The organism is Hominenteromicrobium sp. (assembly GCF_046974225.1).
Taxonomy (GTDB): domain Bacteria; phylum Bacillota; class Clostridia; order Oscillospirales; family Acutalibacteraceae; genus Hominenteromicrobium; species Hominenteromicrobium mulieris.
Genome location: NZ_JBKWAE010000001.1, coordinates 270,141 through 327,811 on the forward strand (window position 1 = coordinate 270,141; position 57,671 = coordinate 327,811).

Sequence of the window (57,671 nt, forward strand, 5' to 3'; positions counted from 1 at the left end):
GATCCAGATGGCGTCACTGCCTTCCGTTAAGGCTTCCAAATCCGGCAGAACGGGCAGCTTTTGCTCCTTGGAGATGAGCACGTAGAGGTCGCTGCCGTGTGCGCCGTCGTGCAGGGTGCGGAGAAGTTGCGGCATGGGGGTGAGGTCGTTGCGGCATTCCAATCTTGCGAGCCGGCGGCGCAGGTAAAGTGCGGTGTTGCGGCCGGTGAGCTCGCCCGTGGAGAGCATTTTGCCGTCTACGGTGTCTATGCCGTTTGAGATGACGGAGACCGAGATGCCGTCTGCGAGCATGCGCTCCGCGAGTTCGGCGGCGATGGAGATGGCGGTTTCGTTTAACGCATCCGTCACGGCGCTGCCGATGCCGGTGCAGTCGAGCAGGACAGTGACCTTTTGGGACAGCGTGGAATCGTGCTGATTGACGAGCAGCGTGCCGCCGCGCGCGGAAGCCTTCCAGTTGATGTATTTCATGGGGTCGCTGCGGCGGTAATCGCGGATGCCGGCAAACTCGAACGGGTCGTCGTACACACGCCGACGGCTGACGAGCAGACCCATGATCTTGCTGTACGGAATGCGGATGTGGCTTGCGGAAATGTGCGCGGGCAGGACGTAGAACTCCGTTTCCTGCGGGAAATGCGCCACCTGCTTTTCGGTCATCAGAAAATCGTAGGACGTGACCGTGGTGGACGCGATGCGGTAATAGCCGCGCTTTTTGCCGCGGACAGGTAGTGTACGCGTGATGCGCTGGCGCACGGACGCTGTGAACACGTCGCGGCGGTAGGTCATATCGCTGACGGTGGAGTTTTCTTCGTCCTGAAACACCACCCAGCGGCTCATATCGAAGCCGACCTCCAAAACGGGGAGCGGCAGGTATTTGTTGTTCACGATCGTTTCGACGAGATTCGCTTCTTCGCCGCAGAAAATGTAATCGCGGTCAAAGGATATCTGTACGGTGAGGTTTTCGTCCCACAGGCGGCGGAACAAAAGGCGCTGTGCAAAATAGAGGACGAGCAAAACGATCGGGAGCAGAAGGAGCGCCCACATTACTTTGACCAGTCCTCAGTCGGCAGGGCGACGGAGGAGAGCACATCGGTCATGGCCTTTTTCTGGGCATCGGTGGAGCCGACGGAGCCGCTGAGCTGCAAACGGTGGGCGAGCACCGGCACGGCGACGGTCTTGATGTCTTCCGGCACGACGTATGCGCCGCCGCGCACCAAGGCGTAAGCGCGCACGGCACGGACGAGCGCAAGGCTGCCGCGCGGGCTGACGCCCATATCGATATTCGGCCAACTGCGCGTGGCCTGCACGAGGTCGATCATGTAATCGAGCAGGACGGGGTGAATGTAAATCTCCTTTGCCTGCTTTTGCAGCGCGAGAATATCCTCACGCGTGCAGACGCTTTGCAGCGTTTCGAGCGGCTCTTCCTTCATAAAGCGCTGCAAGATGGCGCGCTCCTGCTCTTTTGTGGGAGAGGCCATGGAAATGCGCATTAAAAAGCGGTCGAGCTGGGCTTCCGGCAGGGGATAGGTGCCGAGCGTTTCGATGGGATTCTGCGTGGCGATGACGAAAAACGGCGCCGAAAGCGGACGGGTGACGCCGTCCACGGTGATCTGGCGCTCGCCCATGCACTCGAGCAGGCTCGACTGCGTGCGCGGTGTGGCGCGGTTGATCTCATCGGCGAGGAGCAGGTTGCAGAATGCCGGGCCGGGGCTGAAAACGAAATCGTTTGCTTTCTGGTCGAAGTAGTTGAGGCCCGTGACGTCGCTGGGAAGCAGGTCGGGCGTGAACTGGATGCGGTTAAACTCCAGACTGACGGACTTTGCAAGTGACTTTGCGAGCACGGTTTTGCCCATGCCGGGCACATCTTCGATGAGCACGTGACCCTCGGCAATGAGCGCGGTGAGCAAGAGGTTGATCGTTTCTTCGGAACCGACCATGACCTTGCTGATATTTTCACGAATGGACGAAATGAGCGTTTTACTTTCCATAAAAGACCTCCAAAAGACGGGTGCGTTTATTCTGTTGTGGGAAATCAACATAATTAAACGGTTAATAATCGGAATAAGGATACAACAAAACGAAAGAAAATGCAAGCTTCTTTTGTAAAGGAAGACAAAGAATGGAGAGTGATATCCGTGCTGCACGGATATACCTTTGCATGAAAGGATGCATTTCCTGCAAAAACGGTTTGAAATTCATAGAAAACAGCGAAAATATCCCTTGATTTTTGCAGGAATATCGGCTAAAATAAACATTATGATACTGTGTATACGTGTGCCCTGTCCGTAGGGGCAGGTATGCGGCCGCGTCTGCACGGAGGAAATTTTGCAGGAAGCGGCGACTCGTGCTGTAAAATTTCCTGTCAGGAAACGTAAAGAAAGGAAATCACCCATGAATATCCAGCTTACGAATCGCATTAAGCAAAATGCGAGATCGTTTTCCAAAGGTCAGAGGTTGATCGCGAAGTATATTGAGGAGCACTACGACAAGGTGGCGTTTATGACGGCCTCGAAGCTTGGCGCGACGGTCGGTGTGAGCGAATCGACCGTGGTGCGCTTTGCGACGGAGATCGGATACTCCGGCTATCCGGCGCTTCAGCAGGCGATGCAGGAGATGATCCGCAACCGCATGACGAGCGTGCAACGCCTTGAAATGACCTCGACGAACATTCCGCTTGACCGCCTGCTTGACAGCTCGATGGATCAGGACATCGACATTATCCGCCGCACGAAGGAGTCCATTTCACATGAGGAGTTTTACCGTGCGGCCGATGCACTCGTGAAGGTAAAGAAGGTTTATATCATCGGTGCAGGCAGCTCGCTTGCCATTGCGACGTTCCTCTCGTACTACTTCTCCTTGGTGTTCGATTCCGTACAGCTTATCAGCGCGACGAGCGAAGCGCAGATTTTGCAACAGATGGTGCACATCGGCGAGGGAGACGCGCTTGTCGGCATCAGCTTCCCGCGGTACTCCAAAAAAGCAGTGAAGGCGCTGAAATACGCTTCCGACCGCGGTGCGACGGTTGTGGCCATTACGGACAGCACGCTTTCTCCGCTGACGAAGTATGCGGAGCATGTGCTGCTTGCAAAGAGCGACATGGTATCATTTGTCGATTCGCTTGTGGGCCCGATGGCGCTTATCAACGCGCTTATTGTGACGGTGGCCATTAAAAAGAAAGACGAAGTGGCGAATACACTCTTAAACCTGGAGACCATTTGGGACGAGTACGGCGTGTACGAGAAGGTCGAAGACAAGACCGACGAGGAACGTAATGTTTGATGCAGTCGTAGTCGGCGGCGGCGCTGCGGGCATGATGGCGGCGATCACGGCGGCGGAACGCGGCAAGCACGTCTTATTATTAGAAAAGAACGCACAGCTTGGGCGGAAGATCCGTATTACAGGCAAGGGCCGCTGCAACGTAACGAACAACTGCGAGCCGCGCACGGTGATTGAATCCACGCCCGGCAACGGCCGGTTTTTGTACGGGGCGGTGAATCATTTCACCCCGCAGGACACGATGGACTTTTTTGAGGGGCTTGGCGTGCCGCTGAAAACGGAGCGCGGCAACCGCGTGTTCCCGGTCTCGGACAATGCACACGACATTGCGGACGCGCTTTGGAAGAAGCTGAAAAAGTGCCGCGTGGAAATTCGGCAGGGCAATGTGAAAGAGGTGCTGACCGAAAACGGCAGCGTCATCGGCGTGCGCACGGAAAACGATGTGTTTGAGGCCCCCAGTGTGCTTTTGGCGTGCGGCGGCGCTTCGTACCCCGGCACGGGCTCGAACGGCGACGGCGCGCGGCTGGCGGAAAAGCTGGGGCACACCATTATTCCTATGCGTCCGTCTTTGGTGGCGCTGACCTCTGATGACGAGGATTGCCCGGCGATGCAGGGGCTTTCTCTGCGCAACTGCGGTGTGACCGTGACGGACAATGAAAAGAAAAAGAAGCCGGTCTACACGGACTTCGGTGAGCTGCTGTTCACGCACTTTGGGCTTTCCGGCCCGACGATTTTGAGTGCGAGCGCGCACATGCGCCATATGGCGCCCGGCAGATACACAGTGACGCTCGACTTAAAGCCGGCGCTCACTCCGGAACAGCTTGACCAGCGCCTTTTACGCGATTTAGAGAAAAACAAGAACCGCAATTTCAGCAATTCGCTCGATGAATTATTGCCGCAAAAGATGATCCCGGTTGTCGTGCGGCGGTCGGGCATTCCGCCGGAAGAGAAGTGCAACACCATCACGCGCGAGCAGCGTGCGGTGCTTTTGGATGTCTTAAAGCACTTTACGGTGGAGATTTCCGGCTTTGCACCGCTTTCCGGCGCGATTGTGACGGCGGGCGGCGTTTCCGTAAAGGAAGTCGACCCGAAGACGATGCAGTCCAAATTAATTCCGGGCTTGTACTTTGCGGGGGAAATTCTGGACGTGGACGCGTACACGGGCGGCTTTAACCTGCAGATCGCCTTTGCAACGGGACACGCGGCGGGCGAAAATCTGTAAACTATCATTATATATAAGGAAGTTATATTATGTATGCAATAGCGATTGACGGACCTGCCGGCGCAGGTAAAAGCAGCGTGGCGAAAGCGGCTGCAAAGGCGCTCGGCTTTGTTTATGTGGACACGGGCGCGCTGTACCGCACGGTGGGGCTTTACCTGCTGCGCAGTGAGGTTGACCCTGCAGACGCAGAAGCGGTGGAGCCGAAGCTCCGGGACATTCAGGTCGATCTGAAATACGAAGACGGCGTGCAGCACGTCATTTTAAACGGCGAGGATGTATCCGGCCTTATCCGCACGCCGGAGGTCTCTATGGCGGCCTCTGCGTGTGCTTCCGTACCGGCGGTGCGTAAGTTTCTGTTCTCCGCGCAGGTGGATATGGCGAAAAAGTACAACGTCATCATGGACGGCCGAGACATCGGCACGACGATTTTGCCGAACGCACAGGTGAAAATTTTTCTGACGGCTTCGCCCGAGGTACGCGCCGAGCGCCGCTACAAGGAGCTCAAGGAAAAAGGCGTGGACGTGAGCTATGAAGAAACGCTTGCGAACGTTATTCGCCGCGACAAGCAGGACGAAAAGCAATCTAAGGCAGCGGAGGACAGCATTTTGCTTGACAACAGCGAGCTGGATTTTGACGGCACGGTGAACCGCCTGCTGGAGATCGTGGAAGAAAGGACGGGCGTGAAGCATGGCTGAAAATAGGAAGCCGAAGGAACACCTTTCCTGGTGGTATTTCCTTGCAAAGTACGTGATGCTGTTTTTCTTTAAAATTCTGCACCCGTACCGTATTATAGGCAGAGAGAACATGCCGCTTACCGGCAAGCTGCTCGTTTGCTCTAACCACGTGACGATGGGCGACCCGATTTACCTTGGCTGCGCAATACCGAAACGACAATTACACTATATGGCGAAGACCGAGCTTTTTGAAAACAAGCTCATCGGCGGATTTTTGAAGAGTCTCGGCGCGTTCCCAATCTCCCGCGGCACGGGCGGGGCACAGGGCATTCAGACGGCGATTGACCTTTTGGAGGAAGAAAAGGTCGTGTGCATGTTCCCGGAGGGTACGCGCTCGAAGACCGGCGAGCTTTTGAACCCGAAAATGGGTATGGTAATGCTGGCGTACAAGACGCACTGTACGATTTTGCCTGTGGCGATTGTGGGCGAGGGCGGCAAGCCCCCGAAGGTGTTTAAGAAAATGGTCATCAATATCGGCAAACCAATCCGGTTTGAGGACATGGGCCTGACCGAAGATTCCGGTATGATTTACCGCCGTGTTTCGCGCAATATTTTTGCCGAGGTGCAGAAGCTGCGCGAGGAAGGTCTCGATATTATGGAGAACAGGTGGAAGAAAGTATGATCCGCGTGGCGAAAACAGCGGGATTCTGCTTTGGTGTGAACCGCGCGGTGGAGACCGTTTACAAATTGCTTGACGAGGACAAAACCGTCTGCACGCTCGGGCCGATCATCCATAACCCGCAGCTTGTGGAGGAGCTCGGCCGCAAAGGCGTGCGCATTATAGATGCGCCCGAGGACGCGAAAGCGGGGGAGACGGTTGTCATCCGCTCTCACGGTGTACCGCCGGAGGTCATCGAAAAACTGAAAGTGCTCGGTGTCGATTACAAGGACGCGACGTGCCCGTATGTGCAGAAGATTCACCGCCTTGTTTCCGACGGAGAGCGCGAGGGCAGGCGCGTGATGCTGGCCGGCGATGCCAAACACCCGGAGGTGGAGGGCATACTCGGTTGCTGCAAAACGCCGTACCGTACCTTCAAAACGCGCGAAGAACTCGAAAATTTATTCAAAAATGAGCCTGAACTTGCCGAAATGCCCCTTCTTTTCTGTGAACAGACCACTTTTAACGTAGAAGAATGGGAAAAATGTTTGGATTTCGTAAAAAAGGTATGTACAAACGCTTCAGTTTTTGATACAATATGTAAGGCTACAACAAATCGTCAGCGCGAAGCACGCGAGCTTGCGCGTGAAAGCGACTTGATGCTCGTCATCGGCGGGCGTCACAGCTCGAATACGGCGAAGCTCAAGGAGGTCTGTGAACCGTATGCGCAGACGTATCTCATTGAGACGGCGGCGGAGCTTGCAGCCCTGCCTGTAAAGGGCAAAATGAATATCGGCATAACTGCCGGTGCTTCAACACCGGCAAGCATAATAAAGGAGGTACTTGTTACCATGACAGACAAAATTGAAACAAATGAGCTTAATTTTGAGGAGATGCTTGAGGAATCACTCAAGAGCTTAAATACAGACGAAAAGGTGCACGGTGTAGTTGTAAGCATTTCTCCCACCGAAGTGTATGTTGACGTCGGTAGAAAGCAGGCCGGCTACATCCCGGCTAACGAGCTTAGCAACGATCCGAACGCGAAGCCGGAAGATCTTGTAAAGATCGGCGACGAGATGGATCTGCTCATCATGAAGACGAACGACCAGGAAGGCACCATCATGCTCTCCAAGAAGCGCATCGATGCCATCAAGGGCTGGGAAGACATTGCAGCGGCTATGGACGCTGAAGAAATTCTCACCGGCAAGGTCACAGAAGTTGTTAAGGGCGGCGTGATCGTTCTGTATAACGGCATCCGCGTCTTCATCCCGGCTTCTCAGGCTGTAGCAAACCGCGGTGACGATCTTGAGGCTCTGAAGGGTCAGGACGTTCAGTTCCGCATCATCGAAGTCAACCGTCAGCGCCGCCGTGCGGTCGGTTCCATCCGTTCCGTGCTCCGCGAGCAGAGAAAGGCAGCACAGGCTAAGTTCTGGGAGTCTGTTGAAGAGGGTCAGGAGTTTACGGGTACCGTTAAGTCCCTCACGAACTTCGGTGCATTCGTTGACCTTGGCGGCGTGGACGGCATGATCCACATTTCCGAGCTCTCCTGGAACCGCATCAAGCACCCGAGCGAAGTTGTCTCTGTCGGCGACACCGTTCAGGTTTATGTCAAGAGCCTTGACCGTGAGAACGGCAAGATCTCCCTTGGCTACAAGAAGAAGGAAGACAATCCGTGGGAGATTCTCAAGAACGAGTATCCGGTTGGCACGGTTTGCGACGCTACCGTTGTCGGCATGACCACGTTCGGCGCATTTGCTAAGATTCTCCCGGGCATCGACGGTCTCATCCACATCTCTCAGATCGCGGACAGAAGAATCGAGAAGCCGCAGGACGTTCTGAAGGTTGGCGACGTTGTTAAGGTGAAGATTACCGACATCGATTTCGACAAGAAGAGAGTTTCCCTCTCCATCCGTGCTCTGCTCGAAGACCAGGGCGAGGACGCTTCTGAGGAATAATTTAAATCGTCAGGTGTAGATTTGCAGGGTGGTTCTTGCCACCCTGCTTTACATGACGGACATTTTAAAAGTAAACGGATAAAACGGCGGTTTTATCCATTGGAGGAAACAATTAGATGAAGCGCGTGAAAAAACCTGTGTTTTTTATCATCGCGGCTCTGATCCTTGCGCTTACATACACATCGGTCTTCGGCGTTTACACGCAGAACGGTGACACGAAGAACACATGGATCAAGGGCGCCGGCGATATAAGATGGGGTATTGATATCCGCGGCGGCGTGGAAGCGACCTTCAGCCCGGCTGAAGGCGTGGAGGCGACCGCAGAGCAGCTTGAAGCGGCAAAGGCAATCATTGAGCTGCGTATGGTCTCGAAGAGCATTACGGACTACGAGATTTACACCGACGAAGCCAACGACAAGATCATTGTTCGTTTCCCGTGGAAGAGCGGCGAATCGGACTTTGACCCGGAGAAGGCGATTGAAGAAATTTCCGCAACGGCGCTGCTGACATTCCGCGAGGGCAAGTCATACGAGACCCAGACCGTGGACGGCGAGGGCAACCCGGTTTACCAGACACCGACGGGCACTACGGCCGATACAATTATTCTGGAAGGCAGCGACGTGACCGAGGCAAAGCCGGTCATGCAGGAGAACTCCACCTCCGGCAGCTACGACTATGCGATCTCCCTGACGCTTTCCGATGAAGGCGCACAGAAGTTTGCAGAGGCGACCGAGCGCCTGAAGGGCAAGACGATCTCCATTTGGATGGACGACATCATGATCTCCGCCCCGACCGTTAACGCGGTCATCACGGACGGCAAGGCTTCCATCACCGGCAACTTTACGGCGGCTACGGCTTCTGAGCTTGCTGCGAAGATCCAGGGCGGCGCACTGCCGTTTGCTTTGCAGACCTCGAACTTCAGCACCGTGAACCCGACGCTTGGCATGAAGTCTCTGGACGCTATGGTCATGGCCGGCGTGATCGCCTTTGCGCTCATCGCTGTATTCATGATCGTGATGTTCAAGATTCCTGGCGTTGCGGCGGTACTGTCCCTTGTGGGCCAGCTGGCCATTACCTTTGCGGCGATCTCCGGCTACTTCCCGTTTGTGAACAGCTTTACGATGACCCTGCCGGGTCTTGCGGGCATTATCCTTTCCATCGGCGTGGGCGTGGATGCGAACATCATCACCGCGAGCCGTATTAAGGAAGAACTCGGCACCGGCAAAACGCTGGACGGCGCCATTCAGAAGGGCTGCTCCAACAGCCTTTGGTCGATCATCGACGGCAACATCACGATTTTGATCGTTGCCATCATGCTCATCGGCGTGTTCGGTCCGTCTAACATTCTCTCTAAGATTTTCGGCGAATCCACGACCGGTGCGATCTACTCCTTCGGCTACACTTTGCTCGTCGGCGTAATCGGCAACTTCATCATGGGTGTGTTCTGCTCTCGTCTGATGATCAAATCGCTTTCCGGCTTCAAGCCGCTCCGTAAGAAATGGCTGTTTGGAGGTGCGGATAAGTAATGAAAAAGTTTGATTTTGATTTCTATAAGAACAGAAAAATCCTGTTCGGCATCTCGATTGGCCTGATGGTCATCGGCTTGATTTTCAATTTCATTCGTGGCACGAAGATGGACATTCAGTTCGTCGGCGGTGCAATGATTAAGTATTCCGTAGACGGCGAAGTCGATACGGATGAAATCGCGTCCCTCGTAAAAGAAGAGACCGGCCGCGACGTTTCCGTTGCATTGAGTAAGACGTTCGGCACGGACGCGAACCAAGTGACGCTGTCCTTTGCGGGCAACGAAGCTGTGACGCTCGATGAACAGCAGGCAATCGCGCAGTCCCTATCCGACGCGTATGCCGACCGCACGTTCAACGTGGTGGAATCGAGCTCCGTTGACCCGACCATGGGCGCGAAGTTCTTCCAGAAGTGCCTTGTTTGCTTGCTTATCACGTTCGTGATCCTGCTCGTTTACATTGCACTGCGCTTTAAGAAAATCGGCGGTCTTTCCGCCGGTGTTACGGCGCTCATCGCACTTGTGCATGACGTGCTGCTTGTGTATTTCGCATTTGTGATTTTCGGTTTCTCAATCAACGATATTTTCATCGCTGTTATCTTGACAATCCTCGGCTACTCGCTGAACGATACCATCGTCATTTACGACCGTATTCGTGAGAACCGCAAGCTCTCCCCGACGAAGAGCCCGGATGCACTGCCGGCTATCGTCAACAAGAGCCTCAATCAGACAATGACGCGTTCTATTCTGACATCTCTGACCACCTTCATGGCGCTGCTTGTCATCTACATTGTTGCGGCGGTTTACGGCATCAGCTCTGTACAGAGCTTTGCACTGCCGATGATGGTCGGCACGATTGTCGGTTGCTATTCCTCGCTGTGCATTGCGGCTCCGCTGTACACCATGTGGGCTGTGCATAAGGGCGAGAAGAGCAAAAAGTAATCTGACCCGAGCTGCTTTTAAGCAAACGTTTCTATTACAGAATGAAATTCCCGGAAAGCCGTGTGCTCTCCGGGAGTTTTTGTATAGGACGCATTTTACGGTGCAGGGGAGATAGAAATAAACAAACGATAAAAAGCTAAAAAACCGGGTAAGCTGCCGTGCGGTGTGCTACCCGGTTTTGGCTTTAGATCTGTTGGGATGTGCCGGTAAGGAGCCAGAAGACATCGACGTCTAAAATTTCGGCGAAGGCTAAAAGCTCGATATCCGTGACGGTGCGAAGCTGACCCTCTAACTTAGAGAGGGCAGAGGCGTTGATATCAACACCGCGCACCTGCAGCTGCGCGAGCAGCTCTTTCTGTTTCATGCCACGATTGCGGCGAATGCTCTCAATACGTGCGCCGACTAAGTTTTTGTCTCCAAGTGGTTTTTTACGGATGCGCATTTGCTCGCCGCCTTTCAAAGTTCTATACACATTATAAGCGTAAATGCACAAAAAATCAATTCATTTTCCGAAAAATTATGAAAATCAACTGCTAACAATTCGTGAACGGTCCGTAAAACCGGGTGAATTACTCTGTGGTTTCGTCCTGTTCTTCGGATTTTGTATCTTCCGCTTCGCCGGAACGCGTGCGGCGATAGGCGAGCGGTGTCATGCCATACTTTTTCTTGAAGATAGAATAGAAATAATTCGTGTTCATAATGCCGATGGCTTCGCTGATTTGGTTGATGGGCAGCTTAGTTTCACGCAGAAGCTGCTCGGCCTTTTTCATGCGGGTGTTGCTGAGGTAATCACTGAACGAATAGCCGATCTGCGTGGCGAAAATTTTGCCGAAGTAGGCGGGGGAAAGGCCTGCCATGCCGGCGAGCATTTTCAGGGAAAGATCCGGATTTGCGTAGTTTTTGTCGATGTATTCCTTTGCGGCATCGGCGGCAAGCTCGTTGCCGTATTTGCGGTTGATGCTTTGATGATGTGCCAAAATGGTGATGAACTCCATGCAGCGCTTGCGCAGCATATAGACGTTCGGTAGCTGACGGTCAATTTTATTCAGTTTATCCATCAAGATGGGATAAGCGGTGTCGTCATCCGTGAAAGTGGTGGAGAAATCGTCGAGCAGCGACATCATGACGTGATTGAAATACGCAACGGCTGTATTGAAGCTGACGTTTGACATGTAGGAAAGCGCGAGATCGAACTCATGCGAGCAGGCATCGAGGTCATTTGCGCGGATGTGCTCGGCAAGCTTCATATGGAGCTTGTTGTGGTATGAGTTGAGATTGATATTCTGGCCGGTCTCATAGGCGAAGAAAATTTTGCCCTGATTACGGATGGCGGAATATTCCAGTGCGATGTTCGTCGCCTCATAGCAGAGGTTGATATTGACGGCTGTCTCCACGATGGTGCCGATGCAGACGGTGGTGTTCATGGCAAACTCGCGCTGCATGACCTCGCACACGCGCTCAAGCTCCGGCACAAGCTTTTCCGGGTAGGCGTTCTTTTGCAGGGGGAGCAACATCACGAGAAAGTTGTGCGAATTGCGGTACGGTACGACACTGCCGAACTGCCCCAAAACTTCGGTGGCGAGGTTTTCGAGAGCGTAGCTGTAAATGAAATAGTTTGGGTCATCCGGGCCGAAGCGCAACTCTTTGGAGGCTGCACTGATAATGACGATGGTGTAATACGGCGCGGTGAGGTCGATGCCGTAGCTTTGGTATACTTCGATGTAATTCGGAATCTGTCCATACTCGCCGTGCATAAGTCGCTGAATGTTGCGCTTTTTGGAATCGGAATAGGAGGAGATGAGGCCTTGCTCCAGCTTATCGGCTTTCATGTACATATCGGAAAAGGCCTTGCTGAGCTGGTCGAGCTCATCGCCGGCATGGTCGTTCGACGGCTTTTTGACGTAGTTGCTGTAGAGCACTTCGATTGGCGCGGAGAGCTTTGCACTGGTGCGGAACGAGATGAACATGCCGACGCAGAGCACAAGAATACCGGCGAGTAACGTGATGATGGCGAGCTGGGGGAGACCGCTGTAAATATTCGAGTACGGCACAATATTGAAGATCGTAAAGCCGGAGGAAGACGCCTTGGCGTAGGTGACGAGCGCTTCGGTATGGTCAGCGCAGGTGTAGGAGAAGGAGCCGGAATTGTCGGTCAGCTCCGGGAAATCCTCCACGGAGACAATAGTATTGTCGGGTTTTGCATGCGTAAAGGTTTCTGAATCACCTTCAGCGATATTGGTGGAGAAAACCTCGCCGTAACGGTTCAAAAGCAGGACTTGCTGAAAGCCGTTCGAGGTGCGCAGGTTCGATATGGAATCGTTGAAATAATCTTCGTCCACGTCTACGATGATGAGGTCGGGCGAGCCGCCTTTGCGTAGCTGTACGCGGAAGACGAAGGAATAGACATAACGGGTCTTGAGCTGCTGTGTGGCGTAGTTTGCACCGATCATGCGCAGAAGGCAGGTATCGGCGCCGGGATTATCGGGCAATCTACGATAATAGTATGCAATATCGTCATCCGTGAGAAAATCTGCCGTAGAGCTGGAGACGAAACGATTGGAGGCAGAGTTATAAAGGCTAGCATAGCGCGTATAGCTCTGCGCCGTTTGGATTTCGCGCAACTTGATGCCTGCATCGGCTTCGATGAGTCGGTTGAAGGTATTGGAGGAGAGGCAACGGTTCGTATTGCTGTTCTGTAAAATTTGATTATTAACGGAGCGCATTTGGCTGTAGAGCATGTCCGTCATCTGACAGACCTGCTCCAACTGATGCACAGAATAGGTGCGCGCAGAGCTGATCTGCAAATTTGCGTAGATGGTGAAAATTAAAAGCGTGACGAGTATAACGGCTATGGCCACCACGCAGAAAATGCTGAAAAGGTACCGGTTGAACAGCCGGGTTTTTACTTTTTTAAACAAAATACAACACTCCAAATACAAAAAGAGAACGAAAAACACGATTTAGATTTCGTATAACTCTATGATAACGGATTTCGGCACTAAACGCAAGCGAAAAATCAGATTATTGATTCAAATCGTAAAAAACCGTAGTTTCATATCACGAAAAGCCGAAAAAAGTGATTTGATTCTCAAAAAATGGAGAAAAGCGATATTTGTGAAGTGCCTTAAAACTGCCAAAATACAAAGTTGTTTTGAAATTTTGGAGTTTATCGCAAAAAGAATACTTTACAAATCGTTCACAGCGTGTTAAAGTTTGTTCATCGAAAACAAACAAGCGGTTTGCAAAAACGGTATCTCTGCACGGGGCAGAGGTTCCGGGAAGACCCATGAGGGAGGGCGCCCGGTGCGCTGTGATTGCAAAACGACACGCTTTGGCAAACACCAAGTTTTGTCGGCACTTTGTTTTCAGCAGGAATAGCGATATTCCGGGTTCGCATTTGCAGAGTCAATATATAAATATAAAGCAAATAAGCTTTACTTTATATGTGCGGCTGTGCAGAGGTGAACAAAACTCTTCCTTATATTATATAGAAGAGACACATTATTCGGAGAGGATGATCGCAAACATGAGTAAGGCGTCAGCTTTGGTTGATGTCAGCAAGAAGAGAGTGAATCCTTTTAAAGAGCTGTGGACAAACAAGTTTTTGTACCTGCTTGCGCTGCCCGCGGTCGTTTACACTTTCATCTTTTCTTATTTGACACTGCCGTACATCGTAATTGCATTTGAGAAGTTCAACTACAAGACGGGTGTTTTTAGCCCGTTTGTCGGTCTGAAAAACTTCGAATACTTCTTCAAGTCCAGCTGGGCGTGGACCGTTACGCGCAACACGCTCGTCATCAACATCCTGTTCCTCATCGTCGGTACGGTTTGCTCCGTTGTTTTGGCAATCGTCCTCAATGAGGTTAAGGCGAAGAAGTTCCTTAAGGTTTCTCAGTCCATGATGCTTTTCCCGTACTTTATTTCCTGGGTTATCGTCAGCTACATGCTGCAGGGTATCCTTGGTACAGAGACGGGCCTGCTCAACAATCTGATGGGTACGCGCATCAATTATTATTCTACCCCCGGCTACTGGTACCCGATTCTTCTGATCCTCAACATTTGGAAGAACACGGGCTACAACACGATCGTTTACCTCGCAGCGATCACCGGCATTGACGAAGGCCTTTACGAAGCAGCTTATATCGACGGCGCTACGCGCTTTAAGCGTATCATTTACATCACGATCCCGCTGCTTGCACCGACCATCTGCATCATGACCCTGATGTCTGTCGGCCGCATCTTCTACGGCGACTTCGGTATGCTGTATGCGATCATCCGCGACAACAGCTCGCTGATGCCGATTGCAGAAGTTATTGATACATACGTTTACCGTACATTTAAGAACACAGGTGATCCGAGCCTTTCCATGGCTATCGGTCTCTATCAGTCCATCGTCGGCTTCATTCTGGTCTTCACAGCAAACTGGATCGTCAGAAGAAAGTTCCCGGATGGCGCACTGTTCTGATACAGGGAAAGGAGACAAGCTCATGAACAGCACGGTTGCGGCGGCGACAAAGCCGTCTAACACCAACAACAAAATCAAGCACAGCACGGGGGAGAACGTCGGTACATTTCTGATTTATCTCGTCGTTGCTCTGTTCGCACTGATATGCGTCCTGCCGTTTGTTCTCGTTATCATCGTTTCTTTCAGCAGTGAGAAATCGATTACGATCAACGGTTACTCTTTCTGGCCGAGCGAATGGTCGGCTGCAGCCTATAAAATGCTCTTCCTGCCGTCCTCATCCGTTCCGCAGTCCTATCTTGTAACGACGATTGCAACGGTTGTCGGTACCGTCGTTGCGTCGTTCATCACATTCGGCGCAGGCTACACCCTTGCAAACCGTTCCTGCCGTTACAGAGACGGTCTGTCCCTTTACTTCTACATCACCATGGTTTTCTCTGCGGGCCTTGTTCCGTGGTACATGATGTGTAAAACATTGAACTGCTACGATAACATCTGGGCACTCATCGTACCGAGCCTGTTGTTCAATCCCTTTAACATGTTCCTTGTGCGCAACTTTGTGCGCGGTATCCCGGCTGAACTGAACGAATCCGCAAAGATCGACGGCGCAGGCGAAGTGAAGATTGCATTCGGCATTTACTTCCCGCTTTGCATGCCGGTTCTGGCTACGATTGCTCTGTTCTATGCCATTGGCTACTGGAACAACTACTTTAACGCAGTTATGCTCGTGAATGATGAGAAGTACTACTCTTTGCAGATGCTCCTCTTCAAGATTCAGTCTCAGATTACTGCACTGAGCAAGCTTACTGCCGGCGCTACGGTCAACGTAAACCCGCCGAAGGAAAGCTTTAAGATGGCGACCTCCGTTATCACCATGGGCCCAATCATCATTCTGTATCCGTTCTTACAGAAGTACTTTGTTAAGGGCATGGTCGTCGGCGCTGTTAAGGGTTAATTGCCCGCAAACATTTTAATTCGGTGTTTACCGTGGAAGGCGGTTACACATATATCAATTTTCAAGGAGTTGAAGTAAGAAATGAAGACAACGAAGAAACTGCTGGCTATGGCTCTGGCAGCTGCAATGGTTGTTACGGCTTTTGCAGGTTGCTCCGGCAACAACGACACTTCCAGTGCTGACAGCACATCTTCTGCTTCCTCTGAGGCTTCTACTTCGTCCGATGCTTCCACATCTGACGAATCTTCGGCAACAGAGGACGACGGCACCATTCACCCGATGCGTATTGTACAGCCGGGCACACTTTGCCCGGACTATGAGACCGGTATGGCTGCTGTCAACGAGAAACTGAAGGAAGACGGCGTAAACATTGAGGTTTCCGTCACAAGAATCCCGTGGGATGCTTATGCTGAGAAGCTGAACCTCATGCTGACGACCGGTGAAGAGTTCGAGCTGCTGCATGTTATGCAGGACGTTAAGAACCTTTCCGCTATCGCAGGTATGGGTGCTATCTCCTCCATCCACGATTCCATCCAGAACTACCCGGACCTCTACAACAAGTTCTCTGAGACCGAGTGGCTGGGCACCCTCTACAAGGGCGAAGAGTACGCAGTACCGTGCTACTGGAGATCCTTCGACAACACGATGTCCTACATGGACTACCGTTCCGACATCGCTGAGAAGGTCGGCTACGACGAGTTCCCGGACACGACGGAAGGCATCATCGACCTCATGAAGAAGTCTCAGGACGAGATCCTCAACGAGACCGGTATGAAGGCTTATTCTTGGTTCCATCAGGTTCAGGATACGGCGCACTGGCTCCACAGAAGCTATGATACCTATCCGTTCTATGTTGAGAACTCCCTCGGCATCTGCCTCATCCGTCAGGACGGCACGGTTGATTCCTTCTATGAGTCCGAAGAATTCAAGAAGGACGCAAACACCTACTACGAGATGTATCAGGCCGGTCTCATCGACCCGGATATCTTGAACCGCGACCATCAGAAGCAGTACGACGATGCTAATTACGGCGCAATGCTTCCGTCCCAGACATTCGACCCGTACACGGGTGTTACGATGCAGAAGAACGGTGTTGAAGGCGCAGAAGTCAAGTGGGTTGAAGCTTTTGGCGACGACATTCCGGACATGATCTACACCTATGTGCAGAACCTGAATGCGATTTCTTCCACTTCTGAGGATCCGGAATCCGGCCTCAAGTTCCTCAACTGGCTGTATGCTTCCGAAGAGAACCATGACCTCTTCCACTATGGCATTGAGGGCACGCACTATACCAAGACCGGCGACCACAGAATTGAGCAGGTCAAGGGCGACGACGGCAACCCTCTGTACAGCATGGATACCTGGATGACCGGCTACCTGCCGTACATGGCTTATGCTACCGATACGCCGGACGAGCAGGTCGATTACATGACCTACAAGTCTGACAACTACGTCATTTCCCCGGCTGCAGGTTTCATCTTTGATTCCTCTAACGTTACCAGTGAGCTGACGAACCTCCAGACCGAGATCATCTCCTCCATCTACCCGATTAAGGTCGGTATGGTTTCCTATGAGGACAACATCGATGCTGCTATTGAGAAGCTGAAGGCTGCTGGCCTCGATAAGTACATGGAAGAGTACAGAACCCAGTTCAAGGCTTATCTGGATGCTAACCCGAACGTACTCGAGATCGCAAAGGGCACCACGGAAGGCTAATTGCTCTTCTGAAACCTGAATAATGATCTGAATGCAGGGCGCAGGACGCAAAAGGTCCTGCGCCCTTGCTTCATTATTCTTACTCTTTAAACTTGAAATTGATTTAAGATGTCTGTTACACCGAATATATCGGTGCAGAAAATATGAACTCTGAAGAGAATTGGGGAAAGAGATAATGTTAAATATCAGAGATTTCGGTGCGGTGGCTGACGGCAAGACCGTCAACACAAAAGCCATTCAGGCGGCTGTGGACCGCGCAGGGGAGACGGGCGAGACCGTGCTCGTTCCCGGCGGCGTGTTCATTACCGGTACAATCCATTTGAATGGTGCATCGTTGCATTTGGAGCCGGGCGCTGTTTTAAAGGGCTCTACGAATATCGACGACTACCCTGCACAGGATTTTATCCACAATGAAATGGGGGTGCTGCGTGCCCTGCTTATCAACCGTGACCACGACAATGTGACTATCGACGGCAGCGGCACCATTGACCTTTCCGGCACATCGTTTTATGATACAAGCGTGATGAACGTACCGAGCAGCCGTGTTCCGTTCACAAAGGAGCAGGAAGCCGAATGCACATACCCCATCGGCACGCGCCCGAGCCAGTGCATCTTCTTCCACAATGCGAAGAATGTTACTGTGCACGGCATTAAGGTTATCGACGCGCCGTGCTGGACGTTCAGCTTCAACGCGTGCGAGAATGTAAAGCTGCTTGGCCTTACGATTGACACCAGCCTCAACGTGCCGAACGACGACGGCATCCATATTGCGAGCAGTAAAGGCGTTATTATTGCCAATTGCCATATTTCGAGCGGCGACGACTGCATTGCGCTTTCCGGCATTACGGATTGGGCAAAACCGTGCGAGGACATCGTCATCACGAACTGCGTGCTGCGTTCCTGCTCGAAGGCAATTGTCATCGGCTACAGTTACAGTCATATCCGCAACGTGACCATCACGAACTGTATCATCAAGGAGAGCAACCGCGGCATCTGCTTCATGTGCAACGATACGTCCGCACTTGTGGAGAATGTGCGCATCAGCAACATGATTGTTGACACGCGTGTACGCGCCGGCAACTGGTGGGGCAACGGCGAGCCGATCTTCATGATGGCTGTAAAGCACGATTACCTTATCCCGGCAGAGCAGGACCCACACCGCGAGACCGACTGCGCCATCCGCAACGTGTACATTGACGGCGTGACCTGCATGGGCGAGAACGCCATGGGCATTTACGGCGTGGACGGCAACATCCGCGAAGTGGAGCTCAGAAACATTGACTTCACCCGTAAGCCGTCTAAGAACCTGCCGCTCAAGGGCAATGTGTTTGACTTTGCACCCGGCAGGGTCGATTTTGAAGTGCCGGAGGACTGCGGCCTGTACATCGGCGGCGGTGCGGACGTGAAGCTGGAGAACATCAACACACGTGCGTGGAAGATCATCCACGCATAAAAGGAGACTACCATGAAAAATATTATTTTGCTGCCGCTCGACGAGCGCCCCTGCAACTTTGATTTCCCGTCCAAAATTTTCAACGGCGAAAAGTATACGATCATTCGCCCGGAGCGTCTCGGTCAGAAGAAGACCCCGGCGTCTTATGAATTCATCCACGATTTCCTGCTCGCAAATATCGAAAAGGCAGACGCGGCGGTCATTTCCATCGATACGCTGCTGTACGGCGGCCTGATTCCCTCGCGCTTGCACCATCTTTCCAAGGAGACGGTTTTGGAGCGTCTGATGCTTTTAAAAGAACTGCGCGAAAAGAACCCGCAGGTAAAGCTGTACGCTTTTCAGTGCATCATGCGCTGCCCGAAGTATTCCTCCGACGATGAGGAGCCGGATTACTATGAGCTTTACGGCAAAGAGATTCACCATATTGGCCGTCTGACGCACCTCGAAAAGCTCGGCATGGGTGACGCGGACGAGCTTTCTGAGCTGAAAGCGAAGGTAGATCCCGCGGCGCTTAAAGACTATCTTGACCGCCGCGCGTTTAACGGCAGCTTTAATATCCGCACGCTCGACCTTGTGGAGGACGGCACGATTGATTTTCTCATCATCCCGCAGGACGATTCCGCAAAGTACGGCTACACCGCAATGGACCAGAAGACCGTGCGCGCGAGGATCGACGAGAAGGTGCTCAATGACCGTGTGATCTTGTACCCGGGCGCCGATGAGCTCGGCATGGTGCTTGTCTCCCGCGCCATCAACGCGCTCGAGAATAACACCCCACGCGTATACCTCAAGTATGCGTCCACGCTGGCGCCGCAGCTGATCCCGAACTACGAGGACAGAAGTCTCAATGAGACCGTAAAGTACCACGTCATGGCGGCGGGCTGCATCGCTGTGCCGTCGCTCGCCGACGCCGACGTTGTGATGGGCATCACCGCTCCGGCAAACGAGATGGAAGAAGCCGCAAATCAGCCGGCGAATAACATCAACTATGATGTGGAGCGCAATATGGCAGAGTTTCTGTACTTTGTGAACGATTGCCTGAAGCGCGGCATTCCGACGGCGATCCTCGACAATGCCTACACGAACGGCGGCGAATTGCAGCTTCTGCGCGTGCTCAATAAGCAGGGTGTTTTGATGAAGCTTGCAGGTTATGCAGGCTGGAACACCTCTTCAAACTCCATGGGCACGGTGCTCGCGATGATTGTGAACAATATGTACCAGAATAATACCGAAGCGAAGCAGAACTTCCTTGTGGAGCGCTTTATCGAGGACTTCGGCTACGGTGCGGTCGTGCGCAGCTACGTGACGGAGCACATTCTGCCGCAGTGGGGCATGACGTACTTCTGGTGCGAAGAGCAGCGCGGCAAGGCGGCCAACGCCGTTTTGGAGGAGCTGCGCAAATTTGTAAAGACGGAAATGACGTCTGTTGCGGACAAAGTAACCGTGGAAGATATTTTCCTGCCGTGGAGCCGTATGTTTGAAATTGGGCTCAAGGCAACGTACAAAGCGGACTAAGATAGAGATACAGGATGTTTTCAAAAACGAAAGGACGCGTTTTTATGACAAATCAGGAAATTTTAAACCAGATTCACCGCGGCGTAATTGTCTCTTGCCAGGCGCTGCCGGATGAGCCGCTTTACGGCTACCACTTTATGGGCCACCTTGCATTTGCCGCAAAAGAGGGCGGTGCTGTGGGTATTCGTGCCAATACCTGCGAGGATATTGTGGACATCAAAAAGGAAGTTGACCTGCCGGTCATCGGCATCATCAAGAGCGTATATGACGACAGTGATGTATATATCACGCCGACGATGAAGGAGATCGATGCACTGGCGGCGACCGGCGTGGAGATTATCGCGCTGGACGCAACAGACCGTCCGCGCCCGAACGGCCTTGATCTTGACACGCTGTTCAAGGAAGCGCGCGCAAAGTACCCGAATCAGCTCTTTATGGCAGACTGCTCTTGCTATGAAGACTGCAAGCACGCGGCGGAGATCGGCTTTGACCTTGTCGGCACGACGCTGTGCGGCTACACGGCAAAGACGAAGGGCACGGCTATCCCAAACTACGATCTGCTTTCCCGCATCACGACGGAGCTGAACGTGCCGGTCATCGCGGAGGGCGGTGTTTGGGAGCGCGGCCAGCTGCAGAAGGTGTTCTCTTACCCGGTGCACGCAGCGGTTATCGGCACGGCCATCACGCGCCCGCGTGACATCACCCGCAGATTTGTTGAGGCCATTTCATGAGTACGCTTTTAGGCATTGATATCGGCGGCACGGCTGTGAAGATCGGCGTTGTGGACGAAAACGGCAAAGTTCTGCTTTCCGAAACGCGCAGCGTCAGCTTTGACGGTTACAAAACGTCCATCATGACGACGGTTGCGAACCTTGCGGGAGAAGTTCTCGAAAAGAGCCCCGTGAAAATCGAGGGCATCGGCGTTTCGGCAACGGGGCAGATTGATGTGAACTCCGGCACGGTTATCGGCGTGGGTGCACAGCTCGGCGACTGGCTCGGCAGCCCGGTGAAGAAAATTCTGGAAGACCGGTTTCATCTGCCTGTAACCGTCATCAACGACGCGAACGCAGCGGCGCTCGGCGAGCAGACGTTTGGTCGCGCAAAGGGCAAGGAGAACGTGCTTGTCGTTACGGTCGGCACCGGCATTGGCGGCGGCATCATCGAAAACGGTCGCCTCATTCAGGGCAGACGCGGCATCGGTGGCGAAATCGGGCATTATATCATCAATTTTGACGGTGTGGAGTGCCCGTGCGGCAACCGCGGCTGCTTTGAGCGCTACGGTTCTACGGGCGCGCTTGTGCGCCGTTTTACGGAGAATGTTGCATTGCTCGAAAAGCTGGGCGTACCGGCAGAAGACGTCAACGGCAAGGTGATCTTTGACCACCTCGATGACGCAGACGTCAGCGCGACGGTGAACAGCTGGATCGACAGCATCGCATTTGGAATCATCGGTCTTGTGCACATTTTCAACCCGGAAATGGTGCTCATCGGCGGCGGTATTTCAAGGGAAGACGAACATTTTATCCGCCCGCTTCGCGAGAAGATTTTGAACGGCGCGATGGAGCAGTTCGCAAAAGACCTTGAGGTGGAGGCCGCTGCACTCGGCAACAACGCCGGCCTGCTCGGCGCATGTGCGTATTTCAGACAAAACTTTTAACCGACGTATATAACAACAAAAGCCGAGGCGCTTCAAAACGAAGTGTCTCGGCTTTTTGCGGTGCATTTACTTTTCAATGAGGTCATTGTCCCTGAACAGGAGGGAAATGCACCATACGGCGGCGATGCCGACGAGTGTGTAGATGATGCGGCTCAAAACGGCGCCCTGTCCGCCGAAAAGCCATGCGACGAGATCAAACTGGAAAATTCCGATCAGGCCCCAGTTGATGCCGCCGATCACCGTCAAAATCAAAGCGATGACGTCCAGCATATACTCTGCTCCTTTTTGCATTCGCCTGCACCCGACCGATGGCGAAAATCGAACGCAGGCGATAAAAAATCCTCGGAGAACAAAGACAAAACGCTTTGCTCACCGAGGATAGTATGAACGAAAAACTGAATTTTATGTTTTTTAGTTTTTAAGGCTCTGCAGCGGGGCGGGGATGCGGCCGCCGCGGTTGACGAACACGGCCGGGGAATTCGTATTGACTTCCATAACAGGGCCGCAGCCGAGCAGGCCGCCGAAGTTCAGTTCTTCGCCGACCTTCTTGCCGATGGCCGGAATGAGGCGCACGGCGGTCGTCTTGGAGTTGACCATGCCGATGGCAGCTTCGTCCGCGATGATGCCGGAAATAATCTCCGGGGTGATGTCGCCCGGAACGCAGATCATATCGAGGCCGACGGAGCAGACCGCCGTCATGGCTTCAAGCTTTGTGATGGAAAGCGCGCCGCTCTTTGCTGCGGCGATCATGCCGGCGTCTTCACTGACCGGGATGAACGCGCCGGAAAGGCCGCCAACGTGTGAGGACGCCATGACGCCGCCTTTTTTCACAGCGTCGTTGAGCAGAGCCAGTGCAGCTGTGGTACCGTGTGCGCCGCACTGCGCAAGGCCCATGCCCTCAAGGATATCCGCTACGCTGTCACCGATAGCCGGTGTGGGGGCGAGGGAGAGGTCGACAATACCGAACGGCACGCACAGACGGCGGGAAGCCTCCTGCGCGACGAGCTGACCCATGCGCGTGATCTTGAACGCGGTCTTCTTGATGATGTCCGCGATCTCAGTGATATTATCGGTATCTTTTGCCTTCTTGATGGCTGCGCGCACAACGCCCGGACCGGAAACGCCCACGTTGATGACGCAGTCCGGCTCGCCGGCACCGTGGAAAGCGCCCGCCATGAAGGGGTTGTCCTCCGGTGCGTTGCAGAACACGACGAGCTTTGCCGCACCGATGCAGTCGCGGTCCGCGGTGCGGACGGCGGCTTCCTTGACGATGTGACCCATTTTCTTTACGGCGTCCATGTTGATGCCGGCCTTTGTAGAGCCGATATTGACGGAGGAGCAAACGAATTCCGTTTCCGCAAGTGCTTCCGGGATGCTTTCAATCAAAGCGTAATCGCCGGGGGCAAAGCCCTTATGCACGAGCGCGGAATAGCCGCCGATGAAGTTGACGCCGACGGTCTTTGCGGCGCGGTCCAGTGCCTTTGCAAAGCGAACGGGGCTTGCACCGGGGTTTGCGCCCGCCAGCATGGCGATGGGCGTGACGGCGATGCGCTTATTCACAATCGGAATGCCGTACTCGCGGCTGATGTCCTCGCCGGTCTTGACGAGGTTTTCGGCATAGCTGCAAATTTTGTCGTAGACCTTCGTGCAGGCCTTATCAATATCGGAATCGATGCAGTCGAGAAGCGAAATGCCCATCGTGATGGTGCGCACATCGAGGTTCTCGTTATCGATCATATTTATGGTTTCCAGAATATCATGTGTATCGATCATAGTTTCATTCCCGGCCTTTCGGTAATAGATTTAGATTCTGTGCATGGAGTTGAAAACGTCCTCGTGCATAACATGGATCTTCAGGCCGAGCTTTTCGCCAAGCGTATCGAATTCATCGGAGAGCTCGCTGATCGGCACGGTCGCAGCACTGATGTCTACGATCATGATCATGGCGAACATATCCTGCAAGATGGACTGTGTGACTTCAATGACATTGATGCCTTTTTCTGCGCATACGGTGGAGACTTTCGCGAGAATGCCGACCATATCTTTTCCGATTACGGTGATGACTGCTTTCATAAAATGACCCTACCCTTTCCTGCAAAACATAAAAGCGCTTTGCTGTGGTTTTCTATTTCTTTATTATCTATCAAATGTGGGGCGCTGTCAAGGTTTAAAAGGTGTTTTGCAGGAAATAGCGGTGTAAAAATCAAAAAGGTACGGTGCGGAGAAATCGGAAGAAGCTTTCACATCGCTTTACAATGCGGTTTTAGGCGAAAAGTTGCAAAACTTGTGCTTTGGGTATTCCAAAATGATTTTTATTGTGTTAAAATCAATTTGTATATTGTTTTGAGCATACAGGTCGAAGTGCTTTAAGGGGATGATCTTTTGCGTTACAAAAATATATCCGATTGTCACAGCCATTCCAACTGCTCGTTCGATGGCACCCGCAACATGCGCGATATGTGCATGAACGCCATCGAGATGGGTCTGGTTTACTACGCTGTGACCGACCACTGCGAGTGCAACCAGTACATGAACGTGCCGCACATTCCCGGCGGACGGTATTACGATGTCGTACGTCAGTCCTATGCGGAGCTGTTGCAAAATCAGGAACGTTTTCCGAATTTGAAGCTTTTGCGCGGCATTGAGCTCGGCCAGCCCCTGCAGGACCTAAACGCAGCACACGATGCGCTTACGGGGCGCGACTACGACGTGGTGATCGGTTCGCTGCACAACATTCGCGATCACGACGATTTTTACCACATCGGCGAGCATAATCCCACCGAGCAGGAGATCGACAACGCTTTGCACGCCTACTTTGCGGAGAGCCTTGAAATGGTGGAGTGGGGCAAGTTCGATACACTGGCGCACATCACCTACCCGCTGCGCTACATGTGTAAGGCGGGGGAAACGCCCAGCTACAAGCCGTATCAGGACGAGCTGGACGCGGTTTTAAAAGCGCTCATCAAGTCGGACATCGCGCTGGAGTTCAACACCTCCCGTATTTTGCGCACGGATGCGCCGAAGCTGCCCGACCGCGAAGTCTATTCGCGCTATAAGGAGCTTGGCGGTAAGCTTGTCACCATCGGCGCGGATGCACACCGCACGGAGAACATTGCAAGCGGCGTAGAGGAAGCCATGGAGCTTTTGAGCGACATCGGCTACAAGGAGTACACCGTGTTTGTAGAGCGCAAGCCGGTGCAGGTGCCAATCGAATAAAACAGATTACACTGCCTGCTGCAAAAGGTACAGCAGGCCTGCAAAATAAAAACAGAAGGGATAAAACACCATGGATAAGAAAATGGAAAAGCTTTTAAAGCTCTTGCAGGATGATGCCAAGCTGACCGTGCAGGAGCTTGCCGTTATGCTGGATATGACCGAAGCCGAAGTGGCGGCCGCCGTTCATAAGTTTGAAAAAGACGGCGTCATCAAGGGCTACCGCACGCTCATCAACTGGGAGCGTACGGATGTGCACCGCGCAAGTGCACTCATTGAACTGCGCGTTACGCCGAAGAAGGACTCCGGCTTTGATGAGCTTGCCGCACGCGTAAAGGCCTTCCCCGAGGTGGAAAGCGTCTGCCTGATGTCCGGCGGCTTTGACCTTGCCGTAACCGTTACGGCGAATACCATGTCTGAGATCGCGATGTTCGTTGCAAAGCGCCTCGCGCCGATCGACGGTGTGCTCTCCACTGCCACGCACTTTATTCTGACGAAATATAAGGACGGCGGCGTGGACTTTGTCACCGACTACGATGAGATTGACGAGAGAGGAAGCAACCTTTGTGATTGATTACAGCAAATACCTGAACGACCGTGCGCGCGTGATTAAGCCCTCCGGTATCCGCCGCTTTTTTGACATTGCAAACGAAATGGAGGACGTGATCTCCCTTTCCATCGGCGAGCCGGATTTTTTCACCCCGTGGCATATCCGCGAGGAGGGTATCACGACGCTGGAAAAGGGCAGAACGCGCTACACCCCGAACCGCGGCCTGATGGCGCTGCGCGAGGAGATCTGCCGCTTTTTAAAGCGCAAATATGACCTGGAATACACCGCAGCTACCGATATTCTTGTCACCGTTGGCGGCAGCGAGGCTATCGATATGGCGCTGCGCTGCCTTGTGGGCGAGGGCGATGAGGTTATTATCCCGGAGCCGTGCTTTGTGTGCTACGACCCGCTGACCCGTATGGCGGGCGGCGTGCCGGTTTCCATCGCAACGAAAGCGGAAAACGAATTCCGCTTGACGCCCGAAGAACTTGAAAACGCCATTACGGACAAGACGAAGGTGCTTATTTTCCCGTATCCGAATAACCCCACGGGTGCCGTGATGCGCCGCGAGCATTTGAAAGCGCTGAGCGAAGTGATCATTCGCCATGACCTCATCGTGCTTTCCGATGAGATTTACAGTGAGCTGACTTACGGCGGCGAGCCGCACGTCTCCATTGCGTCGCTGCCGGGCATGAAGGAGCGCACCGTCGTCATCAACGGCTTCTCGAAGACATATGCGATGACGGGTTGGCGCATGGGCTACGCGGCGGGCCCGAAGGAGATTATTTCCCCGATGACGAAGCTGCACCAGTACGGCATTATGAGTGCCCCGACGATGTCACAGTACGCGGCGATCGAAGCGCTGAAAAACGGTGATGACGACATTGCCGAAATGCGCGACCAGTACGACATGCGCCGCCGTTTGATTGTGGACGGGCTCAACCGTCTCGGCCTTACCTGCTTTGAGCCGGAGGGCGCGTTTTACGTGTTCCCGTCCATTCAGTCCACCGGCATGACGTCCGATGAATTTTGTGAGCGTCTTATTTACGACAAGCACGTCGCGGTGGTGCCGGGCTCGGCATTCGGTGCGTGCGGTGAGGGCTTTGTACGCATTTCGTATGCGTATTCCATCAAGCACCTTGCAGAGGCGCTGAACCGCATCGGCGCATTTTTGAAGGAGTTAAAGTGAGTGCGTATGTAAAGCGGCTTGCGGATTATGACATAGAACGGCTGACCGAAGCGGTGGATGCAATGTTCACCGCTTCGGCGTTTTATGGCCGCATAAAACCGCATATGACCGTTATTTTGAAGCCGAATCTCGTCATGCGCTCTGCGCCGGAGGAGGCCATCATCACGCACCCGAATGTGACGGCTGCGGTCGCGATTTGCCTGCTGCGGCGGGGCGCGGACGTGCTGGTGGCGGAAAGCGGCGGCGGGCCGTACAATACATCTATCATGAAAGGCACGTTCCGCGCGTGCGGCTATACGGAAGCGGCGGAAAAATACGGCTTTTCGTTATATACAGCGTGTAAGAGCACGGCAGTGCAGCTGCCGGAGGGCAAGCGCTGCAATACGCTGACCGTCACAGAGCTGTTCGCGCGGCCGCGCGAGACGCTCGTCATCGACATTGCGAAGTTAAAGACCCATGGCATGATGGGGTATTCCGGCGCGGTGAAGAATCTCTTCGGTGTGGTGCCGGGGCTATTAAAGCCGGAGCTGCACAGCCGTTACCCGGAAAAAGAGCCGTTTGCGGAAATGCTCGTCGATTTGTGTGAATATGTGCACCCGGATTTCTCGATTATAGATGCGATAGACGCCATGGAGGGCGATGGACCTACGGGCGGCCAAAAACGCTTTGTCGGCGCACTTGTGGGGTCTGAAAGTCCCTACGAAGCGGATATGGTCGGCGCGAAGCTCATCGATATGAAGCCCGAAGAAATTTTGGTGCTCAAAAACGCACAGGAGCGCGGACTTTGTGCGGGAAAGCTTTCGGAGATCGAAGTGCTTGGTGACGATTTTGAGAATATTGTCGTACACGATTTTAAGCGTGCACGCTCCAGCAGCATCGATTTTACGACACGCGTTCCGAAGTTCATGCAGCCGCTTGCAAAGAGAATTTTAACGCCGTACCCGAAGATCAACACGGCACAGTGCGTGGGCTGCGGCAAGTGCGCGGAAAGCTGCCCGCAGCACACCATAACGGTGCGGGAGCACAAGGCGCACATCGAGTACAGCAAGTGCATTCATTGCTTCTGCTGCCACGAAATGTGCCCGAAGCACGTCATCAATATCAAGCGGTTTTCACTGTTTGACCTATGAGGGAGGACTGAATATGAACACAGCCGAATGTAATGCGTATGCAAAAATCAACTTATCGCTCGATATTACCGGGCGGCGCGAGGACGGCTACCACACGGTCGACATGGTGATGCAGTCCGTGTCTCTCTGCGACCGTGTGCGCGTGACGCTGAACGATACGGGGGAGGTTATACTCAAGTGCTCGAAGCCGCACATCCCGTGCGACGGGCGCAACACGGCATACAAGGCTGCGCAGTATTATTTTGACGCTACCGGTGTGCCGTTCGGCGCAGATATTTATATTGAAAAGCATATCCCGGATCAGGCGGGCATGGGCGGCGGCAGTGCGGATGCAGCAGCCGTGCTGAAATTATTGAATCATCTGTGCGCAGAAGCGGGGGAGGAGCCGCTCAATACGGCAGAGCTTTTGTATCTCGGTTTGCGCATTGGTGCAGATGTGCCGTTCTGCATTTTAAACGGCACATATCGCTGCCTTGGCATTGGTGAGCAGTTGCTGCCGCTGGCAGAGATACCGAAGTGTTACCTTGTCGTTGTGAAGCCGGACGTGGGCGTGAGCACGCCGGAAGCGTACCGTGCGTGCGATAACGTGCCGGACGGCGGCATGCGCTACACGCCGGGTATGGTGCGCGCGGTAGAGCATCGCTCGATTGAGGAAATTGCAAACGCGCTCGGAAATCGGTTTGACGACGCGCTGCAAATCTCCGTTGTGCAGGAGATAAAAAAATATCTGTGCGAAAACGGGGCGTTAAATGCGTTGATGACCGGCAGCGGCTCCGCGGTTTTTGGAATTTTTTCTGAAAAAAGCTTGGCGGAAAATGCCGCAAAGCGTATGCCGAAGGCATTCGGCGCGTGTTTTTTGACAGAGCCCATAAACGGCTGAAAAGGCAAAAAACCGCATAATTCCGCGCTTTTTTGCGCGTTTTAATTCTCACTCGAAAAATAAATTTCAAATTTTTAAAGTTTTTTTGAAAAAAGGGTTGACTTTTCCCGAATATCTGCTATAATAGATTACGTTGTCCGACGGAAACAAACGAAACGAAAGAAAGACAGCGAAACAGATAGCGGTATTGTGTAATGGTAGCACAGCAGACTCTGACTCTGTTTGTCTGGGTTCAAATCCTGGTACCGCTGCCAAATGGCCTTGAGTATTCAAGGCTTATATCGAGGTGTGGCTCAGCTTGGTAGAGCGCTACGTTCGGGACGTAGAAGCCGGAGGTTCAAATCCTCTCACCTCGACCATGAAAGACTTTGCAGAAATGTGGAGTCTTTTTGTTTTATTCACAAAATAGCGGATCATTGTAACGGGGAGGAAAAGGTATGCGTTATTTTGAAAAAGTGTTTGACGGACAGGTGCTCAAGTGGTGCGTGAACGGCGCGGAGCTGGGCGGCGGGAAGCCGACGCTGCTGTGTCTTGTCTCGAATGAAACGGAGGCGGAAAGCTGTTTAAGTAAACTCGAGCCGCATTGCGGAGAAGCACAGGTAACCGCGTTGATTTTACCGGGCGGTATATTGCCCGAAACAGCGGTGCAGAGCTTGGTTTTTGAATGGCAGACGACGGGCATCATCGACAAATGTAAATTGTCGCTCACGGTATCGCAAAGCTGCGCGGACGCGGCGTGGCGGCTGATTTCGCATTTGTCGCATTGCTTCAGCGCGGCGGCGATTCTCGGCGGGCACGCAGACCCTTATGAAGTACGCGCGGCAAAATTCATGCCCCTGAAGGTGTATACGTTCGCGGGTGAGGGCAATGTGCTCGCAGACGGCAAGGTGCTTGCAGACGCGGAAAAGCTTGTGATGAGTCTGCGCGTAACAGGCTCCGAAACGGTGGAGCGCACGGAGATCAACCCCGAAAACGCATGGGAAAATGTCTTTGCGGACGGGGAAATTGTTCGTTGGCTGCTAAAGCAGGATAGACGCACGCAGCTTGAAGTGACGTGGATAAAGCCCGGTTTTTGGCGGATAGATGACTACTTTACGGCGACGTGCTACCTCATTGAGGGCAGGGACAAGGCGCTTTTGATCGACACGGGCATGGGCGAGGGCGACCTGCTCGATACCGTGAAGAAGCTGACGCGGCTGCCGGTCGAGGTTGCGATTACGCACCCGCACCGCGACCACATGTTCCGCATCGACCGATTTGAAAAAGTATATCTGCACAAAAACGATGTGGAGAAGATCCGCGAAGACGAAAACTGCTTTGCGGCGGCGCTTTCCGACGGCGGCAAATACCCGCAGCTTGTACCTATTGACGAGGGTAGCGTGATCGACCTCGGCGGCGGTGTGACGGTGGATGTGCTGAATCTCGGCGGGCACACGGAAAACTCCGTGGTGTTCGCGTGCGCACACTACAAGGCGCTTTTTACCGGCGACGCCATCGGCTCCGGGTATATCGTTTTGATGATCTGCCCGGAAAAAGACATGTATAAGGTCTTGGAGAGCTACAAAAAGAACCTTGAGTGCTTCCTGCCGCGTGCGGAGGCGCTGCGCGATTATGCGTGGTTCGGCGGGCATTCCATTCAGGAAAACGGCTGCGACGAGCAGCACCAGCAGGATTACCTTGCGGGCAGGTCGGTCTACTATAACCCGCTGCGGCTCGAGATTGTGCAGGATATGGTAGTGCTGTGCGAAAAACTGATCACGGGAGAGATCAGCAAGGCTGATGTCATGTCGACGGACGAGCACTACTGCAATTATGGCAGTGCAGGCATGTATTTCAGATTCATTTAACACCCTAAAACGAGAAAAAGGCTTTGTCGGCATCAAATCGGTGCGCGGCAGAGCTTTTTTCTTTTAGGGTGCGGTTTATTTTTGATTTTAATGAGCTGTGCGTTGAGGCTCTCTATGAGGCCGTCCGGCACAGAGGCGAGGACGGTCATGGTTTTGGCATCATAGATTTCATGCCGACATCAGGAATCTCGATGTATACGCGCTCGTCGGACAGCGGCTGGTGTGGCGTTAAAAACGTGCGGCAATTTATTTGGGACGAAATTTACAGAAGTTTCATATAATATGCGTTTGGCACTGGCGCGAAAGTATGTTATGTGGTATAATACATATATAAACTTGAATTTGATGGGTGAGCAGAGGAAAACACTATGGGCATCAGCAAAAAGCTTGAAACGATTTATCACAACGGACAGCCGGACGGTATTCGCTCCATCCGCCGCAGTTTATCTACCATGACGACGTATGTGATACCGCGCCCACTGCTTTCCGAAGCGAAGAACATTACGGGCATCAACCGGCACGGCATTTATTATTTAATAAATGAGAGCGAAGACAATAGGATCGCGCAAATTTACATCGGTCAGACGCGCAACGGCATTTTGCGGCTGGACGACCACAATCGCTCGAAAGATTTTTGGAACAAAGCCATCATGTTTTTGGCGGAGAGCAAGACCTTTACGCTGGATATGATCAGCGGGCTTGAAAAATACGCGATCATCAAAGCGCAGGAATCCAAGCGCTACACGGTGGAAAACAGTGTTGTGCCGAAATATGAGATCGACGAATATGACCTTGCCACTGTGGAGGAAGTCTACGATGAAATTCAGTTCATCATGGCGACGCTGGGCTATAAAATGAACGATGCAAAAGCGATGCAGAGCGAAGAAACGGTTTTACATACAACACGTAACGGCATAGAAGCGTTTGGCGTGTATGACGGCGAGCGGTTCGAGGTGCTGGAGGGCTCGCGTATCGGGCGCACGGAATATAAAAGCCTTTCACCGACCATTGCGCGCCAGAGACGATCAGCTCTGAAAAACGGAGACGTGACCGATGTAAACAGCGAATATGTGCTGAACAAATCGATGTCGTTTTCGTCGCCGAGCTCGGCCGCTATGTTCGTCCTCGGTACAAGTGCGAACGGTTGGGTGGAATGGAAAAGTAAGGATGGCAAGACGCTGGATAAGCTTTTCAGAAAGTAAATACGAAAATAAGAGCGCAGGCGCACGAAAATGGCGTATCTGCGCTTTGCTCATTTTGCTAAGTGCTTTGCGGGGCATTTTTTCTTTAGGAACATTTCGGTTAATATGATCGTACCGGTCTGCTCGATTTGCTTGCGGTGCTGCCCGTTGAAGCCGAAGCGGAAGACGTGTCCGAAGAAGCCGCGCCGCTTGACAACTAAGACAATAATGCCGATATATAAATCTTTAAAACAGTATAAATTGCGCATGTTCTGCGTGCTGTCATCATAGCACATGAAAGCTAGTTCATTAATACACTTTATTAAAAATAGGTATTGGCTTGCGGTTTAATTTATTGTAGACTATTATTTGTCAGGAGAGGACTCCCAATATGGCTATTGATACCATGAAAAAAGGCTCCATAGAAATGCTCACGCTGTTTTTGCTGTGTGAAGAAGACGCATATGGCTACCTGCTTGTGCAGAAAATCAAGGAGCGAAGCAAAGACTTCATTACAGTGCAGGAGGGATCTTTTTATCCGCTTCTGTACCGCTTGGCGGATGATGGGTACATCACCGGCGAGGAGGTCGTAACGCGCATGAGCACGGGGCGTTCCCGCATGCGTGTGATTTATCATATCGAAAATGCCGGGCGCGAACGGTTGGCGTCTTTAAAAAAAGACTATGAAACCGTTCAGCAGGGTATCCATAATATTCTTGATTCTTAATTTGCTTACAAGTTTTCACTCAAATCCCATAGAAAAGCAGCTGCTCTTTTTAACAAGGAGCAGCTGCTTTTTTGTGGGGAAAGACCACTCCGAAATCAACCGCATAATGATGGCGTAGGTTTCGGAGATATGGGCGCACTCGGAGGCTTCTGTTTACACTGGAAATTGAAGCGGGAATATGGTAAAATAGCGGTACAGTCAAAATGAAGATAGGGGAACAAAAATGACAAAAATCTTATTTATCTGCCACGGCAGGATTTGCCGGGCATGATGAAAAGTCTCATATCGTCTCATTAGCCCCGTTTTTAAGCGTTTTTTGTGTTTCAATCTCAAATTTACCAAAGATTTACCAATATTTCTGGAGAGTCAGACTTGCGATTCTAACACCAGAATAAGGAAATCAATACCATGACTGAGATGAAGAAACACATTTATGATGAAAGTAATGGCCTTTGGTATGAACACATTGGCGATTATTATATTCCGGTTCTTACCCTGTCCTCTGAGGAGCAGCGCCCCATTGGTAAATGGGGACGGATGCACCGGGACTACCTCAAAGAGCATTGCCCAATCCTCTTTAATGATCTTGTTCTCAGCGGTCAACTCTGGACATATCTGGCTGATCTGAACGAGCAGGCGCAGGAGCGTTTGTCCCTGATTATCGAGCAGATGAAGGCATCTGAGGGCGTGACGGAGGAACTGAAAGCAGATAACCAAATGGCATGGGTTGGTGCCATGAACAGCATCCGCAACCGGGCAGAGGAAATCATCCTCCAGGGACTGATCTATGGGGAGGATGAGGCATGAGGCTATTGGAAGAATTTTGGTATGGAAACATCGAGCCGACAGAGTACGATACTTCTTCCAAGGAGTACAAGAAGCTACAGGAATTGATCTGTAGGAATGAAGAAAAACTCAAAGCCACCATGACGGATGGGCAGAAAGAGTTGTTTGAGAAATACACGGACTGCGTCCATGAGTTCCAGACCATAACCGACTGCCTGATCTTCCAGAACAGCTTCAAGCTGGGTGCCAGGATGATGGTTGAGGTCATGGAAGAATAATCGAATATTTAGATAGTTGAGCAACACGCCGCCTATGGGAATCCCCTATGGACGGCGTGTTATTTTTGTGGAACCACTTGATTTATTTCGTTTAAGCGAATATAATTATAGTGGTTTTTTGTATTGTGATTTGCGAGGTGTTTGTTATGAATGGATATATTACAGTCCAGGAAGCTGCTGTAAAGTGGGGAATCACTCCCAGACAAGTTCAAATTCTATGCAAGTCGAATCGTATTGACGGTGCTACTCGCATGAGTAGAATTTGGATCATTCCAGAAAATGCAGAAAAGCCGACAAACGATAAAAGAAAGGCAGCGTACAGCAATGACTAACCTGACTGAATTGCAGAACCTTGTAGATCGTTTTCATGCTAACATCGACTTCTATAAGGACGCAAGAAATGCTTACAATGAGCATTCTTGCAGAATTGAATATATTGATCCTCTGTTAAAGCTCTTGGGTTGGGATGTTGCAAACGAAAAAGGATTGGCACCCCAATATCGAGAAGTTATTGCGGAGAATTACTCCACTCGAACTGACCGCCCTGACTATACCATTACGCTCAGAGGTGTGCCTAAATTCTTTGTAGAAGCAAAGAAGCCTGCGGTAGATATTACCAGAGATGCAGATCCAGCTATTCAGACCAGAAAGTACGGCTGGAACGCAAAGCATCGTCTGGCTGTTCTCACAAATTTTGAATATCTGGCAATCTACGATACCTGCCATATTGCTCACGAAGATGATGGATGTGCTGTAGCAAGATACCGGCTGTACCATTATACTGAGTATGTAGAAAAGATTGATGAGATTGTAGGGTTGATTGCGAGAGACACCGTTTACTCTGGTGATTTTGATGCTTATTTGGATGCAAACTTCCCCGCAACCGGAGGGCAAACCCAGCAGGTTGATACACTATTTCTTTCTCAAATCAACGAATGGCGTGTGGCTCTTAGCAACGAACTGTATGCTCAGGGTGGCCGCTATGCGTCGTTGGAAGTGTTAAACGATGTTGTGCAGGAGTTTATTAACCAAATTGTCTTCCTGAGAATTTGCGAAGATAAGAATCTGCCACTGTATCACAAGTTGAAGGATACCATTACAGATGCCGATCAACTGCAACCCAAACTGGAGGAATTGTTCCGTTCGGCTGACCGGCGCTACAATTCTGGAATGTTTTCCGGCGAAGACATTATTTTTGATCTTTCCTGCGAAGTTATTAAAGGCATGATTGAGGATTTGTATTACCCTCAAAGCCCTTATTTGTTTAATATTATCGAGCCTAATTTGCTTGGAAAGATTTACGAGATATTCTTAACCGAACAGTTAGTTCTGCTCGAAAATAATACCATTGGTCTTGGCAAGAAGAAAGATTGCCAGAACAGATCTGTTGTTACAACACCAACAGAAATCGTTAAGTACATGGTCGATAAAACGCTTTCCAAAGTGTGTGAAGGAAAGACTCCCTCTGAGATTTTGAATATCAGTGTGGCTGATATTGCCTGTGGCTCTGGCATTTTCTTGGAAGAGGCATTTGCCTATTTGCAGGATTACTGTGTGCAATGGTATATCTGCAATGGGCAAACAGATCATTTGATTGAAACGGGTATTGACTTGTATAAGCTGCCCCTTCAAGAGAAAAAAGACATTCTTTGCTCCTGCATTTACGGCATAGATATTGACATCCATGCGGTCGAAGTTGCTAAATTCTCTTTGTTAATCAAGTTGATTGAAGATGAAACCGCACCTTCTGTATCAGAAGTTGTTCCGATTCTTCCTGATCTGGGTGACAACATTCAATTTGGAAACTCCCTTGTCAGCCAAACTGAATTGAATGGCATTAGCGGTGCCAACCGTCAGATGATGGAGATTGCTCCCTTTGACTGGAGCACAATTAACAATGGATGTGGATTTGATGTAATTATCGGCAATCCTCCGTATGTGAATACCGAGGGGATGCACGCCCTATTGCCGAGTGCCGAAGTAGAAGTCTATAAAAAGAAATATAAGACATCGCACAAGCAATTCGACAAATACTTTATTTTTATAGAGCAGGCTATCAATAAGATCAACGAAAATGGCTTGGTATGCTATATTGTACCTAATAAATTCTTCAAAATTGGCGCTGGCGAGAAGTTGCGCAACCTGATTGCAAAAGAACGGATGCTCGTCAGTCTGGATGACTTTGGAGATGCACAGCTGTTTGAGGATAAAACCATTTACAGCTCGATCATTTTACTTTCCAAGGCGAAGCAGACAAGTTTTGTTTACAGCAGCGTTGATTCTGCTAACAAACTGTGGGCAGGAGAAGAAGTGAGTTCCATTGAGCTTAATTCTTCCGTATTGAACAAGCTGCCATGGAGATTGACAACTGACTTTGAGTTTTTGACAATGCTCCAGAGGTTGGATGAAGTATCTGTCCCCATTACAAAACACGCAGAGATATTTAACGGTATTCAGACAAGTGCAGAAAGGCCAACGCCTATATATTGGTTCTCCTCAGATGAAATTGTGGCCGAATATGCCGATACTGTTGAAATCAGCAGGGATGGCAATAATTATACTATTGAGAAGGCCTTGCTTCGCCCTTATTTTAAGCCAACCAAAAAGGCTGAGAAGGGCCTGAATTCGTATAGTATTCTTGCGACTGACAAGCAGATTATTTTCCCCTACGATAACAACGGACATCTTATCCGCATAGATGAGATGCAAAGCTGTTATCCGGGAACATACGCTTATCTCTTAGCGCATTATGATCGTCTGGTTCCTAAGTGTGTTTCCCGTGATGGAACTCGTAACGTTCCAAACGCCACCGCAGATACATGGTACCAGTATGGCAGAACACAAGCCTTGACCGCCTTTATTAACACGCCCAAATTGATAGTTGGCGTGTTGAGCAAAGAACCCATGTATGCGATGGATACGAATGATATTCTGATTGCGTCAGGTGGTACTGCTGGATATTGTGCAGTTAGCAAAAAAGATGGTAGTCCATACGCACTTGAATACATTCAGGCATGGCTGTCAAACCCCATTACAGAGCGAATCTTGGAGATCGTAGGCAGCGATTTTGAAGGCGGATTTACTGCTCGTGGTACATTCGTTCTCTCTACACTACCCTTTGTTGAGTTGGATTTTGCCGTAGAAGAACAGAAAGCCATTCACGACAGAGTGGTAGCAGCAAGTCGAGAGATTTACGAAATCAATGATGCACTGTCTGGACGTCCCGCAAAGCGCATTGCAAATCTGTTGCAGAGACAGAAAGAAACACTTATCTCTGAGATTCAGGGATTGATTGATCGGGTGTATAGACTCGATTATTAAGCGAGGTATTAACGATGAGACTCAAAAAGGATAGTTCAGAGCAGAAACTAAGAGGAGCGTATTATACGCCATTGCAGCTTGCGGATGCTATGGTGGAGCTTTTTGCGTCTCAAAATATCTCTACCGTCTTGGAACCAAGTTGCGGTGATGGAGTATTTCTTGATGCGCTACAGAACCTTAATCTTCTGAATAAGGTGGATAAACTAACAGCTGTTGAAATCGAACCTGACGAAGCCGATAAAGTTCGTGATAGGTATTCTGAATTTGAACAAATCGAAGTATGCACCGAAGACTTTTTCGACTTCTATAATCGTGTTCTCGGCAAGGAACAGTACGATTTGATTTTGGGCAATCCCCCTTATATTCGCTATCAATATCTGAAAGAAAGCCAGCGAGAAATGCAGTCTCAAATTTTGACTTCGCATGGTATGAAAGCGAATAAATTGATAAATGCATGGGTTGCGTTTATCGTAGCTTGTGTACAGCTATTGTCCGAAAAAGGTAAGATAGCGTTTGTTATTCCAGCTGAGATACTTCAAGTTGCGTATGCGGAGGATCTGCGCCTATATTTGGCCAATAATCTTGCGAAAATTACTCTGATCACATTTGAACAGCTTGTGTTCCCTGATATCGAGCAAGAAGTCGTTGTGTTTATTGGCGAGAAAGGCGAAGAAGAAAAGGGTATTCGCATCATTGAAATGAATAATCTTAGCGGTTTTGCTCAGTTGGATCTATCTCAAAATGGATTTCAAAAGTTGCAGCACGTCAAGGAAAAATGGACAAAATATTTCGTAAACGCAGAGGAAATGTCTCTTATTCAGGAACTTCGTGCAGACAAACGCTTTGCCCAATTTTCCGAATATGGAATTATCAATGTTGGAATTACAACAGGCAATAATGGCTACTTCTCCATTACGGAAGAAACATCTGAGCAATATCAGTTAAGTGAAGTAACCCTTCCTTTGATTGGCAGGAGTTCTCATGCACATGGAATATATTTCACAGCACAAGATTGGGAGAAAAACAAAATTGCTGGAAAGCGTGCCCGTCTAATCAGCTTCCCTGAGATTCCATACGATGAATATCCCGCCAAGCACAAAGAGTACATTTCACTCGGCGAAGCGAATGGCGAACACGAGGGCTACAAATGCTCCATCCGGGAAAGATGGTACATTGTTCCTTCTGTATGGGTTCCGGATGCGTTTTTCTTAAGAAGAAATAATTTCTATCCTAAATTTGTACTGAATAAATGTGATGCAGTGTCAACAGACACTATGCACCGCATGAAGTTTAACGATGGCGTTGATCCAGAGAATGTCCTTCTTGCCTACTATAACAGCATCTCTTTTGCGTTCACCGAGATTTGCGGACGAAGCTATGGTGGAGGTGTTCTTGAAATCTTACCTGGTGAGATGGGCAACATTTTACTTCCCAAAGTGGAAAGGATTGATCCTGCACTAAGGGACAAGCTGCTTGCACATATTGACGCTATAGTGCGCAATGATGAAGACATTGAACTTGCGCTGGATGTTGTTGACAAAGAACTACTTGTAGATACATTGGGGATCGATCCTGAGATATGCCGTAAATGCCGTGCTATCTGGAAAAAGATGCAGACACGCCGGTTAGGAAGAGGATGACAAATACTATTATCAAGCTGTGAAGGGTGGAATTGATTTGCAAATCGGCCTACATATACCGAAAGTTCATGATATGACAACTGATACAGTTGATGTTATATCCACCTCTGCTGTCACAGCGGATGCGTCACCGGTAGTCTTGAGCCAGACGGAAATGATCCGGTTCAAGTTCTGTCCAACGCTGGTAGATAACGAGAAAGACCCCCATAAATCTGTTTCTGGAAAATTTCTATATGAAAAGAAACGGAAAAACGATGCCGCCTTTCCGAGCGATGACAACGGGTCAGTGGTGAAGATTTCTCGTGGCTCTGTCAAAGTCGGAGATTGGATGGAACTCAATCTGAGCACAAGTGAAACATATGAGCTTTACCAAGGTTTGAAGCGGCTGTATGCGCTGTATGAAGACATGGGCGAAATCCCGTATGGTTCAGCTACTTACACCAGAGTAGACAGCAGTTTTCGCCAATTCCTTTCAATCATCCAGAATGACCCTTCTGCGGCTCGGATGATTGGCAATGAAGAAAACTATGATCTTGTAAAAACACTGCTTCGTCTCATCACTCAGACAAGTTCTTTGGAATCGTTGAAACGGAGTCTGACAGAGTTGCAAGATGAAAATCTGCAACACCTGACAACGTCTTTGAATATCGAAAAACTCCAAAGAGTTGCAAAGCTCATGGAAGACAATCTCGAAAATGATAGTGAGGAGTTTTGGCAGACTACTGTTTTCAAAGAACATCAGTGGGTATTGGCTCAAATCTTTGCCTGTCCTTGTACGATATTTGCAGATAAAGCGTATGTTGGCGGCAAAGGAATTAACAACAGCGGTGGTAATCTATGCGACTTCATTTATCAGAACAGTCTGTCTCAAAATGTGGCGTTGATTGAGATTAAAACACCATGTACTGAACTTATCGGAAACCAGTATCGAGGTACATACAGCTTTAGCTATGAATTGAGCGGAGCCATAAACCAAGTTCTAAATTACAGAGACAAGCTTACAAAAGAGTATTATTCTCTGTGTCATCAGAGTTCGGAGCCTTTTGAAGTCCTGTCCCCAAAATGCGTTGTAATTATCGGGAAAATGGCTTCGCTAACCCCAGGGCAAGTTGCGGCTTTTGAAAATTTCCGTAATAGTCTGAGCAATGTGTTGATACTAACCTTCGATGAGCTTTATCAGCGGATTGTAGATTTGATTGCCGTTCTTTCTGAGTCCCCGAATCAACAACCTAGAATTTTTGAACCGGAAACCGGAAATGAGGATTTGCCGTTCTGAGAGAAAAAGCTAAATGCAGCCTATCGGCACATTGCTCAAGGTTTACAGATGAAGAGAAAAGGATTGTATCTCATGGTAGTTTTTGACGAAAAACAACACAGGTGCAGATTATGCGGCAATTATTATTCTGACAGTGATATGAGTGAGGAACACTACCCTGCACGAAACACAGGAAATGAAGATGTTGTTGCTGTTGATCTCGGCAAAATGTTTGATACATTTACTTCGGAGAGTGTACATGCTGAGATTAGAGAAAAGTTGAATCACGGGGAAACTCTTGAGAATATTACTGGAGATATTTTTGACACTCAGTTATCAACATCTCTATTTCCCAAAGGGAGAACCGCCAGAACTTTATGCCGTAAATGCAATACATTCTTAGGAAAGTATGATGAAGCATACTTAAGGTTTTTTAATCTTGATGGAACTCCCAAATCGATAAATGGTTTTCAACAACATACCAAGTATCAGATCATTAAGGCGATTTACGCTAAATTTCTCTCAATTCCTGAGGCTGCAGGTGAAGCATTCGATTTTATAGATTTTATTAGAGATGACGACTCTACGGTATACAATGGTAACTGGAATATTTATTTTGTAAAACGAGACTTTAGTTCTGATCTGCTGGGAATGAAGGATATTAGAACCGGAAAAATAACATTTGACGAAGGTGTTGTTTACGAACTGTCCGATGATAAGTTTATCTTTAATCTAATGAACTTCCCTAAACATTCATGCTTTGAAATGACAAATCTATTCGACATACTAAAAAAGAACTACAAATTGGTTGAAGGTGTCGGTGAAAGTGGCGGTTATCATGCACAGGTATTTATGAGCAGCATATTTAACACAATCTTATAATTATCAAAAAAGGGACTGTTGCAAAATTTGGATTTGCACCAGTCCCTTCTACTTTTATACCCGAGTTACTTCCTTTTTCTTTTCCCCTTACCATGGGTCATACTGCCTTTACCACGCTGGCTGATCGGGCTGTTCATGTGCTTGGACAGTTTCAACACTTCAATCAGATTTGCAAACTGCTCCATAGTAAGTGCATCGTAGTCAATGCCAAGGTTGGCGAGGAACAGACGGGCTTTCTTTTCTTCGGTGCTGCCTTTGTAGTCCATAGCATCCTGTAATTGTTTCTGCACTTCCAGAGCAACGCAATTCTCGTCCGCAGTGGTTGCGTCCTTACGGTGCGTATCTCGAATATCATGGAGGATGCTTGTCAAATCTTTGGAAACTACATGACCGAAATACTCATCTTCCTGCACCTGTGCCAGTTCCAAAGTGCGCAGATACAAGTCCTCCTCATTGTTTCCTTTTTTCTTAATCACAGATTGCCGGACAGCTTCCATGGCAGCGTTCATGTTGGTGATCCGCATATCCGCAATACGATCAACATAGATTTCTGCATCCAGCATCATGCGCTGAAAATCCTTATGGCAGATCATTTCAGAAAGCAGCCGGTGATTAAAATTCCCGGTGGTTAATACAGTAATTGCGTCATCACTCAAATGTAGAGCATTCAGCTCTGTGTTTGGGTGATTTTTATTTTCTGTCAGACCCAGCAGATAGTCCGTGGACACGCCATAGAACTTGGCGAGTGTCAGAATCGCAAAGGGGCTGATGTCCTTTGCGTTTTCATCAGATTCATATTTTCCCAGGGCGGAACGGGACAGGCCAGTGCGTTCTGCTAATTCTTCCAGCGTCAAATCAAAATCTACGACACGCAAATCTTTCAATCTTTCCTGAACAGTGAGTTTCGGTTGCATATTTCATCTCCATTTCCATAAGCGTGGAAATCCACGCATTTTTATGCTCTTTTCCTACCTTTTGGATATACGGGAGAGAGCATCTTTTTTCGCTAAACTGTACTCGTAAATCACCGATGCACCTTGAAAACTGAATGACCGTCCGAATGGGATATGTCCCCCAGCGAAGTATCGCCATGACTGCGAAAAGCACGAGCGTACCAACGGGGAGAAAACGCCGGGAAGATATCCGGGCAGGAACGACATTCGGGCAGAACGGCACTCAAAAATCATGGGTTAAATTCAAACCATGTGAAATCAGCGAAAAACCACTCTTTTTGTGGTGCCATCTATACCAACGAGTGATGCACTCAACAGCGTACAGGGTATGGCATAGAATGAAGGCTTTCGTTATTTCACAAAAAGCCGCATTAAACAGTGAAAAGGGGTACTGTCCCTTATGGACAGAGCATCGTTACGGAAATTCTGAGCGAAAAGTAAATTCTCTGTTTCTGTCACGAAGCACTGTACGGCATTTGCTATTTAACAAGCAAATTATACCATATCACGAACAAAAAAGAATGGAGGAAATGTAAATATGAAGAAGAAAAGGCCTGAATTGTATCGAAACGAGATCAAGTCTTACATCGTCCGGGCGGGCATGACCATGAGTGAGGTGGTGGATTTTCTGGCAGACGAGTACGGATGGAGCAGCAGCGTTCCCAATTTGTCCGGTAAGTTGAAGCGTGGCAGCCTACGCTACGGCGAAGCCGTGGAGCTGGCCGATGCGCTGGGCTATGACATTGTTTGGGTCAAGCGGGGTTGATGCGAATGCCGAATGAACAGCTGGAAAAATTGAAGCAACAGAAATATGTAGCTGAGAAAAAGCTGACCGCAGCCAAGCACAAGGAGAAGCGATTGCAGAGCGAGCTGAAACGGCTGACCAGAAGCGAGAGAACCCATCGGCTTTGCACTCGTGCCGGAATGTTGGAGACCTTTTTGAAAGAGCCGACCGTCCTGACCGATGAGGATGTGATGGAGCTGCTGACCTTCATCTTCCAGAGCGAAGCGGTTCACAAGAAGCTAAATCTGCTGATTGAGAGCCGGAGAGAAACGCAGGAAGCGGACGAGGGTGAAAACCCTTGACGGAGACAAGGGCGCAATTATACACCACCTAAAGATGGTAATTGCGTTCTGCCGAAAGCCCATTGCATGGAGTTTGATGATTTCCGCAAAAGTCCCCTGCTTCAATCATCCAGAGGAAGCTACACTTCCCCTGCGCTGGCTTTGCCAGCTACCCCTTTGTGGACTTGCCGCCGAGGAACGATTGCAAGCAATCATTCCCCGACAACAAGTGAATATCCCTCGCCCGACCGTGCTGAAAAGTATCGGTCTTTTTTTGTACCATCGAAAGGAGGTTCAACCAAAGATGCCCGTACCACATTTGGAAATCCGCATCGTCCAGCGAAGCAAGGGCAGCTCTGCTGTTGCCGGAGCTGCCTACCAAGCCGGAGAAAAGCTGTTTTCCGAGTACGACCAGAAGATGAAAAACTACCTTTACAAGAAAGAGGTGGTTTACACAGAGGTCATGTTGCCCGCCAATGCCCCACCCGGATATGCTGACCGAGCAACACTTTGGAACGCAGCTGAGGAAGTAGAGAAGCAATGGAATTCCCAGCTTGCAAGGCGATTTGTGGTTGCCTTACCAAGAGAAGCGCAGACCGAAATGTATCCGCAGATGATGCAAGAATACTGCCGAGAGCATTTTGTGTCCAAGGGAATGTGCTGTGATTTTGCAATCCATGACCCAGATCCTCCCGGACACAATCCCCATTGCCATATCATGCTGACCATGAGAGCCATTGATGAAAACGGAAAGTGGCTGCCTAAGAGCCGCAAGGTTTATGACCTTGACGAGAACGGAGAGCGTATCAGACTTCCCTCCGGCAACTGGAAAAGCCACAAGGAGGACACTGTTGATTGGAACGAGCAGTACCATGCCGAGGAATGGAGACACGGCTGGGAGCTTGTTCAGAACAAGTATCTGGAACTTGCCGGAAGTCCTGAGCGAGTGGATATGCGCTCTTATGAACGGCAGGGACTGGATAAGATTCCGACCGTCCACATGGGAGCCGCCGTTTGCGCTCTGGAACGCAAGGAAATTGAAACCAACATTGGCAATCTCAACCGAGATATTAAAGCCGCCAACCGTATGATGAATGCCATCCGCAGCACAATCCGCAATCTGCGAAATTGGATTGCAGACATTATGGAAGCGACCAAGGAAGTCTTTGCAGAAACGGATGCACAAGCAAAGAACACTTCGCCCGATCTGGTTCTTCTGCTTCGTGACTATCTGAACTTACGAAAGGCAGAACGCAGCGACTGGTCAAGATACGGTCAGCAGAAAGGCACGACTGATGATTTGAAGGCAGTCTCCAAAGCCGTCATCTATCTGAAAGAGCATGAGCTTTTCACGCTGGAAGATTTGGATACCGCCCTGCAAGAAATGAGTGAGAAGTCCAAGAGCATCCATGCCGACATGAAGAAAGCATCCGCCCGCATGAAGGTCATTACTGGCATTCAGAACGCCGTGGCAGACTGCCAGACCCACAAAGCGGTTCATGACAAGTATCTGAAAATCGGCTGGAAAGCACGACAGGCAGCGTTTGCAGAAAGCCACAAGGACGAGCTGGACAGCTTCAACAAAGCGTTCCGCTATCTCAAAAAGCAGGGCGTGGATTTGAATGTCAATCTGGATTCCCTGCAAGCGGAGTACAGCAATCTGCAAGAGACCTACGCAGAGCTTGCCGGACAGCTTGCCACCGCCAAGGAGGAATTGCAGCCGATGAAAGATATTCGCTATTGGGTCAGCAAAGTCCTCACGCCGGAGCAGTCCGAGGTCGAGAAGAAGCCCGAACCGAAGCACTCCGTCACGGAAAAGATAAAGTTTCTACAAGAGCAGAGCAGCAATCAGCAGGAGCAGAAATCTCGGCAGCACAAAAAACAGAATATGGAACTCTAACAGGCACTTGCCGTTTTCTCTGCGAAAATGTCGAGTGCCTTTGTTGTTCCCCGAAAGGAGGATACAATGAATGTATTTGAAGCGGTCAAGCAGACCGTAACCACCCGACAAGCAGCAGAGTGCTACGGCATCTATGTCAACCGGGCAGGAAAAGCTAACTGCCCTTTTCACAATGATCGAACACCCAGCATGAAAGTGGACAAGCGATTCCATTGCTTCGGCTGCGGTGCCGATGGAGATGTGATTGATTTTACGGCACAGCTATATGGGTTAGATGCAAAGTCCGCCGCCGAAAAACTGGCTGCGGACTTTCAAATCCCCTATACACATTACAAAAGAAAGGAAACAGTGAAAAAGACGATCAGAGAGAAATCGGAGGAGCAAATGTACCGGGAACTGGAAGCCAGATGCTTCCGGGTATTATCAGATTATTTTCATCTGCTCCGGCATTGGGAACGGGCATACGCCCCGAACCTGGAGGATGAAACATGGCATCCATTGTTCGTGGAAGCCCTGCAAAAGAAAGACCACATCGAGTATTTACTGGATGTGCTGCTGTACGATTCCATTGAGGAGCGTGCGGCGCTTATAAAAGAATACGGAAAGGAAGTGATGAAACTTGAACGGCGATTATCAGAGCTTGGCACCGGAGCTGAGAGAGAATTTGAAGATGTTGGCAGAGAACCGGCTCTGCCAGACCCCGGAGGAAGTCAGGGATCTTCTGGAGGTGAACGATAAAGGGCAGGTAAAGAATACCATGCAGAATGTGTATCAGGTCTTTCAGTCCGATCCGGTACTGCATGGAGCCATCGGCTATAACATCCTCACCGGGCGCATTGACATCTGCAAGCCCCTGTGGTGGGAACGCACCGCCTCTGCCATGAGTGACACGGATTTCAATTACCTCATGCTGTATCTGGAAAAACGATACGGGCTGAACAACGAAAACCGCATCCGAAGGGCGCTGACGGTGGTTGCACACCAGAATCAATACCACCCGATCCGGGAGTATCTGAACCGTTTGGAATGGGATGGCACAGAACGCATCCCCTATGTGCTTCATCACTTCCTGGGTGCAGAAATATGTGCGTATGGCACCGAAGTCATGCGGCTGTTTCTGTTGGGAGCCATTCACCGGGTATTCAGACCGGGCTGCAAGTTTGAACTGATGCTCTGTCTGGTAGGCGGACAGGGGGCGGGAAAATCTACCTTCTTCCGATTTCTGGCTTGCAAGGATGAGTGGTTCTCCGATGACCTGAAGAAGATTGATGACGATAATGTGTTCCGCAAGATGCAGGGACACTGGATCATAGAAATGTCAGAAATGATTGCCACAGCAAACGCACGGAGCATCGAGGATATTAAATCGTTTCTGAGCCGATCCAAGGAAACCTACAAGGTTCCCTATGCAACGGAGCCGGAGGATAGGCTACGGCAATGTGTGTTTGGCGGTACTTCCAATGCGCTGGACTTCCTTCCCCTTGATCGCAGCGGAAACCGCCGCTTTCTTCCCATCATGGTACATCCCGAACGGGCAGAGGTACACATTCTAGAAGATGAAGCTGCATCCCGGCAGTATATGGATCAGCTATGGGCAGAATCCGTGGTCCTTTACCGGCGAGAAAAGGTGCAGCTGAAACTGTCCAGAGAAATGAACGAACAGTTGGTTTTACTGCAAAAGCAATTCATGCCGGAGGACACCAAGGTAGGCGTGATACAGGCGTTTCTGGACGATTTTGATGGAGATATGGTCTGTTCCAAGCTGCTCCATCACGAAGCTCTGGGACGCTTTGATGAGCCGAAATCGTGGGAGATACGGGAAATCAACGAGATTATGAATCAGTCTGTGACAGGCTGGATTCCTTATCCCAATCCCAGAAGTTATAAGAAGTACGGCAAGCAAAGGGGCTGGATGCGTGGAAACGAAACGGTGGAAGCCGGGACAAGCCCCTTGGACGGCTTCCGTGAATTGACTGAGGAAGAATGCAGCCAGATGGAGCTGCCGTTTTAAGAAAGTAGCATGGTTTCCTGTTTCATATCCAGTCCGTTGCCATATCGGTTTCCGGGAAAAGCTTTGTTCCGCAAGGCTTTTTCTTCTCTGGAAACAAAGGCAACAAAGAAATTCAAGAAAAACCAAAATAGCAAAGACAACTGCTGCAAGGAAGAATCTGGTTTTTAGAAGCCGGTTTCCGGTTTCTGTTTCCGTTTCTCCCTTGCCCGGCTTTGGGAGGTATTGAAATGAACGCAGCACAGAAAAAAGCAGGGGTCGGAACGACCCATCCCTGCACAACGAATTGATATATGGAGGTAAATGCCTATGGCGAATAGCAAGAGCAATGTGAGCGAGAAGAACTGTTTTGACATTCCGGTGTGGCGCAGATACACGCTGACCATTGAAGAAGCAGCCGGCTACTATCACATCGGCGAGGGGAAACTGCGGATGCTGATCGACCAGAACCCGCACGAAGATTTCTATGTTATGAACGGAAATCGGGCGCTGATCAAGCGGGAGAAGTTCGAGCGGTATCTGGATCAGGCCACCGCAGTATAAATTCCGAAAAAATAATACGGCAGAACTGCCGTTTTCCAATGATACAACTATACTGAGAGCCAGATTTGTGATACAATGTTATCACAAGTCTGGCTCTCCTTACTTGAAAGGAGAGATTCCATGAGCGAAAAAAGACGAGACAATCGAAACCGGATTTTGCGTGAAGGTGAATACCAGCGTACAGATGGGAGGTATCGTTACCGATATATTGACGAGGATGGTAAGGAGAAGAATGTGTACAGTTGGCGTTTGGACAAGAATGACCCGACTCCCAGGGGTAAAAAGCGAGAGCTTTCGCTGAGAGAGAAGGAAAAGCAGATTCAGGCGGATCTGTTTGACCATATCGTTACCCGTGGCGGCAATTACACGGTAGTTGAATTGGTAGAGAAATATACTTCTCTGAAAACGGGTGTCGGTCATAACACCAAGGCGGGATATAAGACCGTGATCAACATTCTGAATAAAGAAGCGTTTGGAAAGCAGCGAATTGACAAGATTCGCTTGTCTGATGCAAAGGCGTGGTTGATCAAACTTCAGCAGGTGGATGGCAGAGGGTACAGTTCCATCCACTCTATCCGAGGTGTTCTGAGACCGGCGTTTCAGATGGCGGTTGATGATGATCTGATCCGCAAGAATCCTTTTGGATTTGAGCTGGCATCCGTGATTGTCAACGATTCTGTTACCAGAGAAGCAATTACCCGTAAGCAGGAGCGTGAACTTCTGAAATTCATCAAGGATGATAAGCATTTCTGCCGATACTATGATGCAATCTATATACTTTTTAATACAGGATTGCGTATCTCAGAGTTCTGTGGGCTGACCTTTTCCGATCTTGAGTTCGACCAGAAGCGTATCAAGGTAGATCACCAGCTTCAGCGGACTTCCCAGATGAAGTATGTGATCGGTGCTCCCAAAACAGAAAGCGGTATCCGCTATGTGCCGATGAGTGAGGAAGTTGTGGCGTGTTTTCGCAGAATCATTGCCAACCGCAAGACACCAAAAGTTGAACCGATGGTGGAAGGATATGCAGGATTTTTGTTTCTGGATAAAAACGATATGCCGATGGTTGCCCTTCACTGGGAAAAGTATCTGGAGCATATTATTCAGAAATACAATAAAATTTACCGTATCCAGATGCCGAAAGTTACCCCTCATGTATGCAGGCACACCTTTTGCTCTAATATGGCAAAATCCGGGATGAATCCGAAAACCTTGCAGTATATCATGGGTCACGCAGACATCAGTGTAACCTTGAACACTTACACCCATGTGAATTTTGATGATGCAAAGGAAGAAGTATATCGGATAGCGAATAGTTAAAAAAGCCCGTTGGTAAGGACGCTTGCTTTACCAACGGATTTACCAAGATTGCAGGGAAAAACATAAGAAAATACGAGAAGATTTGAGAAGATACCTTGAAAAGAAAGGAAAACTCAAAAGTCGGAAAACCCTGAAATATCAAGCGTTTGAGAAGAAATACAAGACTTAAATGGAGATATGAAAAGATGATTAAAGTACTATTTATTTGCCACGGCAATATCTGCCGCAGCCCGATGGCGGAGTTTGTGATGAAAGACCTTGTGACGAAAGCGGGGAAAAGAGGCGCATTTGAGATTGCTTCGGCGGCGGTGAGCCGAGAGGAACTCGGCAACCCGGTGTATCCGCCCGCAAAGCGCAAGCTTTTGGAACACGGCATTCGCTGCGACGGCCATGCGGCGCGCCAGATGACGCGTGCGGATTATGATAAGTTCGACTACATCATCGGCATGGACAGCTCCAATCTGCGCGGCATGCAGCGTATTTGCGGAGGTGACCCGGAGCATAAATTCTCTTTGCTGATGGAGCACACCAATCGTCCCGGCGACGTGGCTGACCCGTGGTACACCGGCGATTTTGAAGAGACCTGGCGCGATGTTTATGAAGGCTGCACCGCGCTTTTGAAGGAGATTTCGGGATGAACGGAAAAACACGAGGAAGTGGAGTATTGAAGTAAACGGCAGAATTTTCACAGCTGACGCGATGTGACCTCCGTGAGGAAGAGCTGCTTTTTAGTTCGTATAATTCTATCTCGTCCAATATTTGCGGTCGAGCGTGCGGTAGCGCACGGCCTCGGCGGCATGGCGCGCTTCGATGTCGCGGCTGTTATCGAGGTCGGCGATGGTGCGCGAAACCTTTAGCACACGGTCGTAGGCGCGGGCGGAAAGCCCGAATTTTTCAAATGCGTTTTTCAGCAGGGCATCGGCAGCAGGCGCGGTGCGGCAGACTTCATGCAGCATTTCCGGCGGAATCTGTGCATTGCAGGTGATGCCGGTGTTCGCAAAACGCTTGTTTTGAATATCCCGTGCGGCATCCACACGCACTTTGATGGACGCGGAGCTTTCCTCCTTTGCGGTGTTCGAGAGGTCGCGAAAATCGACCGGCGGCACTTCAATGTGCAGGTCGATACGGTCAAGCAGTGGCCCGGAAACGCGGCCGAGGTATCGCGCCACGGCGGTCTCCGAGCAGGTGCACGGGCGTGTGGGGTGACCGTAATAGCCGCATGGGCAGGGGTTCATGGCGGCGACGAGCATAAATTTACACGGGAAAGAGACCGTGCCGTTCACGCGCGAGACGGTCACAACGCCGTCCTCAAGCGGCTGGCGCAGCGTCTCCATGGAGCTGCGCGAAAACTCCGGTAGCTCATCCAAAAACAGCACGCCGTTGTGTGCGAGGGAGATCTCGCCGGGGCGGGGGATAGACCCGCCGCCCGAAAGCCCCGGGCCGGAGATGGTATGGTGCGGCGAGCGGAAGGGGCGCGTTTCAATGAGCGCGGTGTTGCTCGGCAGAAGTCCCGCAACGGAGTGAATTTCGGTCGTTTCGATCATTTCCTCAAAGCACATTTGCGGCAGGATGGACGGCAGCCGCTTTGCAAGCATGCTTTTGCCGGAACCGGGCGAGCCGATGAGCAACACGTTGTGCCCGCCGCTTGCGGCAATCTCTAAAGCGCGCTTTGCCTGTGCCTGCCCTTTTACATCGGCGAAGTCCGGCAGCGGCGGCTGATTTTTCGGATCGCTGTGGTACGGCGCGGCGGGCAGGATCGGTTTTGTACCGCGCAGATGGTCGATGAGTGTGAACACGTCCGGCACAGGGTAGACCGAAAGCCCGGTCACAACGGCGGCTTCATAGGCGTTTTCCGCAGGCACAAACATGCGCGTGTAGCCGAGTTTTCCGGCTTCTATCGCCATGGAGAGCACACCGCGCACAGGATGCAGCGCACCGGAAAGCGAAAGCTCGCCCGCAAAAATGCAGTCATCCGTGTTGACATTCAGCTGGCCGGTGGCTTTTAATAAAGCGATGAGCAGCGGCAGGTCGTAAACGGGGCCCTCTTTGCGCACGTCGGCAGGGGCAAGGTTCATCGTGATGCGGCTGACGGGGAAATCGAACCCGCAGTTTTTCAGTGCGGCGCGCACGCGATTGCGCGATTCCTTTACGGCGGCGTCCGGCAGGCCGACAAGGTCAAAGGCAGGCAGACCGGCAGAAAGGTCACATTCCACTTCCACTTTGAACGCGTGCATGCCGAAAAGTCCCATGCTGAATGCTTTTGATACCATATTTTTACCGCCTTTCGCAGTTCTTGTCTGCATTATATACTTTTTATCGAATTTTGGCAATAGAAGTTTAAGTTTGCAGGATAGATATAAATGTAAAAATTCGGTCGAGCATTTTTGTACAGTATAGGAAGATTTGTCTTGACTTCTGTAAGGGTTTGGAGTATGATAAAGAAACAGTAGTCATTTGGAGCGTTCTCATGCAGGAAACCGGGCAGAAAAATAGTATACCGCTCAGCGATGAGGCGCTGGCACTTCGTTTTCAAAACGGAGATGACGCGGCGTTTTCGGAGCTTGCGGCGCGCTACCTGAAGGTCATCCGCATCAAGGCGTGCAGTTTTCGCGAGATTTTTTCCCTTGAGCGGGAAGACCTGTACCAGGAGGGGCTTTTGGGGCTTTTAGACGCGGCGAATTCCTATAAGCCGAGCGAAAGGACGTCGTTTGAAACGTATGCCGGGCGGTGTATCAGCAATCGAATCGTCAGCGCCGTGCGGCGTAGCTCCAGTCTGAAAAATTCTTTCCTCAATAACGCTGTGCCCATTGAGGAGATGGAAGACCTTGGGGCAGACCGCCTTTCCGACCCGCAAACGCTTTTGGAGAGCCGCGACGAGATGGACCGGCTGCTTTCTGTTATCCATATTTCACTTTCCGATTTTGAACTGCGTGTGCTTTCTTTGTATCTTGGCGGCTATAAGCGGCAGGAAGCAGAGAGAAAACTCGGCATTTCGGCGCGTGCGTTCGATAACGCGATGGCGCGTGTACGCAAAAAGCTGCGGCAGAAAAACAATGACGCCAAAGGATGACTTTCGCGCGGATACCTTTTCTATATATTTATATTTATATGTATATGCCCTTCCACAGTTGATGGCGTTGTTTTTCAATGAAGCGGTGCAAATCCGCCGGGGGCAAAACTCATTCTATTCTATTATGACCAAAGCGAGGTAAAAACACATGTACGAAGACAAGACCCTGATCTGCAAGGAATGCGGCAAAGAATTTGTATTCACAGCCGGCGAGCAGGAATTTTACGCATCCAAGGGCTTCGAGAACGAGCCGCAGAGATGCAAGGCATGCCGCCAGAACCGCAAGAATGCGGCAAAGCCGGAACGTGAGATGTACACGGCTGTCTGCGCCGCCTGCGGCAAGGAAGCAACCGTTCCCTTCAAGCCGCGTGAGGACCGTCCGGTCTATTGCAGCGAGTGCTTTGCACGCATGAAGGAAGAAAGATAAGCTTTAAAACGCATATCGGTGCCCGGCGGGAGACTGCCGGGCATTTTGCAGTTCAAAGACAAATATTGCTTTATAAATATTTACGATATTTACGCGGAAAGCCGTGATATACCTTGCAAAACAAACTTATGCATCGTATAATTAAATTGGTTAAATATCTTTAAAGGGGGATGTTTTATGCACATTACGGTTGATACCATCATCGGCGATATTCTGCGGCGGGAGACAGATGCCGCAGCGTTTTTCAGGGAAGCGGGCATGCATTGCATTGAATGTCCCGCCGCACGCGGCGAAACAATCGCAGAGGCCTGTGCAGTGCATGGTATGGATGCAGAGCAGTTCGCAGCAGCATTTAACGCGCGCTTCGCCACAAAATAAGCAAATTCGCCGATCCGGCAATTCGGAGGAACTCATGGAACAAAACAGAATAGAACGAGCACCCACCCTTGGCGCGCGTCTGCAAAAATGTGCAGATTTTGTGCGGGAAGGCAAAAAACTTGCCGATATCGGCACAGACCACGGCTATGTGCCGGTCTGTTTGCTGCAAAGCGGCAAGATACCGTTTGCCGTTGCGGTTGATGTTCACAAAGGGCCGCTGGAAAGCGCCATGAACAATGCTTCGCGCTGCGGTGTGGCGGACAAAATGCACTTTGTGTGTGGAGACGGCCTGCACGGGGTGCTGCCGGATGAGGCGGAGGACATTGTCATCGCCGGCATGGGCGGTGAACTTATTTTGCGTATCATCTCGGAAGCGCCATGGCTGTGTGCAATGGATAAGCACCTTGTTTTGCAGCCGATGACGACCGCCATGCAGCTTAGAGAGGGACTTGCCGCGCTGGGCTTTACGATTGACCGCGAAGAAGCGGTAGTAGATAGTGATAAAATTTACTCCGTGATGTCCGTGTACTATACCGATCAAAAGCGGGATAATTTAAAGCTGATTGATTTATATATGGGACAGATCAAACCCGGCAGTCCGTTCAGCGCACGTTATGCCAAAAGCGTGCGGCACAACATCGAAAATAAGATCAAGGGCATGCGGCACGGCGGCGCAGACAGCAGCGCGCTGGAAATTTTGCTGCAAATGCTTTTAGATCTGTACGGCGAGGAGGAGAACGCATGACCGTTCGAGAGATCTATGATGCCATAGACCGTATTGCGCCGTTTCAAACGGCAATGGATTTTGATAACGTCGGCATTCTGATCGGTGATGAAAATGCCGACGTCACAAAGACGTTGCTTTGCTTGGATGTCACGCCGCGCGTTTTGCGTGAGGCGAAAAGCATCGGCGTGGAGCTCATCATCAGCCACCATCCGGTGATCTTTAACCCGCTGCGTACCGTGCGGCCGCAGAACATCATCTATGCGCTTGTGCAGAGCGGCATTGCGGTCATCAGTGCGCACACGAATCTCGATATGGCATATCCCTACGGCGTGAACGATGCGCTTTGCCGCAAGTTGGGACTGCAAAACGTCCGCGGCATTTTAAAAGAGGGCGAAACGGACATTGCCTACATGGGCGAGCTGCCGGAAGAAATGACAACGGAGGACTTTGCTGCGCACATTAAGGAAGCGCTGGGGCTTTCGGCGGTGCGCTGCACGGCGGTCAGCAAAATGCTCCGCACAGTCGCGGTCGTCGGCGGTGCCGGGGGAGACTATGCCCTTGCAGCGCAGGCAAAGGGCGCGGACGCGTTCGTCACCGGCGAAGTGAAGCACCACGAGGTCATCGCGGCGCAGCAGGCGGGACTGGCTTTGTATGAAGCCGGGCACTACCACACGGAGCTGCCGTACCGCGAGCGGCTGAAAGCTTATCTTGACACAGCCTGCCCGGGTGTGGAATTTATCGTTTCCGAAAGCGAACGCCCGCCGATGGAAACGCTTTGAAACAGAACAGAAAGGCGCTTTTTAAAAGCGATGGTTTTATAAAATGGCACTGGATGGTGTATTTTTACGACATTTAAAAGAGGAAATCGGCACGTCCTTGCTCGGCACGCGCGTAGACCGTGTGTTTCAGCCGAACCGCGATGAGCTGATTCTCGCATTTCGCGGCTTCAGCGCCGCATATAAGCTGCTCATTTCCGCCCGTGCAAACAGTGCGCGCATCAATCTGACGACGATTCCGGTGGAAAACCCGCAGCAGCCGCCGATGCTGTGCATGCTTTTGCGCAAGAAATTGCAGGGTGCAAAGCTTTTGGAGATCACGCAGCCCGACTTGGAGCGTGCGCTCATGCTGAAATTTGACAGCGTGAACGAGCTCGGCGACCACGTGGAACTGACGCTTGCCGTGGAGATCATGGGCCGGTACAGCAATATCATTTTGGTTGACGAAAACGGCAAAATCATCGATGCACTAAAACGCGTGGATGCCGAGATGTCTTCGGAGCGTCTTGTGTTGCCTGGGCTTTTATACCGCTTGCCGCCCCCGCAGGATAAGCTTTCCATGCTTACCTGCACGGTGGAGGAGATCATGGCGCGTATCGATGCTTTACCGCGTGATATGGAGCTTTCCAAAGCGTTGATGTCTGTTTTGCAGGGCATTTCGCCGATCATCGCGCGCGAAGTCGAAAACAGCGCGGGGCTGGGGCATGAGGTGTATGTGAAAAGCATGACGCCCCCGCAGCGCCGCCGTACGGAGATGTACGTGACGACGCTGATGGAGACGGCGAAAAACGTTTCCGGCACACCGCATATTGTCATCGACCCGCAGAATAAACCGAAAGATTTCGCGTTTATGGACATTCGTCAGTACGGCAACGCGATGACGGTCAGTGAAAAAAAGAGCTTTTCCGAAATGCTCGACGCGTTCTACGCCGAGCGCGACCAGATTGAGCGTATGCGCGTGAAAAGTCAGGATCTTCTGCGTCTGCTTGCGAATCACGCCGACCGTTTGAGCCGCAAGATCGCGAACCAGCAGGCAGAGCTTTCCGCATGCGCCGAGCGCGACACACTGCGCATCAAGGGCGACCTGCTCAGTGCGAATATGTATGCGATTCAAAAGGGTGAAACATCCGTAAAGCTGCAAAATTTCTATGATGAGAATTTGGCGGAGCTTGAGATTGCGCTCGACCCGGCGCTCACGCCGCAGCAGAACGCGCAGAAATACTATAAAAACTACCGCAAGGCGAAAACAGCGGAGGAAAAGCTGACTGAGCAGATCGGCCTTGCGCAGACGGAGCTGACGTATATCGACAGTGTGTTCGAATCGCTTGCCCTCGCCGAAAACGAACGTGATTTAAATGAGATTCGCGCCGAGCTTGCCGAACAGGGCTACGTGCGCCGCAAGGCGGGCAAAAAGAACCAGAAGCAGCCTGCGCTTTCCGCACCGCTCAAGTTCAAGACGAGCGACGGCTTCACGGTGCTTGTCGGGCGCAATAACCGCCAGAATGACAAGCTGACGATGAAGGACGCAAACAACAACGATATTTGGTTTCACACGAAGAACATCCCCGGCTCGCACACGGTGCTCGTCACAGACGGCAAAGCACCGACGGAGACCGCCATGGAGGAAGCCGCCGTGCTTGCCGCGCAGCACAGCCGCGCGAAGGATTCCGCGCAGGTGCCGGTTGATTACACGCAGATCCGCTATGTTTCAAAGCCGCAGGGCGCAAAGCCCGGCATGGTCATCTATGTGCAGTATAAGACCGTCTACGTAGATCCCACAACCGAATCAAAAGCGAAACAGCAGTCATAAAAGAGGAATTCAGTCCTTTTTTGGAGGAGTTAAAATGGAATTTCCGAAGTCTTTTATCCGCGCATCCGAAGCTTACAATACATTTGAACACCACGTGCCTGCGCCGTATCTGCGCCGCGCATTTCAGATCGATCACGAAGCTAAAGCAAACGTTATCATCACGGCGCTCGGCTTTTATGAGCTGTATTTAAATGGCGAACGCATCACAAAGGGCCGTCTTGCGCCGTACATCAGCAATCCCGATGACCTTGTGTATTACGATACGTATGAGGTCACGCTCCGCGCGGGCGAAAATGTGCTTGGCGTGTGGCTTGGCAACGGCTTCACGAATAACCCCGGCGGGCATATCTGGGATTTCGGCACCGCCGCATTCCGTGCCGCACCGCAAATGGCGCTGTGCCTGACGTACACGGACAAAAGCGGGGAGGCGCACTGCATTGAAAGTGACGAAACGTGGCGCACGGAATCGTCTCCGCTTCTGTTTGATGACTATCGCTTCGGTGAAATTTACGACGGCCGCTTGGAAATACCCGGCTGGAATACGATCGGATTTGACGACAGTGCATGGAAATTTGCCGAACGCGCCCCGCAGCCGCGCGGCGAAAAGCGCCTGTGTACCGCAGAGCCGATTGACATCGTAAATGAATTAAAGCCCATCTCCGTTACGAAAACAGAAAAGGGCTATCTGTACGATTTCGGTATCAACACCGCCGGTGTGTGCCGCTTGTGCGTGCGCGGCGAGCTTGACCAGCGCATAGAACTTCGGCACGGCGAGCACTTGAAGGACGGCTTGCCGGACGTGGAAAATATCTGGTTTAAGCGTGAGCACTGGGCGCGCGACCTCGAATATGTCCACAAAGACGTGTATACCTGCCGCGGCGACGGGGAAGAAGTATATACACCGGCGTTTACGTATCACGGTTTCCGTTATGTGCTCGTCAGCGGCATCACCGAAGCGCAAGCGACGAAAGACCTGCTTACAGCGCTTGAAATGCACTCGCTGCTCGAAGAGCGTGGAGGTTTCTCCTGCTCGGATGAGACCGCAAACAAATTGCAGCAAATGACGCGTCAATCGGACGTGACGAATTTCTATTATTTCCCGACGGACTGCCCGCAGCGCGAGAAAAACGGCTGGACGGCTGACGCGGCACTTTCTTCCGAACATATTTTGCTGAACCTCGGCGCAGAAAAGAGCTACCGCGAATGGCTGCGTGCCATTGTGAAAGCACAGGATAATAACGGCGCACTGCCCGGCATCGTGCCCACAAGCGGCTGGGGCTTTGCTTGGGGAAACGGCCCCGCATGGGACAGCGTGCTCATTGAGCTGCCGTACAGACTGTATCAGTACCGCGGCGATTTGGATTCCGCCAAACTGTGCGCCCCGGCGATCATCAAATACCTGCACTACCTCACAACGCGTATGGACGAGCACGACCTGCTCGCCATCGGTCTTGGCGACTGGTGCCCGCCGGGACGCGAAGCGCACGAGTATAAATCGCCGCTCGCATTCACCGATACGGTGCTCTCAAAGGACATGGCGGATAAAGCCGCGTTTCTGTTCGATAATCTCAATATGCCGGAGCAGGCGGCGTTTGCCCGCGCGCTTTCTAAGCGCTGGAAAGCTGCCGTGCGCAAGTATCTCATCGACGAGAACACTATGCTCGCTGCCGGCAACTGCCAGACTTCGCAGGCCATGGCCATCTGCTACAACATCTTCGAGCCCGCAGAGCGCAAGGCGGCGTTTGAGCAGCTCATCAACCTCATTGAGGAGCAGGAGTATCACCTCGATGTCGGCGTGCTCGGCGGACGCG

52 protein-coding genes and 2 tRNA genes (2 of these 54 cut by a window edge) are annotated in these 57,671 nt (G+C 51.0%); 45 read left to right on the forward strand and 9 right to left on the reverse strand.

The genetic code is table 11. The features are described from left to right. Positions 1-1,041, reverse strand: the 5' portion of a protein-coding gene (locus tag ACLTX1_RS01350) for a DUF58 domain-containing protein (protein ID WP_308449581.1). It extends 84 nt beyond the left edge of the window; 1,041 of the gene's 1,125 nt are visible here — the first part of the coding sequence; its start codon is at positions 1,039-1,041; the stop codon falls past the left edge of the window. Continuing rightward, positions 1,041-1,985, reverse strand: coding sequence for a MoxR family ATPase (locus ACLTX1_RS01355; protein ID WP_308449582.1), 945 nt, complete (start codon positions 1,983-1,985; stop codon positions 1,041-1,043). Before ACLTX1_RS01355 ends, ACLTX1_RS01350 begins: the two co-directional genes overlap by 1 nt. A gap of 403 nt (positions 1,986-2,388) precedes the next feature. Between ACLTX1_RS01355 and ACLTX1_RS01360 the strand changes: the two genes are divergently transcribed. The 7 genes from ACLTX1_RS01360 to secF all read left to right on the forward strand — a co-directional run bounded on the left by ACLTX1_RS01360 (position 2,389) and on the right by secF (position 10,246). Then, positions 2,389-3,276 (forward strand): MurR/RpiR family transcriptional regulator, encoded by an 888-nt coding sequence (locus ACLTX1_RS01360; protein ID WP_176820457.1) that lies wholly within the window; start codon positions 2,389-2,391, stop codon positions 3,274-3,276. Then, the gene (locus tag ACLTX1_RS01365) at positions 3,269-4,495 is read left to right on the forward strand and encodes an NAD(P)/FAD-dependent oxidoreductase (protein WP_308449583.1); all 1,227 of its coding nucleotides are present in this window, start codon (positions 3,269-3,271) and stop codon (positions 4,493-4,495) included. The genes ACLTX1_RS01360 and ACLTX1_RS01365 overlap by 8 nt, the downstream gene beginning before the upstream one ends. Positions 4,496-4,524: 29 nt before the next feature. Beyond that, positions 4,525-5,190, forward strand: a complete 666-nt coding sequence (gene cmk / locus ACLTX1_RS01370; protein ID WP_308449584.1) for a (d)CMP kinase — start codon at positions 4,525-4,527, stop codon at positions 5,188-5,190. Continuing rightward, positions 5,183-5,851, forward strand: a complete 669-nt coding sequence (locus ACLTX1_RS01375; RefSeq protein ID WP_308449585.1) for a lysophospholipid acyltransferase family protein — start codon at positions 5,183-5,185, stop codon at positions 5,849-5,851. Before cmk ends, ACLTX1_RS01375 begins: the two co-directional genes overlap by 8 nt. Then, positions 5,848-7,782, forward strand: coding sequence for a bifunctional 4-hydroxy-3-methylbut-2-enyl diphosphate reductase/30S ribosomal protein S1 (locus tag ACLTX1_RS01380; protein WP_316519199.1), 1,935 nt, complete (start codon positions 5,848-5,850; stop codon positions 7,780-7,782). The genes ACLTX1_RS01375 and ACLTX1_RS01380 overlap by 4 nt, the downstream gene beginning before the upstream one ends. 116 nt (positions 7,783-7,898) lie before the next feature. Continuing rightward, the gene (secD, locus tag ACLTX1_RS01385) at positions 7,899-9,308 is read left to right on the forward strand and encodes a preprotein translocase subunit SecD (protein ID WP_412330359.1); all 1,410 of its coding nucleotides are present in this window, start codon (positions 7,899-7,901) and stop codon (positions 9,306-9,308) included. Next, positions 9,308-10,246 (forward strand): protein translocase subunit SecF, encoded by a 939-nt coding sequence (gene secF, locus ACLTX1_RS01390; RefSeq protein WP_176820463.1) that lies wholly within the window; start codon positions 9,308-9,310, stop codon positions 10,244-10,246. The genes secD and secF overlap by 1 nt, the downstream gene beginning before the upstream one ends. Before the next feature lie 184 nt (positions 10,247-10,430). Here the strand turns inward: secF and ACLTX1_RS01395 are convergent, their stop codons facing one another. Then, complete coding sequence (locus ACLTX1_RS01395) at positions 10,431-10,688, reverse strand: helix-turn-helix domain-containing protein (protein ID WP_412330360.1); 258 nt, start codon at positions 10,686-10,688, stop codon at positions 10,431-10,433. 127 nt (positions 10,689-10,815) lie between these two features. Next, a complete protein-coding gene (locus ACLTX1_RS01400; RefSeq protein WP_412330361.1) occupies positions 10,816-13,164 on the reverse strand; it encodes a helix-turn-helix domain-containing protein in 2,349 nt (782 codons plus the stop codon). A 608-nt stretch (positions 13,165-13,772) separates the two neighbouring features. Here ACLTX1_RS01400 and ACLTX1_RS01405 point away from each other — a divergent pair. From ACLTX1_RS01405 to ACLTX1_RS01435, 7 genes are all read left to right on the forward strand, one after another. Continuing rightward, positions 13,773-14,711, forward strand: a complete 939-nt coding sequence (locus ACLTX1_RS01405) for an ABC transporter permease (RefSeq protein WP_308449591.1) — start codon at positions 13,773-13,775, stop codon at positions 14,709-14,711. 22 nt (positions 14,712-14,733) lie between these two features. After that, positions 14,734-15,663 carry a carbohydrate ABC transporter permease gene (locus ACLTX1_RS01410; RefSeq protein ID WP_412330362.1) on the forward strand — a complete coding sequence of 310 codons (930 nt, stop codon included), beginning with the start codon at positions 14,734-14,736 and terminating at the stop codon, positions 15,661-15,663. An 81-nt stretch (positions 15,664-15,744) separates the two neighbouring features. Further along, positions 15,745-17,379 carry an ABC transporter substrate-binding protein gene (locus ACLTX1_RS01415; protein ID WP_412330363.1) on the forward strand — a complete coding sequence of 545 codons (1,635 nt, stop codon included), beginning with the start codon at positions 15,745-15,747 and terminating at the stop codon, positions 17,377-17,379. Positions 17,380-17,554: 175 nt separating this feature from the next. After that, positions 17,555-18,832 carry a glycoside hydrolase family 28 protein gene (locus ACLTX1_RS01420; RefSeq protein WP_412330364.1) on the forward strand — a complete coding sequence of 426 codons (1,278 nt, stop codon included), beginning with the start codon at positions 17,555-17,557 and terminating at the stop codon, positions 18,830-18,832. Between the two features lie 12 nt (positions 18,833-18,844). Then, on the forward strand, positions 18,845-20,347 hold the full coding sequence (locus tag ACLTX1_RS01425) for a DUF4127 family protein (RefSeq protein ID WP_412330365.1): 1,503 nt from the start codon (positions 18,845-18,847) through the stop codon (positions 20,345-20,347). Between the two features lie 44 nt (positions 20,348-20,391). Further along, complete coding sequence (locus tag ACLTX1_RS01430) at positions 20,392-21,078, forward strand: N-acetylmannosamine-6-phosphate 2-epimerase (protein ID WP_176820471.1); 687 nt, start codon at positions 20,392-20,394, stop codon at positions 21,076-21,078. Further along, a complete protein-coding gene (locus tag ACLTX1_RS01435; RefSeq protein ID WP_316687512.1) occupies positions 21,075-22,004 on the forward strand; it encodes an ROK family protein in 930 nt (309 codons plus the stop codon). Before ACLTX1_RS01430 ends, ACLTX1_RS01435 begins: the two co-directional genes overlap by 4 nt. 66 nt (positions 22,005-22,070) lie before the next feature. Here ACLTX1_RS01435 and ACLTX1_RS01440 read toward each other — a convergent pair whose 3' ends face one another. The 3 genes from ACLTX1_RS01440 to ACLTX1_RS01450 all read right to left on the reverse strand — a co-directional run bounded on the left by ACLTX1_RS01440 (position 22,071) and on the right by ACLTX1_RS01450 (position 24,077). Then, complete coding sequence (locus tag ACLTX1_RS01440) at positions 22,071-22,274, reverse strand: DUF378 domain-containing protein (protein ID WP_176820473.1); 204 nt, start codon at positions 22,272-22,274, stop codon at positions 22,071-22,073. A gap of 141 nt (positions 22,275-22,415) precedes the next feature. Next, positions 22,416-23,777 carry a PFL family protein gene (locus tag ACLTX1_RS01445; RefSeq protein WP_176820474.1) on the reverse strand — a complete coding sequence of 454 codons (1,362 nt, stop codon included), beginning with the start codon at positions 23,775-23,777 and terminating at the stop codon, positions 22,416-22,418. A gap of 30 nt (positions 23,778-23,807) precedes the next feature. Further along, entirely contained in the window at positions 23,808-24,077 is a 270-nt protein-coding gene (locus ACLTX1_RS01450) for an ACT domain-containing protein (RefSeq protein WP_176820475.1), read from the reverse strand. Between the two features lie 309 nt (positions 24,078-24,386). Here ACLTX1_RS01450 and ACLTX1_RS01455 point away from each other — a divergent pair, with 309 nt between their 5' ends. The 16 genes from ACLTX1_RS01455 (at position 24,387) to ACLTX1_RS01530 (ending at position 40,883) form a co-directional block, all read left to right on the forward strand. Further along, positions 24,387-25,220, forward strand: a complete 834-nt coding sequence (locus ACLTX1_RS01455; protein ID WP_308449598.1) for a histidinol-phosphatase HisJ family protein — start codon at positions 24,387-24,389, stop codon at positions 25,218-25,220. Between the two features lie 82 nt (positions 25,221-25,302). Beyond that, the gene (locus ACLTX1_RS01460) at positions 25,303-25,791 is read left to right on the forward strand and encodes an Lrp/AsnC family transcriptional regulator (RefSeq protein WP_395591429.1); all 489 of its coding nucleotides are present in this window, start codon (positions 25,303-25,305) and stop codon (positions 25,789-25,791) included. Beyond that, positions 25,787-26,956: a pyridoxal phosphate-dependent aminotransferase gene (locus ACLTX1_RS01465; RefSeq protein ID WP_412330375.1), complete on the forward strand. Its 1,170-nt coding sequence runs from the start codon at positions 25,787-25,789 to the stop codon at positions 26,954-26,956. The genes ACLTX1_RS01460 and ACLTX1_RS01465 overlap by 5 nt, the downstream gene beginning before the upstream one ends. Further along, positions 26,953-28,086: a DUF362 domain-containing protein gene (locus ACLTX1_RS01470; protein WP_412330366.1), complete on the forward strand. Its 1,134-nt coding sequence runs from the start codon at positions 26,953-26,955 to the stop codon at positions 28,084-28,086. The genes ACLTX1_RS01465 and ACLTX1_RS01470 overlap by 4 nt, the downstream gene beginning before the upstream one ends. A gap of 13 nt (positions 28,087-28,099) precedes the next feature. Further along, a complete protein-coding gene (gene ispE, locus ACLTX1_RS01475) occupies positions 28,100-28,966 on the forward strand; it encodes a 4-(cytidine 5'-diphospho)-2-C-methyl-D-erythritol kinase (RefSeq protein WP_412330367.1) in 867 nt (288 codons plus the stop codon). Positions 28,967-29,146: 180 nt separating this feature from the next. Continuing rightward, positions 29,147-29,220 (forward strand) — tRNA-Gln (locus ACLTX1_RS01480). A 28-nt stretch (positions 29,221-29,248) separates the two neighbouring features. Further along, positions 29,249-29,325 (forward strand) — tRNA-Pro (locus ACLTX1_RS01485). Between the two features lie 78 nt (positions 29,326-29,403). Further along, on the forward strand, positions 29,404-30,813 hold the full coding sequence (locus tag ACLTX1_RS01490) for an MBL fold metallo-hydrolase (protein ID WP_412330368.1): 1,410 nt from the start codon (positions 29,404-29,406) through the stop codon (positions 30,811-30,813). A gap of 368 nt (positions 30,814-31,181) precedes the next feature. Beyond that, on the forward strand, positions 31,182-32,015 hold the full coding sequence (locus ACLTX1_RS01495) for a GIY-YIG nuclease family protein (protein ID WP_308449602.1): 834 nt from the start codon (positions 31,182-31,184) through the stop codon (positions 32,013-32,015). Between the two features lie 370 nt (positions 32,016-32,385). Next, entirely contained in the window at positions 32,386-32,721 is a 336-nt protein-coding gene (locus tag ACLTX1_RS01500; protein WP_412330369.1) for a PadR family transcriptional regulator, read from the forward strand. 408 nt (positions 32,722-33,129) lie between these two features. Continuing rightward, entirely contained in the window at positions 33,130-33,528 is a 399-nt protein-coding gene (locus tag ACLTX1_RS01505; RefSeq protein WP_308449604.1) for a TnpV protein, read from the forward strand. Beyond that, positions 33,525-33,785, forward strand: a complete 261-nt coding sequence (locus ACLTX1_RS01510) for a DUF6809 family protein (protein ID WP_308449605.1) — start codon at positions 33,525-33,527, stop codon at positions 33,783-33,785. Before ACLTX1_RS01505 ends, ACLTX1_RS01510 begins: the two co-directional genes overlap by 4 nt. A gap of 324 nt (positions 33,786-34,109) precedes the next feature. After that, positions 34,110-37,106: an Eco57I restriction-modification methylase domain-containing protein gene (locus ACLTX1_RS01515; RefSeq protein ID WP_308449607.1), complete on the forward strand. Its 2,997-nt coding sequence runs from the start codon at positions 34,110-34,112 to the stop codon at positions 37,104-37,106. 14 nt (positions 37,107-37,120) lie between these two features. Further along, the gene (locus ACLTX1_RS01520) at positions 37,121-38,746 is read left to right on the forward strand and encodes an Eco57I restriction-modification methylase domain-containing protein (protein WP_343285046.1); all 1,626 of its coding nucleotides are present in this window, start codon (positions 37,121-37,123) and stop codon (positions 38,744-38,746) included. 73 nt (positions 38,747-38,819) lie between these two features. Next, positions 38,820-40,022, forward strand: coding sequence for a DUF4263 domain-containing protein (locus ACLTX1_RS01525; RefSeq protein ID WP_308449609.1), 1,203 nt, complete (start codon positions 38,820-38,822; stop codon positions 40,020-40,022). A 72-nt stretch (positions 40,023-40,094) separates the two neighbouring features. After that, entirely contained in the window at positions 40,095-40,883 is a 789-nt protein-coding gene (locus tag ACLTX1_RS01530) for a hypothetical protein (RefSeq protein WP_308449610.1), read from the forward strand. Positions 40,884-40,948: 65 nt separating this feature from the next. Here the strand turns inward: ACLTX1_RS01530 and ACLTX1_RS01535 are convergent, their stop codons facing one another. After that, positions 40,949-41,797 (reverse strand): helix-turn-helix transcriptional regulator, encoded by an 849-nt coding sequence (locus ACLTX1_RS01535; RefSeq protein ID WP_343285047.1) that lies wholly within the window; start codon positions 41,795-41,797, stop codon positions 40,949-40,951. Positions 41,798-42,374: 577 nt separating this feature from the next. Between ACLTX1_RS01535 and ACLTX1_RS01540 the strand changes: the two genes are divergently transcribed. The 8 genes from ACLTX1_RS01540 (at position 42,375) to ACLTX1_RS01575 (ending at position 49,310) form a co-directional block, all read left to right on the forward strand. Beyond that, positions 42,375-42,602, forward strand: coding sequence for an LLM class flavin-dependent oxidoreductase (locus tag ACLTX1_RS01540; protein WP_308449612.1), 228 nt, complete (start codon positions 42,375-42,377; stop codon positions 42,600-42,602). A gap of 5 nt (positions 42,603-42,607) precedes the next feature. Further along, positions 42,608-42,922 carry a DUF3847 domain-containing protein gene (locus ACLTX1_RS01545; RefSeq protein ID WP_308449613.1) on the forward strand — a complete coding sequence of 105 codons (315 nt, stop codon included), beginning with the start codon at positions 42,608-42,610 and terminating at the stop codon, positions 42,920-42,922. Between the two features lie 283 nt (positions 42,923-43,205). Next, the gene (gene mobQ, locus ACLTX1_RS01550) at positions 43,206-44,801 is read left to right on the forward strand and encodes a MobQ family relaxase (protein ID WP_412330376.1); all 1,596 of its coding nucleotides are present in this window, start codon (positions 43,206-43,208) and stop codon (positions 44,799-44,801) included. Positions 44,802-44,867: 66 nt separating this feature from the next. After that, a complete protein-coding gene (locus tag ACLTX1_RS01555; RefSeq protein WP_308449615.1) occupies positions 44,868-45,539 on the forward strand; it encodes a CHC2 zinc finger domain-containing protein in 672 nt (223 codons plus the stop codon). Beyond that, positions 45,472-46,812, forward strand: a complete 1,341-nt coding sequence (locus tag ACLTX1_RS01560; protein WP_308449646.1) for a virulence-associated E family protein — start codon at positions 45,472-45,474, stop codon at positions 46,810-46,812. Before ACLTX1_RS01555 ends, ACLTX1_RS01560 begins: the two co-directional genes overlap by 68 nt. A gap of 306 nt (positions 46,813-47,118) precedes the next feature. After that, on the forward strand, positions 47,119-47,352 hold the full coding sequence (locus ACLTX1_RS01565; RefSeq protein ID WP_308449616.1) for an excisionase: 234 nt from the start codon (positions 47,119-47,121) through the stop codon (positions 47,350-47,352). Positions 47,353-47,472: 120 nt separating this feature from the next. After that, positions 47,473-48,672 carry a tyrosine-type recombinase/integrase gene (locus tag ACLTX1_RS01570; RefSeq protein WP_412330370.1) on the forward strand — a complete coding sequence of 400 codons (1,200 nt, stop codon included), beginning with the start codon at positions 47,473-47,475 and terminating at the stop codon, positions 48,670-48,672. 185 nt (positions 48,673-48,857) lie between these two features. Beyond that, a complete protein-coding gene (locus ACLTX1_RS01575; RefSeq protein ID WP_308449618.1) occupies positions 48,858-49,310 on the forward strand; it encodes a low molecular weight protein-tyrosine-phosphatase in 453 nt (150 codons plus the stop codon). 105 nt (positions 49,311-49,415) lie between these two features. Here ACLTX1_RS01575 and ACLTX1_RS01580 read toward each other — a convergent pair whose 3' ends face one another. Next, on the reverse strand, positions 49,416-50,942 hold the full coding sequence (locus tag ACLTX1_RS01580) for a YifB family Mg chelatase-like AAA ATPase (RefSeq protein ID WP_308449619.1): 1,527 nt from the start codon (positions 50,940-50,942) through the stop codon (positions 49,416-49,418). Positions 50,943-51,097: 155 nt separating this feature from the next. Between ACLTX1_RS01580 and ACLTX1_RS01585 the strand changes: the two genes are divergently transcribed. The 7 genes from ACLTX1_RS01585 to ACLTX1_RS01615 all read left to right on the forward strand — a co-directional run. After that, positions 51,098-51,742 (forward strand): sigma-70 family RNA polymerase sigma factor, encoded by a 645-nt coding sequence (locus ACLTX1_RS01585; protein WP_308449620.1) that lies wholly within the window; start codon positions 51,098-51,100, stop codon positions 51,740-51,742. 148 nt (positions 51,743-51,890) lie between these two features. Continuing rightward, complete coding sequence (locus ACLTX1_RS01590) at positions 51,891-52,169, forward strand: zinc-ribbon domain containing protein (protein WP_176820484.1); 279 nt, start codon at positions 51,891-51,893, stop codon at positions 52,167-52,169. Between the two features lie 177 nt (positions 52,170-52,346). Next, positions 52,347-52,547: a DUF1858 domain-containing protein gene (locus ACLTX1_RS01595; protein WP_308449621.1), complete on the forward strand. Its 201-nt coding sequence runs from the start codon at positions 52,347-52,349 to the stop codon at positions 52,545-52,547. Positions 52,548-52,581: 34 nt separating this feature from the next. After that, a complete protein-coding gene (locus tag ACLTX1_RS01600; protein WP_176820486.1) occupies positions 52,582-53,292 on the forward strand; it encodes a class I SAM-dependent methyltransferase in 711 nt (236 codons plus the stop codon). Further along, a complete protein-coding gene (locus ACLTX1_RS01605; protein WP_395506998.1) occupies positions 53,289-54,053 on the forward strand; it encodes a Nif3-like dinuclear metal center hexameric protein in 765 nt (254 codons plus the stop codon). The genes ACLTX1_RS01600 and ACLTX1_RS01605 overlap by 4 nt, the downstream gene beginning before the upstream one ends. A gap of 43 nt (positions 54,054-54,096) precedes the next feature. Then, positions 54,097-55,860, forward strand: a complete 1,764-nt coding sequence (locus ACLTX1_RS01610) for an NFACT family protein (RefSeq protein WP_308449623.1) — start codon at positions 54,097-54,099, stop codon at positions 55,858-55,860. 34 nt (positions 55,861-55,894) lie between these two features. Then, positions 55,895-57,671: the 5' portion of a family 78 glycoside hydrolase catalytic domain gene (locus ACLTX1_RS01615; protein WP_412330371.1), read on the forward strand. 485 nt of this gene lie beyond the right edge of the window; the window shows 1,777 of its 2,262 coding nt (coding positions 1-1,777); it begins with the start codon at positions 55,895-55,897; its stop codon lies beyond the right edge, outside the window.

Excerpts from the sequence above, each read along its gene's own strand:
- ACLTX1_RS01425 (WP_412330365.1), top strand. The coding sequence starts at position 18,845 with ATGAAAAATATTATTTTGCTGCCGCTCGACGAGCGCCCCTGCAACTTT.
- ACLTX1_RS01495 (WP_308449602.1), top strand. The coding sequence starts at position 31,182 with ATGGGCATCAGCAAAAAGCTTGAAACGATTTATCACAACGGACAGCCG.
- ACLTX1_RS01520 (WP_343285046.1), top strand. The coding sequence starts at position 37,121 with ATGAGACTCAAAAAGGATAGTTCAGAGCAGAAACTAAGAGGAGCGTAT.
- ACLTX1_RS01545 (WP_308449613.1), top strand. The coding sequence starts at position 42,608 with ATGCCGAATGAACAGCTGGAAAAATTGAAGCAACAGAAATATGTAGCT.
- ACLTX1_RS01420 (WP_412330364.1), top strand. The coding sequence starts at position 17,555 with ATGTTAAATATCAGAGATTTCGGTGCGGTGGCTGACGGCAAGACCGTC.
- ACLTX1_RS01490 (WP_412330368.1), top strand. The coding sequence starts at position 29,404 with ATGCGTTATTTTGAAAAAGTGTTTGACGGACAGGTGCTCAAGTGGTGC.
- ACLTX1_RS01460 (WP_395591429.1), top strand. The coding sequence starts at position 25,303 with ATGGAAAAGCTTTTAAAGCTCTTGCAGGATGATGCCAAGCTGACCGTG.
- ACLTX1_RS01610 (WP_308449623.1), top strand. The coding sequence starts at position 54,097 with ATGGCACTGGATGGTGTATTTTTACGACATTTAAAAGAGGAAATCGGC.
- ACLTX1_RS01405 (WP_308449591.1), top strand. The coding sequence starts at position 13,773 with ATGAGTAAGGCGTCAGCTTTGGTTGATGTCAGCAAGAAGAGAGTGAAT.
- ACLTX1_RS01525 (WP_308449609.1), top strand. The coding sequence starts at position 38,820 with ATGACAACTGATACAGTTGATGTTATATCCACCTCTGCTGTCACAGCG.
- cmk (WP_308449584.1), top strand. The coding sequence starts at position 4,525 with ATGTATGCAATAGCGATTGACGGACCTGCCGGCGCAGGTAAAAGCAGC.
- mobQ (WP_412330376.1), top strand. The coding sequence starts at position 43,206 with ATGCCCGTACCACATTTGGAAATCCGCATCGTCCAGCGAAGCAAGGGC.
- ACLTX1_RS01355 (WP_308449582.1), bottom strand. The coding sequence starts at position 1,985 with ATGGAAAGTAAAACGCTCATTTCGTCCATTCGTGAAAATATCAGCAAG.
- ACLTX1_RS01560 (WP_308449646.1), top strand. The coding sequence starts at position 45,472 with ATGTTGGCAGAGAACCGGCTCTGCCAGACCCCGGAGGAAGTCAGGGAT.
- ACLTX1_RS01600 (WP_176820486.1), top strand. The coding sequence starts at position 52,582 with ATGGAACAAAACAGAATAGAACGAGCACCCACCCTTGGCGCGCGTCTG.
- ACLTX1_RS01510 (WP_308449605.1), top strand. The coding sequence starts at position 33,525 with ATGAGGCTATTGGAAGAATTTTGGTATGGAAACATCGAGCCGACAGAG.
- ACLTX1_RS01540 (WP_308449612.1), top strand. The coding sequence starts at position 42,375 with ATGAAGAAGAAAAGGCCTGAATTGTATCGAAACGAGATCAAGTCTTAC.
- secF (WP_176820463.1), top strand. The coding sequence starts at position 9,308 with ATGAAAAAGTTTGATTTTGATTTCTATAAGAACAGAAAAATCCTGTTC.
- ACLTX1_RS01380 (WP_316519199.1), top strand. The coding sequence starts at position 5,848 with ATGATCCGCGTGGCGAAAACAGCGGGATTCTGCTTTGGTGTGAACCGC.
- ACLTX1_RS01605 (WP_395506998.1), top strand. The coding sequence starts at position 53,289 with ATGACCGTTCGAGAGATCTATGATGCCATAGACCGTATTGCGCCGTTT.
- ACLTX1_RS01375 (WP_308449585.1), top strand. The coding sequence starts at position 5,183 with ATGGCTGAAAATAGGAAGCCGAAGGAACACCTTTCCTGGTGGTATTTC.
- ACLTX1_RS01575 (WP_308449618.1), top strand. The coding sequence starts at position 48,858 with ATGATTAAAGTACTATTTATTTGCCACGGCAATATCTGCCGCAGCCCG.
- ACLTX1_RS01395 (WP_412330360.1), bottom strand. The coding sequence starts at position 10,688 with ATGCGCATCCGTAAAAAACCACTTGGAGACAAAAACTTAGTCGGCGCA.
- ACLTX1_RS01565 (WP_308449616.1), top strand. The coding sequence starts at position 47,119 with ATGGCGAATAGCAAGAGCAATGTGAGCGAGAAGAACTGTTTTGACATT.
- ACLTX1_RS01515 (WP_308449607.1), top strand. The coding sequence starts at position 34,110 with ATGACTAACCTGACTGAATTGCAGAACCTTGTAGATCGTTTTCATGCT.
- ACLTX1_RS01440 (WP_176820473.1), bottom strand. The coding sequence starts at position 22,274 with ATGCTGGACGTCATCGCTTTGATTTTGACGGTGATCGGCGGCATCAAC.
- ACLTX1_RS01435 (WP_316687512.1), top strand. The coding sequence starts at position 21,075 with ATGAGTACGCTTTTAGGCATTGATATCGGCGGCACGGCTGTGAAGATC.
- ispE (WP_412330367.1), top strand. The coding sequence starts at position 28,100 with ATGAACACAGCCGAATGTAATGCGTATGCAAAAATCAACTTATCGCTC.
- ACLTX1_RS01535 (WP_343285047.1), bottom strand. The coding sequence starts at position 41,797 with ATGCAACCGAAACTCACTGTTCAGGAAAGATTGAAAGATTTGCGTGTC.
- ACLTX1_RS01505 (WP_308449604.1), top strand. The coding sequence starts at position 33,130 with ATGACTGAGATGAAGAAACACATTTATGATGAAAGTAATGGCCTTTGG.
- ACLTX1_RS01450 (WP_176820475.1), bottom strand. The coding sequence starts at position 24,077 with ATGAAAGCAGTCATCACCGTAATCGGAAAAGATATGGTCGGCATTCTC.
- ACLTX1_RS01445 (WP_176820474.1), bottom strand. The coding sequence starts at position 23,777 with ATGATCGATACACATGATATTCTGGAAACCATAAATATGATCGATAAC.
- ACLTX1_RS01415 (WP_412330363.1), top strand. The coding sequence starts at position 15,745 with ATGAAGACAACGAAGAAACTGCTGGCTATGGCTCTGGCAGCTGCAATG.
- ACLTX1_RS01555 (WP_308449615.1), top strand. The coding sequence starts at position 44,868 with ATGAATGTATTTGAAGCGGTCAAGCAGACCGTAACCACCCGACAAGCA.
- ACLTX1_RS01365 (WP_308449583.1), top strand. The coding sequence starts at position 3,269 with ATGTTTGATGCAGTCGTAGTCGGCGGCGGCGCTGCGGGCATGATGGCG.
- ACLTX1_RS01410 (WP_412330362.1), top strand. The coding sequence starts at position 14,734 with ATGAACAGCACGGTTGCGGCGGCGACAAAGCCGTCTAACACCAACAAC.
- ACLTX1_RS01580 (WP_308449619.1), bottom strand. The coding sequence starts at position 50,942 with ATGGTATCAAAAGCATTCAGCATGGGACTTTTCGGCATGCACGCGTTC.
- ACLTX1_RS01590 (WP_176820484.1), top strand. The coding sequence starts at position 51,891 with ATGTACGAAGACAAGACCCTGATCTGCAAGGAATGCGGCAAAGAATTT.
- ACLTX1_RS01570 (WP_412330370.1), top strand. The coding sequence starts at position 47,473 with ATGAGCGAAAAAAGACGAGACAATCGAAACCGGATTTTGCGTGAAGGT.
- ACLTX1_RS01500 (WP_412330369.1), top strand. The coding sequence starts at position 32,386 with ATGGCTATTGATACCATGAAAAAAGGCTCCATAGAAATGCTCACGCTG.
- ACLTX1_RS01360 (WP_176820457.1), top strand. The coding sequence starts at position 2,389 with ATGAATATCCAGCTTACGAATCGCATTAAGCAAAATGCGAGATCGTTT.
- ACLTX1_RS01530 (WP_308449610.1), top strand. The coding sequence starts at position 40,095 with ATGGTAGTTTTTGACGAAAAACAACACAGGTGCAGATTATGCGGCAAT.
- ACLTX1_RS01595 (WP_308449621.1), top strand. The coding sequence starts at position 52,347 with ATGCACATTACGGTTGATACCATCATCGGCGATATTCTGCGGCGGGAG.
- secD (WP_412330359.1), top strand. The coding sequence starts at position 7,899 with ATGAAGCGCGTGAAAAAACCTGTGTTTTTTATCATCGCGGCTCTGATC.
- ACLTX1_RS01430 (WP_176820471.1), top strand. The coding sequence starts at position 20,392 with ATGACAAATCAGGAAATTTTAAACCAGATTCACCGCGGCGTAATTGTC.